Source organism: Corynebacterium ulcerans (assembly GCF_900187135.1).
Classification (GTDB): domain Bacteria; phylum Actinomycetota; class Actinomycetes; order Mycobacteriales; family Mycobacteriaceae; genus Corynebacterium; species Corynebacterium ulcerans.
This window is the reverse complement of sequence record NZ_LT906443.1, coordinates 692,056-749,726: the sequence shown is the minus strand read 5'-3', so window position 1 is coordinate 749,726 and position 57,671 is coordinate 692,056. Positions and strand designations below refer to the sequence as shown.

Below are 57,671 nucleotides of genomic sequence, written 5' to 3'. Positions count from 1 at the left end.
AACGTTAGAAATAATGACCTGAGGTTTGCCAGGGATGTTGCTCCTAGCGTTCTCAAAAACGACAATAAGGTGAAGTTGGCGGCCTTGAAATATGACAAAAGGCCGGATGATGTAGCTTCTTAGCTACATCATCCGGCTTATCTTGCTCCTCCAACTGGACTCGAACCAGTAACCCTTCGATTAACAGTCGAATGCTCTGCCAATTGAGCTATGGAGGATTATCTGTTCTCAAGGTCTCCCTTGCGACATGAAAAGACTATATAGGGGTTTGTAGATTGGTACAAATCGCCAGGTAGATACCAGTTTGAGAGTGCTGTGGAAGTTCTAATAAGTAGCCGGGATGATGTCGGAGATTGATGGGAGTTGATTGGGGTAATGCTCGATTCGACTTTTCTATACTTCATCCGCTTATAATGGTCGCGACCAAAAGCTAGTAGGTCGGTTGGGGCTATAGCTCAGTCGGTTAGAGCTACGGACTCATAATCCGTTGGTCCGGGGTTCGAGCCCCCGTGGCCCCACAAAGCGGCAGGTCAGGTGCAATTTATTTAGCTCCTGACCTGCTTTTGTTCTATCTATGTCGAATATGAAGTCGCATGTGAGTAGGGCACTTCATTGTCATTTCCCAGGCGCCTCGTTTTTCCCTGCGGATGCCTACGCTCGTTATGATGTCTAAGTGAATACGGTTGACCCCCACATCTTGACGATGTACGCCACGTTTGACCTGATCGGTGTCGTGCTCAACGGGATTATTGGCGGCACGATTGCTCGTCAACGTGACTATGATGCTGTTGGCTTTGTCTTTCTAGCGTTATTTTCTGCCCTTGGTGGCGGTATGCTTCGCGACGTCCTCATGCAGCGAGGAACAGCCGCGGCCATCGCGGACTCTCGTTATCTCTTGTTGGCTATCGCGGGTGCGCTGCTGGCCTTGGTTATTAATTTCAAGGGACGGGCTTGGGAAATTTTCAAGGTCAACGGCGATGCAATTGTTCTGGGGGTATGGTCGGTTACTGGCGCGGTCAAGGCTCTTAATTTTGATATGCCGCTTACCAGTGCGGTTTTTATGGGAGTCTTGACGGCCGTGGGTGGCGGAATGATCAGGGATATTTGTACGGGGCAGGTGCCGGGTATTTTCGGAGGTGGGCCGCTGTATGCAGTGCCGGCTTTGGTGGCGTCGATAAGCATGGTGACCTTTAGTAACTTTGGTTTTTATGCATTGGGGATGGTGGTTTCTCCGATCTTGGGCGCTGGTCTGGCAATCGTGGCGTATTGGCGCGGATGGGTTTTGTTCCGAAATTCTGAGTGGGCACCGGTTAATATGACTGCTGCCCAGGTGGCTGCGCTGGTGCGGCGCAGTGAGCGTCGTGGGTTTATTCGCGGCCGGCGCTCAAAGCGAAAAATCGGGGGCGACTTCGACTTAGGATAGGACGTATGGAACTAGAGCAGCTGGTGGCCACGTGGCCGGTGGATAACGTTGCGAGTGCAGTGATTTCGGGGAGCCACCTGGTTACGGCAGGTGACTGTGATCGCGTGTTTGAACTGGCGAGTGTGACAAAACTGCTGTCTGCCTATGGTTTCCTTATCGCCGTGGAAGAAGGGGTCTTTGGGCTGGATCAAGAGCTGGGGCCCGAGGGGGCGACGGTACGCCATATGCTGGCGCATGCGTCTGGCGTTGGTTTTAAGTCCAGTGATCCGGTAAGGCCGGTGGGAATCCGCCGTATCTATTCGTCTTATGGATTTGAGCTCTTGGCTCAGGCTGTGGAAGAGGAGTCCGGGATGTCGTTCGCGGATTACCTCGACGAAGCCGTTTTTCAGCCCCTAGGGATGCGCTCAACACAGCTGTGGGGATCTGCCGGACACGGGGGGAGGTCGTCGGTATCCGACCTCGTCTCTTTTGCTCGCGAGCTTCTTAACCCCCGATTGCTGGCCCCTGAGACCCTTTCCGAGGCCTTTAGTGTTCAATTCCCGGACCTTAACGGCGTTGTTCCAGGATATGGAATGTACAAACCATGTCCGTGGGGGCTGGGGTTTGAGATTAAGGGCAAGAAAGATCCGCATTGGACGGGAGCTCAAATGCCGGCGAATACGGTAGGGCACTTTGGTCAGTCGGGGACATACCTGTGGCTGGTCCCCGGATCTGGTGTGGCGATGATCGCATTAACGGATCGTCCCTTTGGTCCGTGGGCTAAAGAGCCCTGGGCACAGGCTAACGATGCGGTGTGGCGCATGGTTCAACCTTAACTTTATGTTGAATAAATGGGGCTGTGTGTCGGGGGATAAACCAGTTATTGAGAGTTGAGCATGGGGCGTGTGATGCGTGAAAATCGCCGTATTGAGCAGCATCACGCGGGGTCGTTGGGGAAGACGAAACCCGTCTTACGTTGATACGTATCGACGTTGAGTTGTGAAACGGTGCTCATGCAAGAACAGGTTTTTGCGGTTCTCCGCGTGGAAGGAATGCCAAAAAAATGGCGGCTGACCGTGGAATCTGCGATGGTAGAAAATATTGCGACGGAACCGATTGATGCGTTACCCGGCGTGGACGAGCTCAACGCAGCTTGGTGCACGACCTGGCGGCGCAATGCGTTGTATCCGCGTGCAGTCGACTGCAGGGAGGTGCTCAACGGCACGGCTGAAGAATTTGAGAAACTTCGGGATGCCCTTGTGCAGCTATCCACAGACGAGGGCTTCTATGCCGATGTCGAGATTTTTTACACCAACGGGGCAAAAAGCTTTGCGACGCACCCCCGAACGTCCGTGCGCGCCGGGGAATACGTCTAAATCAGTCCTCTGCGCTAGAGACGTAATATCCGTCGCCGAAGGGGTCAAGGAACGACTCGGTTAGGTCTGCAATCGAGTCTATGACCTTAGTGGGGCGGAACGGATACTTAGAGATCTCTGCATCGTCAGAGATACCTGTGCGGACGAGGACTGTGCGCATGCCCGCCTCAAGTCCACAGCGCACGTCTGTGTCCATCCTGTCGCCGATCATCACTGTGTTCTCGGAATGAGCACCGATGTTATTCAACGCAGAACGCATCATGACGGGATTCGGTTTCCCCACGAAGTAAGGCTCCTTGCCTGTCGCAGCTGTGATCAGCTGCGCTACCGCTCCGGTAGCTGGCAAAATTCCTTGAGGTGCGGGGCCTGTGACATCTGGATTAGTGCAGATAAACCGTGCACCCTCCAAAATCAGATTGATTGCGGTGGTAATAGCCTCAAAGGAATAGGTTCGGGTTTCTCCCAAAACAACAAAATCTGGATGCGAAGTGGTAAGTATCCAGCCATTATCGTGCAACTCAGTAGTTAAACCAGATTCGCCCACAACATAGGCAGTTCTTTCCTTGTCGTGCCCGCCAGCCTGGCTGCTCAGGAACGTGGCAGTTGCCTTAGCAGAAGTCCAGATGCGCTCGGGCGGGATGCTCAGACCAATGTGACGCAGCCGTGCGGAAAGATCACGGGGCGTGTGTATCGAGTTATTGGTGAGGACCATGAAGTTAATATCATTGTCCATGAGGTTGTTGAGGAAACGATCTGCCCCAGGGATGATCTCACCTTCCCTGATAAGGACTCCGTCCATGTCTGTGAGATAGGAAATGGTCATTTCTGTTGCTCTCCTTTGCGTTCCGCATAATCGATGAGATCCTGTACCGTTTCAAGCGCAAAAATCGCAGTATCCGTCGTGCGGAACCCACAGTGTTCCTCTACCCGAATAGTAAGTTCGATGCGGTCGAGAGAGGTTATTCCGAGGGAATCGAGGCGAGAAGACGGATCTGCCTTTTCTTTTTCTACCCCTAAAAGTGCGAGTACTGCGATGACTTTTTCCCTGGTCGAAGCATCTACACCTGGTTGAGAAGAATCGGAAGTGCTGTCTTGCAGCTTGAGAAGCTGGTCTTGAAGCGAGGACACAGGTAGAGCTCCTTGAGATGAGGGAGGGGCTAAGAACAATTCCGACTTTACGCAGGCGTAGGCTCAAACGCATGCGACTGCCTCGATTGACGCGCAAGGGCCGGCGTCGACAAGCTCTTGCCCACGCAAAGAAACACAACACAGTACATGAAAGGTTTTATAGCGAGTCCCGCACAACCGGCAGAATCCGTTATTACCTAGACGGGCCTGAAGATGCTGACGTTACCGTCGTCTTTATCCATGGCTTTACATTGGCGGCCTCAGCGTGGCATCTACAGGTAGCTCACGTTGCGCATGAAGCCCGCTGCGTTCTCATGGACTTACGTGGACACGGGAGCACGGGGGAATACTCCGTAGAAGATTGCACTCTCGACGGCGCTGCTGATGATGTAGCGCGGGTTTTAGAAGCGGTGAAGCCCAATGGTCCCCTTGTTATAGTGGGGCACTCACTCGGTGGAATGGTGGCGATTAATTTCTTGCGTCGCTATCCCGAATTTCGGACGCATACTGCAGGGTTAGTTTTGGTAGCCACAGCCGTAGACTCCTTTGCCAGCCAAGGAGTGCCTCAGGTCTTAGCCCTACCTGTGGCAGAGAAAATCCGTAATGCAGTGGAAGCGTCTCCGGCAGAGACCGCCACGCTCAGAGAATCTATAGCCGCTTTGGTGGCTCCCACGCTGGCAGTAACGGTATTCCAGACTCCTATGCCTCCTAGCGTCATCGATTTTCATGCTCAGCTGATTAACGAGACCCCTCTTTCCACATTCGTGGGGTTCCTCGATGATTTGCAAGAGCATGAAGAAGTGGAAGGGGCGAGACTCCTTAGCGGGATAGAAGGCGTAGTTATCGTAGGAGAAAAAGATTCGGTCACCCCGCTCAGCCAGGCGCAAAGGATTGTCAGTCTGTGGCCAGATGCTGGCCTGCAAGTCGCGCCTGATACCGGGCACATGATCATTTTGGAGCAGCCTGCGATAGTGAATAAGGCGATTGATCAGATGATCGAGCACGCTCACTCCGTGGGGAAACTGCCCACAGCTTGACCCCAACGCTTTTAGTCTTAGAAAACACCGAAGGCCGGTGCCATGCACATACTGTGCGGGCACCGGCCTAACGCGATAAGGACGTGTGATTATGCCTTAGTCGGGTCAGTGAGATGGAAGCGCTGCGCAGCCTCGGCTGCAACAGAACGATCAATCTTGCCCTCATGTGCAAGTGCGTTGAGGGTAGCCACAACAACAGACTCTGCGTCGATGTTGAAGAAACGACGGGCAGCCGGACGGGTATCAGAGAAGCCGAAACCGTCTGCACCCAACGTGGTGTAGTGGCCTGGGACAAAGCGGCGGATTTGCTCCTGGAGATCCGTAGCAAAGTCGGAGACTGCTATGTAAGGGCCGTTGCCCTTCTTTAGCTGGGTTGTAGCGAAGGCCTCGCCTGGATCAGTTTCCGGGTGGCGCAGCGCTTGACGGTTCTTTTCCTGGCCTTCTCGTGCCAGCTCAACCCAGGAAGTGACGGAGAAGATATTCGCACCGATGTTGAACTCATCGCGCAGAATATCCCGAGCACGGAGCGCCTGCTGCATTCCGATACCGGAAGCGAGCAAGGAAACCTCATGCTCGCCACCCTGAGCCTTCTCATATAGGTAAATACCCTTGTGGAGGCCCTCTACATCGAGATCCTCAGGCTCTGCAGGCTGAGAGATAGGCTCGTTGTAGATGGTCAGGTAGTACATGACGTTTTCGCCACGGCCTGGGCCGTACATGCGGTCGATGCCCTCACGCAGCAGGTGCGCGATCTCATAGGAGAATGCGGGGTCATAGGAGACCACGCTGGGGTTGGTCGACGCGATGATCTGGGAATGTCCATCCATGTGCTGGAGACCTTCACCGGTGAGTGTGGTGCGGCCAGCAGTAGCACCGAGGATAAATCCACGGGCCATCTGGTCGCCTGCAGCCCAGAAGGAGTCGCCAGTGCGCTGGAAGCCGAACATCGAGTAGAAGATGTACAGCGGGATCATGACCTGGCCATGGGTGGCGTAAGAAGTCGCCGTTGCGATAAACGCTGCGGTGGAACCGGCCTCGTTGATGCCCTCGTGCAGGATCTGTCCGTCTGCTGCCTCGCGGTAGGAGAGCATCAGATCGTGGTCAACCGGCACGTAGTTCTGACCGTGAGGGTTGTAGATCTTCATGGTGGGGAACCAGGAGTCCATACCAAAGGTGCGGGCCTCATCAGGGATGATCGGGACGATGCGCTTTCCTAGCTCAGGATCACGCATGAGCTCCTTGAACGCACGAACAACAGCCATGGTGGTGGCCACCTGCTGTTTACCGGAGCCCTTACGCAGGCTGCGAAGCTTGTCTAGCGGTGGGACCTCCACCGGGGTGTAGGACTCACGACGCTCAGGGACAAAGCCTCCAAGCCGCTTACGCTGCTCAAGCATGTACTTGATCTCCGGAGCATCCTCACCTGGGTGGTAGTACGGCGGGAGGTATGGATCCTTTTCCAGCTGCTCGTCGGTGATCGGAACGCCCTGCTTATCGCGGAACTTCTTCAGATCGTCGAGGGTGAGCTTCTTCATCTGGTGGGTCGCGTTGCGCCCCTCGAAGTTGTGCCCAAGACCGTAGCCCTTAATCGTGTGGGCCAGAATGACCGTTGGGCGGTCCTTGGTCTCCAACGCACGCTTATAAGCAGCGTAAATCTTGCGGTAATCGTGGCCGCCGCGGCGGAGGTTCCAGATTTCCTCGTCTGTCCAGTCTTCGACGAGCTTGGCTGTGCGAGGATCGCGGTTGAAGAAGTGCTCGCGGACGTATGCGCCGTCGTTAGCCTTGAAGGTCTGGAAATCGCCGTCAGAGGTGGTGTTCATCAGATCAACGAGAGCACCCTCTTTGTCTGCCTCGAAGAGCTGATCCCACTCGCGGCCCCACACAACCTTGATCACTGACCAACCAGCGCCGCGGAAGAAGGACTCGAGCTCCTGGATGATCTTGGTGTTGCCGCGGACGGGACCGTCGAGACGCTGCAGGTTGCAGTTGATAACAAACGTGAGGTTATCCAGGTTGTTCAGCGCAGCCATTTGGATGAGGCCACGAGACTCTGGCTCGTCCATCTCGCCGTCGCCGAGGAAGGCCCAGACGTGTTGCTCAGACGTGTCTTTGATGCCGCGGTTATGCAAGTAGCGGTTGAAGCGCGCTTGGTAAATAGCATCCATGGGGCCGAGGCCCATCGACACGGTGGGGAACTCCCAGAAATCTTCCATCCCGTGTGGGTGGGGGTAGGAAGGTAGTCCCCCCTGTGGGCGGGAAACTTCCTGACGGAAGCCATCAAGGTCGTCTTCGGTGAGGCGACCTTCCATGAATGCGCGGGCGTAGACGCCCGGTGAAGCATGTCCCTGGAAGAAGATGTGGTCGCCTCCGCCGGGGTGATCTTTACCACGGAAGAAGTGGTTCATACCCACTTCGTAGAGTGGTGCAGCGCCAGCGTAGGTGGAGATATGTCCGCCTACTCCGATCCCTGGGCGCTGTGCGCGGTGCACCATGATCGCAGCGTTCCATCGAATCCAACGACGATAGCGCTTCTCGATTTCCTCATCACCCGGGAACTCTGGCTCCATAGTGGTAGGAATCGTGTTGACGTAATCTGTCGAGGTCATTGGGGGTAACGGCACGCGACGAGCAGATGCTCGCTCAAGTAAACGGAGCATCAGGAAGCGGGCTCGCTCGAGACTGGATCCTTCCAGCATCCCGTCGAGGGATTCGAGCCACTCGCGGGTTTCCTCGGGATCCGAGTCGTTCAGATAAGAAGCCACACCATCGCGAATCAACGCGAAGTTAGTGTCCTCAGGACGCTTCCCAATGGTTGGGTCAGGCATTCGCCACCTCCAAGTAGAGAGAAATCCGCCGATGCGCGGGTCATGCATCGACACACGGTTTGATCTACAGGATACGTGTTAGGGGGGAATTACTCCTTACCGATCAGGTTTTTCCTGAAAAACCAGCATGAAAAGAAGAGAAAACGAGCATATGGTTGTAGAGTTTATTGTCGATGAACGCTCAAGATTTCAAGGAGAAGAATTCTGAGGCCGTAGGCGTAAACCACGCTCTCCGCCTTGGTGTCACCGCCGACATGACAGTGCAAGAAGTCGGCTGGGACGAAGATTGCGATAGCTCCATAAGTGAAGCACTAGAAGACATTATCGGCGAGGAGCTTCTCGACGAAGACACGGACGAAGCATGCGACGTTGTCTTGTTGTGGTGGCGCGAAGACGACGGAGACTTGGTCGATGGACTAGTCGACGCTGTTCGACCCCTTGCTGAAAACGGCCGTATTTGGTTGCTCAGTCCGGGGGCCGGTAAATCCGGTGCACTCGATCCGGGTGAGATTTCCGAGTCTGCTCAACTCGCAGGGCTCGTACAAACAAAAGCCGAAAGACTTGGCTCCTGGCAAGGTTCTTGCTTGGTGCAAAGGGGCAATAAGCAGTGACTTTGCATTACTAGTACCACTTCGTGTTAGTATTCTTTCCGATGCCTCAGCAGGTCTGATGTATCGGAAGTATGCGCCTTTAGCTCAGCTGGAAGAGCAGCTGGTTTACACCCAGCAGGTCGGCGGTTCGATCCCGTCAGGGCGCACAAATGCAAGCGGTGGCTCCTTAGAACAAGGAGTCGCCGCTTTGCGTTTCATGACCATCGTTGGGGAGCCACTTGGTAGCTCCACCCCTTTTCGTTTTTAAAAGGGAGAGTGCAATAACGTGCCCGAGCTAGTCCCACAGTCCACGCCGTATCCCAAGAAATCATTGGCACTGGGAGTAATCGCCGGAGTAGCCCTCGACAGGATGCTGGGAGACCCCGGTGGTCGGTGGCATCCCGTGGCGATTTTTGGTCGGTATGCGCAGTATATGGAAAAACGGGTGTATCGCCCTAGTAAGAAAGCCGGTGCTGTTTTTGTCGCTGCCACTGTCTTACCTCCGGTTGTCCTTAGCGCTGTGGCGGCGCGACGCATGCCTAGATTTATGCTTGCTGCTTCTCTTTTTGGCGCGTTGGGTGGAACCACCTTGGAGAAAACCGGAACGCGGATGGTCCGTGCATTAGCCCACGGCGATATAGCCACGGCGCGTGCTCTCGTACCGTGGCTGTGCTCCCGGGACCCCAACAAACTCGATGAACAGGGGATTGCGCGCGCGACAGTGGAATCGCTAGCGGAAAATACATCGGATGCCACCATCGCGCCCTTGGTCTGGTCTGTTTTTGGTGCCCCGGCAGTAGTGGGGCATCGGTGTGTGAACACATTGGATGCGATGGTGGGCTATAAAAACGAGCGCTATAGCGAGTTCGGGTGGGCTGCAGCAAAGCTTGACGACGTCCTCGCGTACGTGCCCGCGCGCGTCACCGCTGTCGTCCATGTGGGTGCCGCAGCAGTCATGGGACGCGGACGCAGCGCCGTGCGTGCTTGGCGTGAAGACGCTCCCCAGCACCCCAGCCCGAACGCTGGGCCGGTAGAAGCCACAGCGGCGGCCGCTATGGGTGTGCAACTCGGAGGGGCTACACAGTACCCTCATGGCGTAGAAATGCGGCCGATGTTGGGGCGTGGTCCGGCCCCTACAACAGAGACGATCACAACTGCCGTCTCGCTGTCTCGGTGGACTCAGACGTTGGTGGCCTTGACTGTGGTGGCTTTGCAGCAAATAGTGTCACGAGCACAGCGAGGCCGTAGCTGAAGAGCGGGTCTAGAAGTTGTCTCGACGGTGATCGCGCTTCCGTGGGGCAGTACTCCGGGTGCTGCCGTACCTACTGCGCATGGTGGCAGCAACGCGATCTGTTTTTGTTTCTGTCTCCTGACGAGAGGCAGTTGCGTTGACGTCTGTGTGTTTTTCGGCAGCAGTGTATTGGGCAGCCTCTTGCATTTGGGCTTCCTCTTCCTTAGCCCGCCGGCGTTCTTTGATCTCGGCCCAGACAAAATAGATCACTGCTAGCGGGGCCATGACACCGAACGCGATCCACTGGAATCCGTAGGAGAGGTGGTTGCCGCGATCGAGCTTAGGGATCGGCATGGCGTGGACTTCACCGGGTTGATCGCTTGCTAGTTGGAGATAGTCGATCCCCAGGGGGGCGTCGATAAGCGTGCTGATTTGTTCCGTGCTAATTCCGTTGACCTGCGTGTAGCCATCTGCGGTGAGCGGTGGTGTAGCGGGGATTCCCTCGTTATGGCGCGCATGCCCCACGATGGTCACTACACCTGAGGGGGCCTTATCTAAGCGAGGCGGTTTTCCGGCTTCGAGGGGAATAAAGCCTCTATTGACCAGGAGCGTTTGCCCGTTCTCGGATTGGAAGGGAACCAACGACTGATAAGCAGGCGAGCCGTCAACAGGACGCATCCGCAGCAAAACTTCTTTATCCGGGAGGTAGCGTCCCGTTAGCGTTGCTCGCATCCACTCGTTATCGCCTTTGATGTTGCCCGCGCTGTCAAAGAGATCAGTGATGGTGGAGGGGTCGGTATCAAAAGCCTGCTCGATATGAGTGTTGCGGGCAACGATGTCATGATCTTTGTTTAGCTGCCAAGGGGAGAGCACAGTGATGGCAAAGTAAGAAAACGCGATTGCTAAAACTGCGGTGATGACCCACCCCGGTTTGAGAAAAATCCGCCACACTGATGCTCGCCTTGTAGACCTAGACACGGTTGATCACCTTTTCTCCTGGAGCTCGTGTTTGATCCACTCTAAGAGTTGTGGCATCGCAGACTCAATCTGCACGCGGGCAATCTCAAAATCGTGAGCATCGCCGTAGTAGGGATCTTCGACGTCATAAGTGTGCGCAGCTGGATCGAAGGTGCGTAGCAACCGGACTTTATCGGGGGCGAAACCATAACGCAGCAGCGCATTGCGGTGGCTGCTGTCGAGTGCAATAAACAAGTCCGCATCCTCGTGTTTTTCGCCAAGTTGTGCCGCTCGGTGGCTGTCGCCATCGTATCCGGCACGACGGAGCTCAGCCAGCGCGCGTTTATCCGCCTTTTGTCCGATATGCCACCCGCCCGTGCCGCATGAGCTTACTGTGACGTATGGTTCTAGTCCTTCGTCTTCTATGACACTACGCAGAATCACATCTCCCATCGGTGAGCGGCAGATATTACCGGTGCAGACAAACACAATGTGGAGAGAAGTGCGGGGATTGTGTTCAGAAGTCGAAGAAGTCACGGACAATTCCTTTCAAATCCGCCATATCAGAAGCATAGAAGCGTGCGCTTTCCCACTCGCTGGGGCTGCCATGGCCCCAGCCGACGAGCGCTGTGGGGATCCCGTATTCTTGGGCCCCCTCAACGTCATGGAAACGATCTCCGATCATGAGGATATCTGAGTTCCCAGTCTCCACGTTCATGGACTGCAGCACATGAGCGATGACGTGTGATTTTGTTTTTCTTCCCTCTGTAGCATCAGCGCCGCCGATGAAATCAAAATGGTGAGCCACCCCCAGTTCCGTCAAGACCTCGCGGGCCAGACTCTCCGACTTACTTGTTGCCGTGCAGATACGAAGACCTTGTGCTTTCCATTCGGGTAGCGCCTCGGCCCAACCGGCAAAAAGTTCGCAATCGCGCCAGCCGCCGCCGTCGTAGTGGCGTCGGAAAGCAGCAAGAGCGGCAGACGTTGTGTCCGGATCCAGATTGAGGGAACGCATAGTCTCATCCATAGGAGGTCCCGGTATGCGATGGAGCCAATCTTCGTCGGGGACAGGATGCCCGATGTGATTCATTGCCTCGATAAAACTGGTTCGGATGCCTGGGTAGGACCGAACGATAGTGCCATCAACGTCAATCAGAAGAGTGCTCATACTTTGTAGTTTCCCACTAAACTCGGATCAGTGTTACACCGTTCTCCCCACGCCTTAGTTACGGCAGCCACCGACAAGGCACTAAGCGCTCCTATCGTCCCACCGTTGTCGCGACTTCACGGCGATATTGATGCTCGAGGAGCGCGATTGGATTTTGCGGTCAACGTTGCAGATCCGACGCCACCGGAGTGGCTTGTGGCAGATCTGGCTGCGGAGCTCTCCCATCTTGCCGAGTACCCTCACGATGAGCAGGATGAGTCTGCGCGACAGTTGATCGCTCAATACCACGGAATTTCACCTGATCACGTGCTTATCCTGTGCGGTGCTTCTGAGGGCTTTGCCATGCTTCCCCAGCTTAAACCCACTAAAGCAACGCTTATTCATCCGAGCTTCAGCGAACCAGACCTTGTGCTTTTCGACGCCGGCGTGGAACTCCAGCGCATCATCGTCCCCGAGCCTTTCACACTGGATGGCACCCTTTCTCTGGAATCCGTCGAGGACAGGGGACCAGACATGGTAGTCATCGGTAACCCCACCAACCCCACGGGAGTGCTCCACAGCGTTGATCAGCTCTGTGGGCTTCGCTCTCCTGGTCGTCACCTCGTTGTAGACGAAGCATTTATGGACATCGTGGGGGAAACTGAATCGATGATAGGGCCCGGCAAAGCTGGGGATCCGCACTCTCATTTTGACGACGTAATAGTTTTAAGAAGCCTTACCAAGACCTGGTCAATCGCAGGTTTGCGAGTGGGGTATCTGGTGGCGAGCCCCGAAGTGATTCACACGCTCACTCATGGAAGAGCTCACTGGCCGGTGGGAAGTCTGGCCTTTCGCGCTATTGAGTCCATCATGACGACGGGAGTCAGCCAGCTGGAGGCCTTGAGAAGCGCTGTAATCCAGCACAGGAAAGACATGGTGGAGCAACTGGAACAGGCTGGTTTTAGCCTAGTAGCCCCGTCAGTGGCCCCTTTTATCCTTGTCCAACCGCCAGCTGAGATGCGTGGGGATGCCGAGCACATGCGTAGGGAGCTATTAAGCCTGGGCATCGCTGTGAGGCGCTGTGACACTTTCCCTGGCCTAGACTCAACCTATTGGCGCTTAGCGGTTAGACCCCGTGAGTACGTTGGTGAGCTGATAGAAAAGCTACAGCAGATTGGAGTAGACCCGAAGTGACTCAGAATACCCAGCCCACAGTCGCAGATGTACGTTCCGTTATGGAGGAAGCTTATCCGCCGTACCTTGCAGAAAAATGGGATGCAGTGGGTCTCATCTGCGGTGATCCTCAGCAAGAGGTGCACAAAATCGTTGTAGCGCTTGATTGCACCCAAGAAGTTGCGGAAGCCGCGGTCAACGCAGAAGCCGACATGCTTATCGTGCATCACCCATTGTTGTTGCGTGGCGTGACCTCCGTGGCTGCGGATACTCCTAAGGGCAAAGTCATACATACCCTGATTCGTGGGGGAGTTGCGCTCTTTGCCGCCCATACCAACGCGGATTCCGCGCGCCCCGGGGTCAACGACAAGCTCGCTGAACTCGTTGGCATCGTGCCGGGCCGTCCCGTACAGCCCAAACCACAAGGAATAGACAAGTGGGGAGTGCAGGTACCCGTGGAGGCCGTGGAATCCGTCAAGCGCTCGCTTTTCGACGCCGGCGCGGGGCAGATCGGCAAATATTCGGAGTGCAGCTTTGACGTCACAGGCACAGGACAATTCCTGCCTGACAAAGACGCCACTCCCCACACAGGAGTTCCTGGGGATCTTCACTCAGGCCCCGAAATAAGAGTCGAATTCGTTGCGCCGCGCGCTGTACGCAACGCGATTATGACGGCGCTGCGCGCCACCCATCCCTATGAAGAACCAGCTTTTGACGTAGTGAGCATGGAAGACACACAGGATCTTTCCCAAGCTTATGGGCTCGGCCGGGTAGGAACGCTGCCAGAACCCATGCCTTTTGCCGATTTTGTCCAACAAGTAGCTAATGCGCTCCCCGAAACAAGCTGGGGCGTGCGTGCCGCAGGAGACCCCGAGGCACTAGTACAGACGATCGCAGTGTCATCTGGCTCAGGGGACTCCTTCCTGGATGCCGTAGCACGGCTAGGCGTTGACGTGTATGTGACGTCTGATCTGCGCCATCACCCAGCCGATGAGTCGCGCCGGGCGGACGGACCATTCCTGGTGGACACAGCGCATTGGGCTAGCGAATATCCATGGACGGAACAGGCCTCGGAGATTCTGGCACGTGCGTTGCCAGACGTAACGGTGGATATTGTGCCTATCAGAACTGATCCGTGGACGCTGTCGGCGCATCCGCAGTCGGTTGGGGAAAAGTCGTTATAAGGTGGGCGTCGAGAAGCTTAAAGCAATGGTCGCGGCCGTTTCTTCCTTTGACCTGAAAGGCTATGATTAAGGGCTTGCTTGCGCTCGTCGCCGACTGGAACGAGCCTGTGATAACTCGACAAAGACTACAGAAACCTGAAGGTAAGGACTCTCATGAAGCTTGATCGCACACTACAACCGCTGCTGCTGGAGTTGTCCACCATCACCCGCGCGGCATCCACGAGTGTGGCGCCAAAGGTCAGCGAGGAACAAGAAGAACTTGATCGGCTGATGAGTGAGCAGTCTCGTAATCGCGAGGCAGCCGCCGCCGCGCAGATGGCCGTCGATGATATGGAACTAGAGATTCGCCGTATCCAGGAAGACGAGCGCAAACTGCGTCGCCGTGAACAAGACGGTAAACGTCAGCTCACCGCAGAGACCGATATTGAGCGGCGGCGTGATATTAAGCACGACATATATTCCGCCAAGTCCCGCATCGCAGATCTTATGAGTGAGCTGCAAGAAGCTCATAATGAGATCCACGCCTTGCGCAATAACCTTGAGGTTAACCAAGCGCGAGTCGTGGACACAGACACCAAAATCGAGGCAGCCCGCAGAGCCCTGGAAGCCCTTCCCGTAGACACCACCGCAGCAACCCAAGAGGAAAGAATCACCCAATTGCGGGATTTGTTGCCAGAGGACATCATCGTGGAGTTTGATTCGCAGCGCGACATCAACGACGTAGGCGTGGCTGCGTTTAACGGACGTAGTTGCGGCGGTTGCTTTATTATCCTTCCGCCAGCGGATGTTTCTATGATTCGCAATACCCCCATGAATATTCTTCCCCAGTGCCCTGACTGCGGCAGCTATCTTGTGAGGCAGGCAAGCTGATGAAGGTCATTATCGAAGCAGACGGAGGTTCTCGCGGAAATCCAGGCGTTGCCGGATCCGGGACCGTGCTTTTCGACGCCACCCACACCACCATTCTGCGTCGCCTGGCCTACATCGTGGGCACTGCGACAAATAATGTTGCGGAATACCACGCGCTCCTGAACGGGTTGACTGCCGCTCGGGAGCTGGGAGCAACAGAAGTGGATGTCCTGATGGACTCCAAACTTGTGGTGGAACAGATGTCGGGACGTTGGAAAATCAAACACCCTGACATGAAAGAGCTTGCCCTCACCTGTAGGGATATCGCCTCGGGGTTTGCTTCGATCACGTACACATGGATTCCGCGTAAGCAGAATGCGCGAGCAGATGAGTTGGCCAATAAAGCCATGGACGCCTTGGCACAAGGAGCACAGCCTGGATTCCTGGATCTAGGCGGCGATTCCCACCCCGAGCCGGCAACGAAGAAAGACGATTGCGCTGGAGACCAACACGCTACTGCGCCAAAAACATGGAACGGTGCGACCACAGATGCCACCCGATTCCTTCTGTTGCGCCACGGGCAAACACCGATGTCTGCGGCACGGCAATACAGCGGGCTTAGTGACCCGAGTCTGTCCGAGCTAGGGCGCTATCAAGCAGAGCGCGCCGCGCAATACCTCACCTCCCGTGGGGGAATTGACGTGATTGTGTCATCCCCGCTCAAACGCTGCCAAGAAACGGCGTCGGCAGCTGCACAAGCCCTCGGGATGAGCGATATCCGGACTCTGGATGATCTGAGAGAAATGGACTTTGGGCAATGGGACGGCCTGACCTTCAGCCAAGCCCATGAATCAGACCCAGAGCTACATCAGCAATGGCTTGCAGACCCCAAGGTTGCTCCCCCTGGAGGAGAATCACTTGTGCAGGCTCATCGGCGGATAAAACGAGTGAGGGAAGAACTGCAGCGTGAGTACGGGGAGGCCACCATCCTCGTGGTGAGCCATGTGACTCCCATCAAATCCATCCTGCGTCAGGCGCTTGATGCCTCCGCCGGAATGTTCCATCGGATGCACCTTGACTTAGCGTCTTTATCCATTGCGGAGTTTTACTCGGATGGTCCCACGTGCGTTCGACTGGTCAATGACACGTCGTATCTGCGCTAGGCCTCGTGAGAACCGCGCGCTCTATTCCTGCAGAATTAGCAGCTTGTGGCACATAGTAGTAGAGTCACAACAGCGAATGAGCCGACTGGGCGATCGCGACTACAGGTACCGCCGTTTTCACAGCGTGCGGCCTGTGGTCGAGGAAAGTCCGGACTCCACAGAGCACGGTGATTGTTAACAACAACCCAGGGTGACCTGCGGGCAAGTGCAACAGAAAGTAGACCGCCCAGATTCTTCTGGGTAAGGGTGAAACGGTGCGGTAAGAGCGCACCAGCAGGCTAGGTGACTAGTCTGGCTGGGTAAACCCCACTGGGAGCAAGGCATTAGGGCGTACCTTCGGGTATGTCTGCACGGATGTTTGAGGGCTGCTCGCCTGAGTCCGTGGGTAGCTGCTTGAGGCGGCCAGCGATGGTACGTCCAGATGGATGATCGCCGCCCCTTTGCTTGAAAAGGGGTACAGAATCCGGCTTATAGGTTGGCTCATTCGCCTTATTCTTTTTGCGCACAAAAGTCTGTTGAAGAATTCGACAGGCGGAGTTGCCCAGAATATGCCATGATCGGAAAGCATGAAGCTCTATGCCGCCTTCCTTGATTTTGGTGCGATCGCAGATGAATACGGTGTGACCACGCGATTTCCTCAAGATGTAGAAAACCAGGCGCGCCAGCTTGTCGACGCCCTCCCGGACCGCCGAATAGATCGGCGCGATATTGAGCTAGTAACGATCGACCCAGCTGGCTCACAAGACCTCGATCAAGCGGTATGCATTGAGAAAACGCCTGAGGGGTTTCGTATCTTTTATGCAATCGCCGATGTTGCCGCTTTCTTGAACTATGGCGGGGGCGACCTGGTGGCGCAGGAGTCTTTACGTAGAGGACAAACAATCTATCTCCCGGACGAGCCAGCACGGCTGCACCCGGCCGCGCTTTCTGAGGGCGCAGCGAGCCTCTTACCGACCGTGGATCGACCGGCCGTGTTGTGGACCATTGATATTGATCCCGCAGGGGAAGTGATCGATTTTAGGCTTGATAGGGCATTAGTGCGTAGCCGTGCTCGGTTTGATTATGAGCGTGTCCAACAGGATCACACAGATGGCTCGCTGCATCCCTCACTTCTTTACTTATTTGAAGTCGGGCGTGTACGTCGGCACAGCAAGCTGCGGTCAACTGCAGTAAATCTGCGTATGCCCAGCCAAAGCGTAGAAAAAGAACCGGACGGAGAGATCCACCTGGTGATCGAACCTCGTTATGAATCTATGGATGCCAACTCTGAGATTTCCCTGCTTGCCGGAATGTGTGCCGGAAACCTGATGGCTAAGCACGGAGTGGGCGTTCTGCGTACCCTTGCCCCCGCTAGCAAAAGCGCGTTGGAAGCCTTCGCCCAAGAAGCCATAGCGTTGGGCTTTCCAGCAGACGTAGATCTTGACAGCATTTCTTTGGAAGAACCACGGTCGATGGTGTTGATGCGAGCAGCGCAGAAGCTACTGAGGGGCGCCGAGTACCGAGTCTTAGGAGAAGAAACAGCAGAAGTCCATGCAGGGGTGGGAGGCTATTATGCGCATGTCACCGCACCATTGCGGCGCCTCATAGACCGTTACGCCACAGAAATATGTCTGTCTTTGTTTCACCAGCAGCCGATTCCCTCGTGGGTGAGCGACACTCTTTCCGAGGCCGTAGCTGCGATGAAACACAGTAGTACAACAGCGAGCGCAGTGGATAAGGCGTGCCTTGACCTCACAGAAGCCACAGTGCTCGCCCCGTGGGTCGGACACAATTTCACAGCTGTGGTCCTGAGTAATAATGCGGCCAACACGAGTTCTAGGATCTTTGTAGAAGATCCGCCCGTTATCGCGGAGTGCTTGGGGCTACCGGCCGTCGGAGAACAAACTATTGTGACATTGGTCAGCACAGATGTGGAGAAACGTGAGATACGCTTCGCCTGGCCTGCGGATTAAGAAGTGCTAAGAGCTGGGGCGGCCACGTGGCCGTCGAGAAGCTCTACAACGGTAAGCCCGTCTGCCGAGGCATCAGCAGCAAAGTTTTCTACGCGAGAACGCTCCACCAGCACAACAACTGCGTCTGATAAACCGGCTGCGGCACTGCGGGCGCTGAGCGCACCTCGGACCAGACATAGTTGAGCTAGCGCAGAGTCTGCACCCGTGACGCCATAGAGTTTTTCTGTATTCGCTTGTGAATTACACAGCAGGGGAAACATGTCGGCATGCCTGCGTGAACGAACGGCCTGCGTTAGTTCTAAAGCTGCCGAGGTTTCTGTGGTCAAAAAATCTAGCCACTGGGTTGCTTCCTCGATAGGAGGGATATCGTCCGGTCCTTTGATCTCATGCACAGCGCGCAACCAATCGATGACCCTGCTTTCCGCATCTGGGAGCATTCTCAAGCTTTCCGCAGCAAAGGCTTTAGTGGCCTCCGCGATAAACTTTTCTCGGCGCAACACTTCCTGTGCCCGATCTGAATGCGTGGGAGGAGCAACAACCAATGCAACAGTGCGGGTGGGGTCGCCGATCGGATGCGCAGCCTGAGTGATCGAACCATCGGCATAGTCGATAATGTTGAGTTGGCCAGTGGCTCCTCGCAAAGCAGTAGTGAAACGTGCACGTAACACCGGACGGTCACCCATAGCTATAGCCGCTTGGAAACAAACCTCGGCAAACTTTGCCCGCACAGGGGCAGAGTCAATCTCCTCATAATCGCCAGCTAAAGACAACGCGGTAGCGACCAGCATTGCCTCGTTTTCGCCTAAACCGGCATGTGGTGGAATCTGATTGATAACCGTGATGTCGAATCCGCGCGAATCTCGGCTAAGCATTTGGCGATGAACCATGGTGTAGATCAAAACAGCGAGCCGTGAGGCCTCTGTGTTCTCCGGTGCGCTCGGGACAGCTTGCGCAGATCCGTCTGAGGAAGTAAGAGAAGACTGCCAGAGTGTGACATCTTCAAGCGAGGCTGTGGTTGGGGGCAGTTCTGATAACTCTCCGGTCTGCGTGAACTGGTAAAAGTTCACGCTTACCCGATCATCCCCCCGTGGGGAAATAGCAACGGCAGTGCGCAGATCCGACAAACTTGTTAAAACCACGCCGCCTGCATGATCAGTGTGGTCTCCTATCAGCGACCACGTTGCCGGTGCTGACGCGGCAGAAATGAGATCAGATTCGCATCCGATACGACGAGAATGCAGTTGTAGTGCATGATCGACAACGTTGACCTCGGGGTGGGGCCACACTGGCATACGGAGCTCCTCTACATAAAAACGATCGACGGCGCGGTGATTCTCGGCGCTTCATTCACTTTAGTGGTTTTGCAAAGACTAGGAGGCTACTCCTGTGGCATCCCGCAAGAACATGACAAATTGTGCATCATAGACATCGCCACCGAGATAGTGGCATCCTTGGAATGTGAGCTTTGCTCTAGGAAGTGTGGTTCACAAGCCTGATACAAGGAGTTTTAGCATGCACCATGAAGATGAAAAGTGGTTCTACAACCAAGCCACTGGAAAAGTGGAACAAGGGAAAACCTCAAGTTTTGAGCACCGGATGGGGCCTTATGATACGAGGGAAGAAGCAGAACACGCCCTTGACAAAGTAAAAGAGCGCAATGAGGCAGCGGACGCTGCTGATGAGGAGTGGGAAGACTAATCCTTATGTGCTTAGCGGCAAAGAGGCGGTCTATATAGGCCGCCTCTTTGCCGCTATAGAGATCAACGATTAATCACGTTTTCGTGACTTCTTCGCTGCCTTCTTCTGGAACTTTTCTACGCTTTTAGAGAACTTTCGGTATGCCTTAGTCACCTTGGAGAAAGCCTTGGGATAGTTGCCGAGAGCACTCATACTGTTCTGATGCTCTTGTTGGTACAAGACTCCGTACCCAAAAGTAGAGAGCCCCTTACGTTCTGCGCGGAGTGCCTTTTCATATAAACGATCGCGCGAAGTGACGGCATCTTGGAAATCGCCCAGTACTGTCTGGAGATGCTTACACGCGGCATACAATTTATCGGTGTTTAAAGACGTGGAATCGCCGATAGCTTCAGCTGAGTAACGGAGCTTCTTTGCCGCTTTGCGGGCATCGTGAAAATGTGCTTCTCGACGTTCCAGTGGGATCGTTACATCCTGATGCTCTCGGCGTGCTTTCTGGTCTTGCTCGTGTAAGCGCTGCATAGTTTTTTCTAGATGATGGAAGAGCACGGCCTCAGAATGCGTCTCGTGCGGTACCCCGTGATCAGGCCCCTTAGCTCCGCTCTTAGTTCCGCTGAGAATCGGGGGTTCGGCTAAGAGCACATCGAGTGAGTCTAAAAGAGCAAGATAACGTTGGCTGTTTAGCGTAGACACAACTCTGCGGTGTGCCAGGGAATAATCGCGTTGGATATCTTTAAGCAAGAACTCCGATGTTGCAGGGTCCAAGATGCCGTCACTGTTGTGGTTGAGAAGGTTCTCAAACCTAGCTGCTATCACCTCTGCATCCCTGGCTGTGCCAAGGATGCGTGCAAAGAGCTTGAGGTCTTTTTCAATCTGTTTATAGCGTTCTCCACCAAGAAGTCCATCAAATGTCTGCATATGGCTGCGTAGCTCACGAGTGGCTACACGCATTTGATGAATCGAATCGGATGCGTCTTGCCTGACTAACGGGTCCAGAGCTACAAGTTTGTCGCGATTGCGTTTTAACGCAGCTATTAGTGCGTATTCAGGAGACTGCGGATCGAGCTGTGCTACCTGTGGGGGCAGTGGAACGTTATTGACAGAGTTCCCCAAGGCCTGCGCAATCTTGGAAGAAGACTGCGCCGTGTGAGCTCCTTGTTTAATCAACACTGCTTCGGCAGACTCGATAATCTCTGTCCCGAGACCTTGATCTTGGCTATAAGCGGTTATTTCTATTTCCCATTCTCTCCACTGGGACTCGGTCCCACCAGGTAGGTATGACCAGGCGCGGACATGATCATCGCAAAATTCTGCGAGGCATTCTCCCTCGTCGTTTACTAGCAGGGATTCGTGACGGTCATTATCAACTCTGGCGATGGGGGATAGAGGCTGGTTACGAATAATTGAACGGACAAAAGAGAGTAGCTCTTCAGGTACCTTCGGAGCTTCCACGGAGTCGTCTCCGAGCGGCGCATGAGTTTCTATGCGTCCCTCGGGGGTGGAGATTTTGAGATGCCACCCAGAGTCTTTGCCGCCTGTTCTGCGTCTTAAGGCTATTTTTGCGCGAGACAGTCTGAGGTCTGGAGTATCAAAATACAACGCAGACAACGAGTGAACTGTTGATTCAGCAACCTTAGACACACGAGCGATCTCTAAGAGATGCGGGGCGGGTTGGTCATCTGCGACTGAAAATTTTCTTTCTACCTCAAGCTGTTGCGTTATTCCCATGCTTTGAGTTCTACCAGTTCTTGTACGAGAGCGTCAGTATATTTTTGAGGCAAAGTGCATCAGGATGTGGCCTAGCGTGAAGAGATCACATGTCCTGCAAACCAGTTGTACATGTGAGGCAGTCGCACCACATGAGTGCGTCGGCAAGACACACAATCTTTGCTGCCGAATTTCCGTCTGTGGTGCCGATCGAATCGCGCGCGATGGGCTTATACGGATGAGCTAACGAGTAAAAGTCTTCTAAGGCTTTAAGACAAGCCGGGTTATGGCTAAGCCAATTCCATATGGATAGCCGACACCGTAATTGGTCAAAGGCTAAGGGGAGAGAAATTCTCTGATGGATTCCTAGAGCAAAGGCAGTATGAAAGCTTCTTGCGTAGGTCTGACTGGTGGTTGGAGACTCAAAACGGCTTAACAACTGGCGGCTTTTATCGCAGAGCGTAGTGAATGCGTGCATCGTGCGAAAAATATTAGAGGCTGTTCCGAAGACGGACACTATTCCTTGCGGGTGTATCAGAGTGCAGCAGCAGCCATAGCTGAGCGTAAGTACTTGCAATAACGTAAAACTGTTGGACATCTGCGGGCGAGAAAGCTGAATTCGATGTATCGCAGGTACTTCTTCTTGGTTGGGTTGTTGGTGTGAGTTAGATGTGTGGAGGAACAAGATGGGTATGGGCCCTTCTTTGCTTGGACATTCGTAGAGTTGGTTACTGGCACAATGAAGTAGAGATAAATCTGCTGTACAGGGAAGAGCTGCCAAAGTATTACGGATGTTGTGCAGTATTTGCGGAATATTTTCAGCCGGTGCGAGGTCAGTTGGCGGGCTATACCTTAGCCACATCTTGTAGATTACGGATGGCGCGGACACAGCAATGTTGCGTAATCCGGTTCGGCATTGAGGGATATAAGGAAGTAGTTTCTTGAAACTTGGACAGATGAGTTCTAGGTCTTTTGGGGTATAGCCTTTTACAGCTGCGTCTGTCATTAGTGTGGCGACGTCTTGGGCTACAACAAAATTTTCCTGTGACATGCTAAACCCCATTTCCGTATCGAACGTATTGGCGATTTATATTGGAGCATGAGGCTGTGACACTCTTACCCCTGTTGCCTACCCCAAGGTATTAATGCTGGCGTGGCTCAAACGTGTGGGGGAGAACGTTCCCCCGATGTTGAAGGTAGAAAGTATCGTGAGAGCTATGAACTCACAGCAGGAATTTGTACTCCGCACAATTGAAGAAAGAGATATTAAATTTGTGCGCCTTTGGTTTACGGATATCTTGGGGTACCTGAAATCAGTCGCCGTGGCACCTGCAGAACTCGAAGGTGCTTTTGAAGAAGGCATTGGTTTTGATGGTTCTGCCATCGAAGGATTTTCTCGAGTGTCGGAAGCAGACACAATTGCTATGCCAGATCCTTCTACCTTTCAGCTATTACCTTTTGACGGCAACGACACTGACTCGTGTACGGCCCGGATGTTCTGCGATATTTTAAATCCGGATGGAAAACCTTCTTATTCGGATCCTCGGCAGGTGTTAAGAAAGCAGCTTCAGCGCGCATCTGATGAAGGTTTCACTTGTATGGTGTCACCTGAAATTGAGTTTTATCTGGTTCAAAGTCTTCGGACGGACGGACTTCCGCCTATTCCCACAGACAACGGCAGTTATTTTGATCAAGCTAGCCAAAATGACGCACCATTATTTAGGCGTCAGGCCATGCTGGCTTTGGAATCTATGGGGATACCCGTGGAATTTTCACACCATGAGACTGGACCGGGACAGCAAGAAATAGACCTACGCCATGCTGACGCCTTAACTATGGCAGATTCCATTATGACCTTCAGGTACGTGATGAAGCGGGTTGCGATACAAAACAACATCGGTGCAACCTTTATGCCTAAGCCTTTTAGAGATCATGCGGGATCAGCAATGCATACTCATATGTCGCTTTTTGAAGGCGATATCAATGCTTTCCATGATCCAGATGATGAATATGGCTTATCTCGTACCGCTAAGCAATTTATTGCGGGTATCTTGCGCCACGCTAATGAGATTTCTGCCATTACAAATCAATGGACTAACTCCTATAAGCGAATCCTCTTTGGTAATGAGGCGCCTACTGCAGCAACGTGGGGGGCTTCTAACCGGTCGGCACTGGTAAGGGTTCCTACGTATCGCTTGGCCAAAGCGGATTCGCGCAGGGTAGAAGTGCGTTCCCCGGACTCCGCATGCAACCCATATTTAGCATTGGCAGTCTTGATTGGGGCAGGGCTGAAGGGCATCACAGAAGGTTACGAGATACCCGACGCAGCGGAAGAAGATATTGCACGTTTGACGCGTCGGGAGCGGTTAGCCATGGGGTATGCGGACCTGCCAACAAGCCTGGATCAAGCTTTGAGGGAGATGGAGCATTCAGAACTGGTGGCGGATGTATTGGGTGAACATGTTTTTGAGTATTTCTTGCGTAATAAGTGGCGCGAATGGCACGACTACCAGCAACAGATTACGGCATGGGAACTTCGGACCAATCTAGAAAACTAATCACCGGTGGGGTTTCTCCGTGTCTTTTAAGACATAGCTACGAAAAAGCGATTGGGATGTACACCAAGGAAGAAGAATTAAGGTAATGACTACTCCTGCTGCGCGGAATGTGGTGCCGTCGCTTAGCTCTTTGGGACTTAATGGTAGAAATGCCAAAGCTGATCTTGAATCCTTAGGCTGGTTGCAGCCCGATTCTGTGGATTTGTTGTGGTCATTGGCCGGTTCGGCAGACCCCGACTTAGCTCTCAATACATTAATGCGTATAGCAGATTCGATGGAAGAGTCTGCACGAGCCGATTTTCTGCTTGAGCTGCGTCAGAATTTGGTTTTTAGAGTTCGGCTTTTTTCCTTACTCGGAGCGTCTTCGACTCTTGGTGATCATCTTGCGGCATGTGAAGATCAATGGCGTGCATTGCAGTGGGGTTTTCCCACGCGTCAAGAGATGATGCATGGGATGTTGTCTGCTGTTGCTGCACAGCCAGCGGTATTCAGTCCGGAATCAAAAGAATCTAGGAGCGCCAGTGAGAATCCTGATCGTGAGTTTTCCTTTGACATAGATCTTTCAGAACCTGATCCTGCGGAAGAATCGCTGGAAACGCCCGGTACCTACGTTGCAGGATTCGCCGGGGCAGAAGCAGAGAAAGTACTGAAAAAGACCTACCGAACTTACCTCCTTAGAATCGCTGCGAGCGATCTAGCGGGGAGCTACCCCAAAGATTCTCGACGCCTAGGTCAACCTGAAGTACCGTTTACTGTTGTCACACAGGCGCTGGCGGACTTAGCGGATGCTGGACTTACCGCAGCCCTTGCAGTGGCAGCCCGCAACGTCTATGGAGAACAACCGCTAGATACTCGTCTTGCCGTGGTAGCGATGGGAAAGTGTGGTGCTCAAGAACTTAATTACATCTCGGATGTTGATGTTATCTTTACTGCGGAACCGGTAACACCGCGTGCGCAACGGCTAGCAGGAGAATTTATTCGGATTGGGTGTTCTGCCTTTTTTGAAGTAGATGCTGCGCTGCGACCTGAAGGAAAACACGGGGCACTGGTCCGAACCCTTGATTCGCACGTTGCGTATTACAAGCGTTGGGCGCATACATGGGAGTTCCAAGCACTCCTCAAACATCGCCCGATGACTGGTTATCTTCCTTTGGCTACTCGCTATAGCCGTATGTTGTCTCCGATGGTGTGGGCTGCTAGCCAACGGGAATCTTTTGTTACTGACGTACAAAGTATGCGTCGACGGGTGCTAGAGAATGTTCCAGAAAAGCTCAAAAATCGGGAGCTAAAGCTCGGGCCAGGTGGCCTGAGAGACGTGGAATTCGCAGTCCAATTACTGCAACTTGTGCATGGCAGATCAGACGAGTCTCTGCGGGTTTTATCTACCATTCAAGCTTTAGAAGCCCTCATTGAAGGCGGATATGTTGGGCGCGATGATGGTGCGGAACTCATTGAGTCGTATGAATTTTTGCGGTTGTTGGAACACCGATTGCAGTTGCAAAAACTCAAAAGAACGCACACTATGCCAGACCCTAATAAAGAGAAGGTTTTGCGCTGGCTAGCGCGTTCCTCAGGGTTTAGAAGTACGCATGATGCGGGCGAGACTCAGCTTATGATGCAGCAGTTAAAGAGAGTTCGTCTGCAAATTTCTAGCTTGCATCGGAAATTATTTTATCGTCCTCTTCTTAACTCTGTGGTCAACATTTCCGTTGGCGCGCTTAAGCTAACGCCGCAGGCCGCGAAGCTGCAGCTGGCGGCTTTAGGGTACAAGTTCCCGGATAGAGCATTTGACCATTTGCATGCCCTTGCTGCGAAAGCGGGAAGAAAAGCAAAGATTCAAGCGATGCTGCTACCTACGCATATGGAATGGTTGGCACAGACTGCCGATCCTGATGCCGGACTTCTGAATTATCGGAAGCTCTCGGACGCTGCTAATGACCGCTCCTGGTTTTTGCGAATGCTGCGTGACGAGGGAATCGTGGGACAGCGATTGATGAAGATTCTCGGTAACTCTCCGTATACGGCTGATCTCATCATTTCTGCTCCGGACTTGGTCAAACAGTTAGCCGATGGGGCAAGTGGGCCAAAATTATTGGATACAACCGCCGAACGATTAGCGCGATCTTTGGTGGCAGCATCAGTACGACAGGAAAGCCCGGAGAAGGCAATCGCAGTGGCTCGTTCACTCCGGCGCGCAGAGCTTGCACGAATTGCTAGCGCTGATCTGCTCGGAATGATGGAGGTAAAAGAAGTCTGTCACAGCTTATCGTCAGTATGGGACGCTGTTTTAGAAGCTGCGTTGCGTGCTGAGATAGCAGCCAGTATGGCTGAGTCGGAGAGCGCGATACCGCCGGCCAAGATTGCCGTTATCGGTATGGGGCGTCTTGGAGGGGCAGAACTGGGGTATGGCTCAGATGCCGATGTGTTGTTTGTTTGCGACCCAGTCGACGGTCAGGACGAAAATGAAGCCGTGCGATGGGCGATTACGATATGTGATCGGATGCGTGCAAGGCTGGCTAAACCCAGTGGGGATCCACCACTGGAAGTAGACCTAGGGTTGCGTCCTGAGGGGCGTTCCGGGGCTGTTGTTCGCACTTTAGATTCTTATGCTCGGTACTACGAGCAGTGGGGGGAGGTCTGGGAGATACAGGCTTTATTGCGTGCCGAGTGGGTTGCAGGCGATGAAGAGCTTGGAAAGCGATTCCTCCATATGATCGAGAGTATTCGGTATCCACAGGTAGGGGCCTCCGACAAGGTGATAAGAGAGGTCCGTCGGATGAAAGCGCGGGTGGATGAAGAGCGCCTGCCTCGGGGGGCGGACCGAAACACACACACCAAATTGGGTCGTGGTGCGCTCACGGATATCGAATGGACAGTCCAGTTGTTGACGCTTATGCATGCGCATCAACACGACGATCTTCACACTCCTTCAACGTTGCGTGCTTTAGATGCGCTGGAGAGGCATGCGATTATCTCGCCTCAGAAGGTAGAGATATTGCGTGCTGCGTGGTTAGCAGCAACACGGGCGCGGAATGCGATTGTGCTTGTGCGCGGTAAGCGCGTTGATCAATTGCCTCAGCCTGGTCCACAATTGGCGGCAATCGCGGGCGCTGCGGGATGGGATCCTAGCGATAACCAGGAGTTTCTTGATCACTACCTCAAGGTAACTCGTCGAGCTCGAGCTGTAGTTGACGAGGTTTTTTGGGGAGAAATAAGCCCGGGTTATAGCTAGCGTGTCGGCTCACGCGTGCTTATGGGGCAGAGTGGTTGGCTACGAGGGGGAGTGGAGAATCAACCAGACGGTTGATGTAAGGCGACCCTTTCCTAAATAGTCTGGTTTTTCTAGTTATCAAAAAGACTATTAGGGAAAGGCTACTTATAATGACAACCGCAACTAAAGGACTGGCTGCCGAGCTCAAGGAGTCAACCGCTAAGGCACACGCTGATGCAGAGCATTCCTCTTTTATGAGTGACTTAATTGAGGGACGCTTGGATGCTGAGGCGTTCATTCGACTGCAAGAACAGGCATGGCTTTTTTACACAGCGTTGGAAGAAGCAGCTGATGTAGTACGTGCGGAGGGATTTGCCACCGATCTACTGGACCCGAAACTTAACCGCGCAGATATTTTGGCCAAAGATATTGATAATTTCCATGGCAACGATCAATGGCGAGATGACCTTATTGCGCTACCTGCTGTCCGTGACTATGTCGCGCGGCTCAATCACATCCGTGATGAAGCTAACGGGCCTGCCCTTGTTGCCCATCACTATGTCCGTTACCTGGGAGACCTCTCTGGCGGACAGGTCATCGCGCGGATGATGAGCCGGCATTACGGGGTGGATGAGAAATCGCTCAAGTTCTATTCCTTTGAAGGCATCGACAAACTCAAGGTCTACAAAGACAAGTATCGTCAAAACCTTGATGAACTACTGTTGTCTGCTGATGAAGTCGACCAGATGCTTGAAGAGGCCAGCGCTGCTTTTACCTATAATCAGCGAGTTTTTGCAGAGCTTACCTAAAAAATGGGGGATTTCCCCGATACATGGGACCGTAGCGGCTCGATATGGTGGAGACGTAAAGAGAAATAGGGATTAATCTAAGGAGCTCTGCCATGTCTATTGTTGTGAGCCTTGATCTTGACGGTGCCACGGTTGGTGATCTGCAGACTTTTGTCCGAGCAATTGAATCGACCGGGGCAAAAAGTCGCACAGCTATCACCGTTGAAGGCACCGTCCTTAAAGTGAATGCAGACACCCAGTCAGAGCCTCCTCGTATTACACGAGAAGCTCCATACTCAGACGCGAAGCAATTTGGGGATCAAGCGTTGAACTCGCTTATCGACGCCCTCATCTCTCGTCGAGGTAGCCACTAAGAATGTTCCGTAAGCACATCCCGCCTACGCTGGTTTTATCTGCGTGTGCGGGATTGAAGCATACAGAGCATCACCATGCCAAAAGCCCATGTGCCCAGCACCGCTAGCCAAGCGAAACGGAAATCGCTCCAGGTGTAGGTGCCTACGCTGTGGACGTCGAGAAGCAGCCCTAAGAGCTGGGCAGAGATCATCGTGGCAGTAAAACCACCCATGTTTGCCAGACCAGTTGCAGTGCTGACCACAGCGAGGGGAACTGTTTCCCGGACCGTATCAAAACCATAATTCGCGGCCGGCATAATGAAGACCACGGCTAATACTAAGAATGCGATGGCTCGGAACCCACGTGGTTCGGAGCCAGAGAAGAACCATATGTGGATTACCGCGATGATGAGCGCGGCGCCAAGAGCTGCGGCGTCGCGACGCCTACCTAAAACCGCAGAGATCACTCCATGTAAGGGGCCTGCGCTGATAGAACCCACAGTGGCGATCGTAAGGACAATCGCCACGTGCGAGCTGTCAAGCCCCATGCCTAACGTCATGAGCGGAACGCCCCAAAGCAAAAGAAAAACATTCAGGGGCGCCATGTTAACCCAATGGATAAAAACCGCCTGCCATGCGATGGGGTCTTTGACCACGGTAGAAAGCAAAAACGGAGCACTGGGACGTGGACCATACTGAAGTGGACGGCGATGCTTCTTCGTGGGGGAATAGCCGACTTGGTGCGGGTTGTCGGCTATCACTAGCGACGCTGCGAACGCGATGATGATGCCGACCGCTCCAAGACTCACAAAGGCTATTTCCCAGCCGTGGGCATTGAGCAGCGCTAGGAAAGGGACTGCTGAGACAAACTGTCCGACTTGTCCAAGTGCCCCGCTCAACTGCGCAAATAAAGGAGCTCGGCGCAGCGGGAACCATGCCGGTATAAGCCGCATGACGGAAAGGAAACCGGTGGCGTCGCCAGCACCGATAAGAACACGTGCACCGACAGCGAGGGGGAGTGTGGTGCTTAGCGCCAAAACTACTTGGCCAGTTGCCATCAGTAACGCGCCGGCGAGCAGTGCTTTTCTGGGGCCGTAACGGTCTATGAGTAGGCCCATGGGAATCTGCGCCAGGGCATAAGTTCCCACCTGCACGGAGGTGAATAGCGCCAATTGACTGGCGTCGATGTGGAACCTATCGATCGCCGCGACACCGGCCACACCGAAAGAGGTCCGGCCAGTAATCGCGACGATATAAACCAAGCACGCACATGACCAGACGAGAACTGCACGGCGGAAGCCAGGCGGCTCGGCGTTAACAGGACGAGAGTTCGAAGATAGGCTCACGGAAAATCATCAGGCAAGGTGCCCAGTTGCAATTACGTTGTAGTTGAGATCCACGGCGCCGTCTACAGAGCAGGCGATGAGGACGATACGGCCGGGAATAGAGGTGTCGACAAGCTCGGAGTCATCGATGGCATCGTATTTATCCACGAGATAAGCATTATCAATTACCCACCGGCGAGAATGCCCCTCTGCATCGGTCATCGTGACGACGTCGCCGTTGAGCACGTCTGTTTGATAACGCGTGATCATATCGCCGGATTCACCGCGAACAGGAGTAGGGCGGTTGAAGTCCACGTGCTGTGTAACTATCTCGGAGATGGGATTAAACACGAGCCGCTGCTGGCCCCACGCATGGCCTAAGACGTAGGTGGTGCCGTGTTCTGCGGTGGCAGGAGATTGGCCCCAGCCATCGACCCAGCGCACCATCGTTGCTTGAGGACCAGCAGGATTGAGTGGCAGCTCATAGGGCATCGAATCATAGGTGGCCCCGGTGATGCTGGCTGTGCCGGTCATGGTGAAAGAACCAATGCGTGTGGGAGGAGGGCCAGCGTTAACGTTTGCCTCGGGTTCTGGTGAGTCTGATGCGGAACTCTCAGACGACTCCGGATCTTCTGCGGACTCCGATTGGCTCGTCGCCGACTCAGAACTGAGTGCATTATGCGCGGAATCGGAGTCGCGGAGGCTCGTCGCTATCTTCCACGCCGCCAGCATTGCCACTAGTGCCACTGCCAAGCACAGAGAGAAGACAATGAGGAAGCGTTTTTTCAAGTCTTTGGGTTCCACGGAATTCCTATCGGGTGGGTCTGCGTGCAGTAGTAAATTCTATTATCTACCACTATTTGCGGAATCGATGTGTATGGGAAGTACCGAGCCGGCAAGAACAAAATGAGAACACATGCCTGGTTCAGTCGCGAGCTCATACGATATAAAAATCGATGCAATTGGTGGGGGTAGCGATAAGAAATGTCCATCCGTTTTCTTCAGCGCTAGAGCCGTCGACGCTAGTGTAGTAGCCGTGCACTACATTTCGACAAGAGACACTTCCCAGACCCCCGTAGCGTTTACTGACATACTTTTGGGTGGTCTTGCCCCAGACGGCGGTTTGTACCTTCCTGAGTATTATCCGCGTCTCGACGCTGCCACGTTAGATACCTGGCGCGGTATTCTCGCCCAGCAAGGTTACGCAGCACTAGCCGCAGAAGTGCTTAAGCTCTTTGTCGACGACATCCCGGCAGCGGATCTAGAAGCCATTACTGCGCGCGCTTACACGACGCCCAAGTTTGCCGACGAAGAAATCGTCCCGGTGACCAAGCTCGAGGACGGCATTTATATAGGCCACCTATCTGAGGGACCGACCGCTGCATTCAAAGACATGGCCATGCAGCTTCTTGGCGAGCTCTTTGAATATGAGCTACGCCGGAGGAAAGAGACCTTAAACATTCTGGGTGCCACCTCTGGCGACACAGGATCCTCTGCTGAATACGCGATGCGTGGGCGTGCAGGAATCCGTGTGTTCATGCTCACCCCTAAAGACCGCATGACGCCATTCCAGCAGGCCCAGATGTTTGGTCTGGATGACCCAAATATCTTTAATATCGCGCTAGATGGCGTTTTTGATGATTGTCAAGACGTGGTTAAAGCTGTGTCGTCCGACGCGGATTTTAAAGCGAACAACCACATTGGTGCAGTGAACTCAATTAACTGGGCCCGTTTGATGGCGCAAGTGGTCTACTACATTTCTTCGTGGCTCAAAGTAACGGAGAACAACGATCAAAAAGTTAGTTTCTGCGTTCCCACCGGAAACTTTGGCGATATCTGTGCCGGACACATTGCTAAGCAAATGGGGCTGCCGATCGACAGACTCATCGTTGCCACCAATGAAAACGATGTTCTTGATGAGTTCTTTAAAACCGGTGAGTACCGTGTGCGCTCTGCAGCTGAGACTCATGAGACATCCTCGCCCTCGATGGATATTTCTAGAGCGTCCAACTTTGAGCGGTTTATTTTTGACCTGTTAGGAAGAGATGCCGAGCGCTGCTCAGAACTCTTTGGGGAACAAGTAAAAGCTGGCGGTTTTTCTCTTGCCGATGACGAATCATTTGAGCACGCTGCCACGCATTATGGTTTTGCGTCGGGTAGTTCCACCCACGCAGACCGTATAGCCACCATCGCCGATTGCTATACGCGCCGGGGCCTGATGTTGGATCCGCATACCGCTGATGGGGTGAAAGTCGCGCGCGAGTGGGCTAGCCAGATTGAAAGCCCCATCGTGTGTTTGGAGACCGCTCTACCCGTGAAATTCACGGATACCATTGTAGAAGCAGTAGGACGCGGTCCTGAGATTCCAGAGCGCTTTACTGGAATCTTGGATGCACCACGCCATGTCACAGATCTACCTAATGATGTGGCTGCAGTGAAGGACTTCATTCTAGAGAGTATTGCTCGAGATACTGCGGGTGCTTAAGTAGTCCTGCGGAAAACCACCGGTCGTGTACCTAAAGCGTGTACAGAAGCCGGTGGTTTTCGTTGTGGACACGTTGTGGGCCAAGAAGTGGGTTCCTTGTAACCAGCTTGTTAATCAGCTCGGCAACAAGGACCGCTGGGTTGCGCCGAAAAACGTGTCGGACACTAGACTTTTATTAAAAGATTGCTACGCATCCTGAATAGAGAGAACACTATGGCACAAGAACAATTTGCAGGTCCAGAGTATTTTACCGAGTTTGATCCCAAGGCTTTTGCCGAGAAACTTAAAAAAGAAGCCGCTGAGAAAGCTGCCCGTGAAGCAGCGCAAGGTGCAGAAGAATCCTCTGCGGATTAGTCCACAGAGGATATAATTGTCGCTTTAGATACTAAGGACTTTTAGCATGCCAACACCCAATTTTATCCTTAAGATCAGAGACAAGATCGGCCATGATCCATTGTTTTTACCTGGGGTGACGGCCATCGTGATTAAGGATGTCCCTGAAGGTGCGCCTATTACAGCAGTGCCAGAAGTGCTGCTGGTTAAAAGAAGTGATAACGGGGAATGGACACCTGTAACAGGTATCGTGGATCCTGGTGAACAGCCGCATGCAGCAGCTGTGCGGGAGGTGAAGGAAGAAACGTGCGTTGACGTAACCGTAGATGCTCTGCTTGGAGTGGGGGCTGTGGGGCCTGTGGAACACGCAAACGGCGATATTAGCTACTACATGGATACCGCCATGCGCTGTAGCGTCGTGGGGGATTGCACTCCGCGTGTTGGAGATGATGAGAGCACAGAGGTGCGATGGTTCTCTGTGATGCAGATGCCACCGATGAAGCCACGTTTCCGCTTGCTGGTTGGTGATGCAGTCGCACAGCTTAAGCATCCGGCCGGATTCCGCCCTCGGATGGGTTATGAAAAACGCGATCGCACGAGATAATTGTGTAGTTTTCTGCGGTCTTTTGCTAAGGAACACTCATGCACGACCACATAAACTGTGAATATCGTGTGTAAATGAGAAGGGGAGCTTATGGCTCCTCTTTTTTGGGGCAAGGTGCCCAAGGCTTGTTGCGTGTGGACACGGCGTGGGGACTTTTCCCATGTGGGAAAGAAATAAAAGGCGGACAAGAGGATCGCAGCACAAAATCGAGAGCTTATAGAACAGGGTATAGGTTATGGGGTTACTGTGGATGGAGCTTCAAACGGGGGCATTATAAGGTTTCTGGAATAGCTCATTATTACTAATAATTTGAACCCTGGCGTAATTTATTCCACATGAATGCTGTCTTGATCGCTGTCATTGTGATGCTTGCGTTAGCCGTCGCGCGGGTCCATGTCGTTTTAGCGCTTTTTATCGGTGCTTTAGTGGGGGGACTCGTGAGCGGCATCGGGCTTGATTCCACAATGGTGGCGTTTCAAGAAGGTCTTGCAGGTGGCGCAAAAATCGCGCTGAGTTACGCGATGCTGGGCGCTTTCGCCATGGCGGTGGCCAGCTCAGGACTTCCGAAGCTACTAGCAGATGCGATCATGAAGCGTATCGACGCCGGCTCTGAAGGCGCGGGGACCAAAGCCGTTGCTGTGACCAAATGGCTGATGTTGGCCGGTATCTTGGCTATGGCGATTATGAGTCAGAACCTCATACCTGTGCATATCGCGTTCATTCCGCTTATCGTTCCGCCGTTGCTCGGGGTGATGAATAAGTTGAACCTCGACCGCCGATTGGTGGCATGTGTGATTACTTTCGGCCTGGTGACCACGTATATGTGGATTCCTTTGGGTTTTGGTTCGATCTTCCTCAATGAGATTCTCTTGGGCAACATTGAAGCGGCAGGGATGAGTACATCGGGGATCAACATTATGAAGGTGATGGGGATTCCAGCGCTTGGAATGCTCGCAGGGTTACTTGTAGCTGTGTTTATTAGCTACCGACGTCCTCGTCGTTACGCATCTGTCGCTGTTGCGGAACAAACCGGAAGTGGTGAACCGCAGTCGGAACGCGGAGCAGTTTCCCGCTATAAGGTCGTGGTCTCCGTGGTGGCTATTGTGGTCACTTTTGTTGTTCAGATTGTCATGCAATCAGTGGCTACGGACGCAGATCCGCTTCTTATCGGCGCGTTGGCTGGATTGGCTATCTTCATGCTGACTGGAGCTGTGAATTGGCGTGAAGCTGATGACGTATTTAGCCAGGGAATGAAGATGATGGCCATGATCGGTTTCATCATGATCACGGCCCAAGGCTTTGCCTCGGTAATGAAGAAAACGGGGGAAGTGGAAGCTCTCGTTCACACTTCCGCTGAGTTGTTTGGGGACAACAAAGCAATGGGCGCGCTCGTGATGCTGCTTGTGGGGCTTGTGGTAACGATGGGGATCGGATCTTCTTTTTCTACGCTGCCCATCATCGCGACCATTTATGTTCCGCTATGCACTGCCATGGGATTTTCTCCTGCGGCCACCGTGGCGATTATCGGGGCGGCTGGTGCACTCGGGGACGCTGGCTCGCCAGCTTCGGATTCGACCCTTGGGCCAACCTCCGGTTTAAACGCGGATGGTCAGCACGATCACATTCGAGATTCGGTCATCCCGACGTTCCTTCACTATAACCTTCCGCTTATTGCTTCAGGCTGGATCGCTGCGATGGTTCTTTAGCTTAAAAGAGGCAGGCTGGTGATGGAGCTGGGAGCCTCTGTGCACTCTGTAAAAATCGTCTCATGCTTGCTACGAACTAGCGAGCAAGACGTGTTCGAAGAGACGGTTTATACCGTTTGGGGGTGTTATGCGGATTTATTTTTACTATTGGGAATGAAGGTTTTTCCATGAAATAGGCCTGCTTTAAAGCTTTAAAAAACGCGCATAAACCCTTGTTAGGGTCGCCTTTAGAGTGGTTTGCTTTCGTCTGATTTTGTTGCAAAAGGGTTACGGCCGGCACACGTAGGGATAACGATTTTCCTGAAAAGTACACAGGATCCTTCAACTGTGCCTACAGTGGGAGTCACACTGAAGTCAACGAGAAAGGTTGTATGGATGGGTGATGTAGAAAACAAATTGGATCAGCTTGGTGGCAAAGCCAAAGAAGCGTTTGGTGAGGCTACGGACAACGATAGCCTTGCGGACGAAGGCCGCGCAGATCAAACTAAAGCTGATGTCAAAGATGCAGTTTCCAATGCTGGTGAGAAGGTAAAGGATGCTGCAAATAAAGTCTTGGGTTCTTTCCAAAAGGAAGAAGACAAGTAGTTATTTAGCATAAGCTAAATACAATGTCAGAGTAGCATGGGATGCGATCTATGTAACATTTACTCTCTTTTTGAGGGTAAAACCCACAGGCCTTGAGGGGTTTAGGCCTGTGGGATCACTACTGTGTCGGTGGATGTGGGGCTAGGGGATGGCTAAATCAACCAGTGTATGCAGGGTGATAACAGTTTTATCTGTGGTAATTCTTTGCACTGCAAAAAAAACAGGGGGTAAGGACTATCTTCATATAGAACAAGAAAACATGTATGGTGGGTGTACGTGCGATTTCTTAATGATCAAATTCCGCCGTACGAGCTAACGTATCACGACGTTTTTATGGTCCCTTCGGTGTCTTCCGTAGGGTCACGGATGTCTGTGGACCTTGCTACGAGCGATGAAACAGGAACCACTATTCCGCTTGTCATTGCAAACATGACCGCTGTTGCTGGTCGCCGCATGGCAGAAACCGTTGCGCGACGTGGTGGCGTTGTGATTTTGCCTCAGGATGTTCCCGCAGAGATTGCTGCAGAAACTATCGCTCGGGTGAAAAACGCGCATCCAGTGTTCGAGTCTCCCATCACGGTGAAGCCTCACCATACCGTTGGGTACACGCGTAATTTGCTGCATAAACGTGCGCACGGTGCGGCTATCGTGGTTGAAGGCAACCATCCCGTAGGTGTGGTCACCGAAAAAGACATTGCAAAGGTAGATAACTTTGCTCAGGTTGGCACGCTCATGTCGACCAATTTGATGACCCTCCCGGACACCATTACTCCGCAGGAGTCTTTCCGCATGCTCAATGAGCATGGGCGTAGGTTGGCACCTGTCGTTGCGAGCGATGGAACGCTCGTGGGCATTGTGACCAAGCAGTCCGCTTTGCGCGCTACGTTGTACAAACCGGCCCTCGACGCCAATGGAAAACTCCGCGTGGGTGCTGCAATCGGAATCAACGGCGATGTTGCAGGACGCGCACAAAAGCTTATCGACGCAGGCGCGGACGTCCTGGTCGTCGATACTGCACATGGACATCAGACCCACACCATGGAAGCCCTGAAGAAAGTTCGCGCACTCAACCCGCCAGTGCCGGTTGCCGCAGGCAACGTGGTGACTGCTGATGGCGTTCGTGATCTGGTGGCAGCTGGCGCGAACATCATCAAGGTAGGCGTTGGCCCTGGCGCTATGTGCACGACGCGTATGCAGACTGGCGTGGGTCGACCACAGTTCAGCGCTGTTTTGGAATGTGCTGCAGAGGCTAAGAAACTCGGCGCACACGTGTGGGCCGACGGCGGCGTTCGCGATCCTCGCGACGTTGCGTTGGCACTTGCCGCTGGCGCGTCGAACGTGATGATTGGTTCATGGTTCGCCGGTACCTTCGAGTCTCCCGGCGACCTTCACTATGACGTCGATGGCCGTATGTACAAGGAATCCTTTGGCATGGCCTCACGTCGTGCCGTAGTAAACCGTAACTCGGATACTGAGGCGTTTGAAAAAGCTCGCCGCGAGATGTTCGAAGAGGGAATTTCCTCCGCAAAGATTTACCTTGAAGAGGGTAAAGGCGGGGTGGAAGATCTTATCGACCACATCATTTCCGGCGTTCGTTCCTCCTTCACCTACGCGGGTTCGGACAGCATAGCGACCTTCCAGGACCAGGCCGTGGTCGGAGTTCAATCGGCTGCTGGCTTTGCTGAGGGCATGGCGCGACCGACTCGTTAAAGACACACAAAGTTCAATCCCCGTGGGGAGACGCGGTAAGCGTCTCCCCACGGGGATTTTATGCATAAGAGCAATTACTCAAAGTTCAACTTGTAATTCTCGGACGCAACCAATCCGGCTTTCTCGCACACCCAAAACGAGGCGAATGCCAGAATGATAGGTGCAACAACAAAGATCGCAAAGATGATGAGGATGTTGGCCGCCGACCAACCCCATCCCTCGGCATTGAGTGCAGCCAAAGGACCTACCAGGCCGGAGATGCCAAAGCCTGCGGAGATCGGGGTGCCGGAGATTCCCAGGGCTCCTCCGGCCGCTCCCAGGACAGCAGCGCTGAGTGCCAGCGGCAAAAAGTTGAGGGGGCGACCCCAGATATTTGCCATGTGGACTTTTGGTGAACCCAGAATCGGCAGGAGAGAAGTGGCCAGACCGTTGGCTTTCCAGCCGGCGATCGCCAGTCCGAAACCGGCGGCCACCACGCCTAAGTTGGCAGTTCCTGAAGCGACCCCAGACATATAGATTGCCGTAGCAATGCCAACCGTGGAGATGGGGGAGACAATTCCGAGTGCAAAGGCAACGGCCAAGATCGCTCCCATAACAATCGGTTGAAGGCCCGTGGCCCCATTGATTACGTCGCCAAGCCACACACTAAAGGCGTTCACCGCGGGGTAAGTGATCACCCAGCCGATGCCACCTGCGATGACGATCACGATTGTAGAGAGCAAGAGGATTGTGTAATTCCCCAGCTTAGGGCCGATGAGTAGGACTACCCCCACCGCAAAGGCCGCGGTGAGGCCAGTGTTAATGACAAGTCCCGTGCCCTGGAGGTGGAAACCGCCATTGGGGTCCACCGTGGCAACGCCGGATCCCAGCACCGCTGCAATTCCTACGCTCGCCGTCTGGATTGGAGTCAGCTTGAACTGCATGGCTACCAAAACGCCAATGAGGATGGGGAGCATAGAGGAAGACAGCGCCACGAGCGTGAGCAGTGTTTTAAGTGCGGGCCAGTGGGGGACGAGCGCTTTGAGTAACTCGCCAAGGAGTGCTTGTGGGACCAGCGCCACCACAACGGCGATAGAGATTCCGTTGAGCACCTTCATGGTGAAAGAGCCGAGCGAATTCCACGTAGGCCTGGGGCTCGCTGCGGTTTCCGGATGCTCAATAGACGTACTGATGGCTTCAGGGGTTTCCGAGAGGGAATCCCGGGTTACTTCTGTGTTTTTAGACATAGGGGGCCTTCGCGATATCTGATAAATAAAAAGTTCGCGTGCCCACTCAGGCTCGCTTACGACGTTCACAGCCGCCACACCGCTCAACGCAGCATGTTGGGCAATGATATCCACAAAACCAGCAAAGTTAATAATATTCGGCCCAGAAGGGTGAATATTCTGCATAGTATTTGGTGTTAGGTTGCGGCTGTGGTGGAAGGGTCGGTGCATAAGTGAATGAACCCCCTTTTTGCCAGACTCGAAGAGCCTAGTATTCCCAGTCCTTCAGCACTTCTTCGACTCGATTCTTCCGCCTCTTTTCCAGTGCGCGATCCTCGACAACCGCGGAGAAGAATAAGATGATGCTATTGATGGCAATTGTTACGAGGACAACTTCAGGGTATTGAGTTGTTGCGAATTTCATTGCAAAGTCCCACAATCGCTCACCTATAGCGCCCAAGGTGAGGATGATTTCGGTTGTAGTCATTTGCTTAATCGCAGGCCCCACGAAAATTTCCGCTGCTTGTCTGCGGATCTCCTTGTCGGAGACCAGACGTTCGGTGACCTGCTCTACGATATCTTCATTGTCCTCAATGAAGTCCTCGAGGTCCTCGCTCGTTTTGATGCCATCAAGGTCAATTCCTAGTGACTTAAAATTCCAGTCAATTTCCTTGAACAGACCGAGCTTTGACAGCGCTTCTTCCTCGCTCAGCAGCTTTGGAAACAGAGTATCCATGTGTCCCACGGCTTGACACATGGACTCCGACCACAGGTGGGTGTTCGTGCGCCCAAGGATGTCCTGAGCTGTGATTTGGGGCTTAAGAAATGACGCCACATTCAGAGCTCCCAGACCGAGCTTTTCCATGTCGATCGCAGGCTTCGCGTACGAGTTCCATACCTTCTCGACTTCGGAGATGAATTCAGGCGATGCGACAAAGCGGGTACTCAGCCCCTTATAACTTGTGGCAGCAACAATCCCAGCCAAGCCCGCGGATAGGGGAGCGCCGATTTTTGCGGTGTCGAGACCTGCCAATCCTGCACTTACATGCGCACCAATTCCTACAGTTCCCAGACCTGCAAGTCCAGGGTTCATCTGTGCAGCGATTTTAGCCATCCCAGACGTGTAAGGTGGATTGAGAAACTGTGCTGCTACGGATTCAGCCTGCTCGTTCATCCTCTGAACAATCCCAACAGCTGGGGAGTTGAATAGTTCTTGGAGCATGGTGGCGACATTCGAAGTGCCGAGAACGGTATCAAGAGCTGACTTATGTGCAGCTGCCATAGTGTCAAGTGGTCCAAGTGCCTGACCCTTGCGGACTTCTTCGGTCAGCACGGCCCAAGGAGAGTGCTTCATATAGTCATAGTGAAGTTGTCCTTTGGCGGCTTCTACTGCGCCCAAGAGGCCTGGGTTCTTAGCGAAGCTAGCGCCCATGTTTTTCGAGAGCTCGTCAAAAGCTGCGGTGCGAATTGGTTCGGATGGGTTTTGGTTCAATGATTCTCCTATGAGTTGAAGTTTCAAGGACGAGGCTGTGAGGGGTGCGATCCGTACCAATTTTGGTACGGATCGCAACATTGAAATGACGATATCTTTCGGTAGGGACACTTCATGTTGGCAGCTAGTATAGATCTTCACCGCGACACCCAGCTAGGGCAAATAAGAACGTCTATTCGAGGGATATTTCCGGCTACACTGTGGTCTAATGATCTCTCGCCCGATCAACAAGCCCAAAGCCATTTCTGAGTCTGACTGGCAAAGGGTAGGGCACTATGTCCTGTCAACTCTTCAACCCATGCCAGACTTGCCAGGCTCGACGCAGCATGCCTCCGCTGTCTTGGCATTTTTGTGGGTTAGTGAGCAGGGCTACGACGTGATAGACGAGTATGTTTATGACTCTGAGATAGTCGATGACCACCTTCGCTCTTTCACATTCCCAGCTTGTCGAGGACGGCGCTTCAGCAACACAGGAATTGGCTACGTAAGGTTTTTCGTTTGCTTGGGTCCGAGTCTGGACAAGTCAAGCGGCTATCAGAGCGATACACCGTAGAACAAACAGCTGTCCCAGACGTGGATGTTGATGAGGTGCTAGTTCGGGTTCGCGGAGACAAGGATAAAGAACTCATTGTCACCTTGTCGCTTGGAGCTGGGCTACTCAACGCTGAGATACTCGCCCTGACATGGGAAGACGTAGCAATCGATGAGGTAGGGGCGGTCATTCGCGCAGGCGACCCAGCTAGATCTATTCCTGTACGAGCTGAACATGATGCAGCTTTGCGCACGGGTGGAACGGGGTTAGTTGGGGCTTCCCAACGAGTCTGCCCGCTTTCGAAAATTCACGTTGCGTGAAATGACACAGAACTTGACCGATATCCCTGGGACACACGTATTCCGCACCTTCAAGTGTGAGTGGATCAAAGCCCTTTTTCGTTCTGGTGTTCCCGAGGCTGTGATTTGTCAGGTTGCAGGTATTTCTTCATTACACGCTTACCGCGACATCCAAGCCCCGCGCATGTCGATTATGTCCTTCGCCCCGCAGGTTTACGCAGCTCATCCGTCATGGTCTCAAGGAGATCGAGCATGGTGAAAAGAAAAGAACAGATAGACCAGCTTGTCGAACGATTCCTTGGAACACAGGCTTTATCGACTAGGGCAGTTGAAGTTGCCTATTGCAGAAATGCAACAGAGTTTCTTACGTGGGCAGGGCGCAAGGACAGGCCAGAGGTTCTCGCTGAGGTAGTCACAGAGAGCAACATCGGGACCTTCATGAAGAACAAGCGCGGACATGAAGCACCCCGAACAGTACGCGCTACTCGAGGCCTTTTGCGCAGGCTCGGTGTGTTTGTGGGGACGCTGCAGGATGAAACAGGGGTGGTAGGTAAGCGCATGTCCGTGGAGCCGTACACGAGACGTGAACTGGAACTCATGGCAGGGTGGGCTATCTCTGGAAGCTGTCTCTGGCGATTGGCTTGTCCGCAGGCTTGCGTACGTCGGAAATGGATATTCTGCGGTGGCCTCAGATAGTAGGTGAGAAAGCTTCAGGCTTGTGATCGAAAACGTCGTAGGCCGAGATATCCCTGTCATTGATTACTTTGCAGATGATCTTCATGAGCTTCGACAGTTTTCGGATGATTACGTGTTCTCACCTCACAAGACTGACGAGCGAGCAGCAGTGGCGCTGGATTCTGTTGTTCCGCTTACCTGCGATGAGGGGAAAACCTCCACAACGAGGATGCGGGACACGTGGGCAACGGTGCTCCTGGATGCAGGCGTGCCAGCCGAAGTTGTTCGGTCAGGACTCGGAGCCAGCGACTCGGCTGGTAATCGGTATGCGTCACTGGCTTCGAATGGGCCGTGGGAAGCGTTTCGGTTTCAGTTGCATGGTCGAACCGAGCTTGAGAAAACGACTTTGCGGTCAGTATAGAAGTGCAGGTGGGCGCTGCATTTTCAATAGTAGAAGGAAAATGGGAGAAATCTTAAGGAAAACCCCCTTCACCGTTCGCGAGGTTCGCGGTGGTGAAGGGGTTTCGTGGATGTTCCTGACCCCTAGCAGTCGAAGTACATCTCAAACTCCTGCGGCGTCGGGCGCAGGCGGGTAGGAGTGATCTCTTCGTCGTACTTGAGCTTGATGTAGGTGTCGATGAGGTCTTCGGTGAACACATCGCAGTCGGTCAGGAACTCGTTGTCCTCTTCAAGGGCCTTGAGTGATTCCACCAGTGAGGTGGGGGCCTGCGGGATGCTTGTGGCCTCCTCTGGTGGCAGCTCGTAGAGGTCCTTGTCCACTGGTGCATGCGGCTCGATGCGGTTCTTGATGCCATCAAGGCCGGCGAGCATCATGGCTGCAAATCCAAAGTAGGGGTTGCCTGAAGGGTCCGGTGCGCGGAACTCAATGCGCTTAGCCTTGGGGTTGGAGCCTGTAATAGGAATACGGATTGCCGCAGAGCGGTTGCGCTGTGAGTACACCAGGTTGATGGGGGCCTCGAAGCCGGGGACCAGGCGGTGGTAGGAGTTCAGCGTGGGGTTGGTAAACGCCAAGACCGCGCCTGCGTGGTGCAGGATGCCGCCGATGTAGTAGCGGGCCATGTCGGAAAGCCCGGCGTAGCCGGATTCGTCGTGGAAGAGGGGCTTGCCGTCTTTCCAAAGAGACTGGTGCGCGTGCATTCCCGAGCCGTTGTCGCCTGCGATGGGCTTGGGCATGAAGGTGGCGGCACGGCCGTTTTGAGCTGCGGTGTTCTTGATGATGTATTTGAAGGTCTGCAGGTCGTCGGCAGCGTGTAGCAGGGTGTTGAACCGGTAGTTGATTTCTTGCTGGCCGCCGGTGCCTACCTCGTGGTGGAAACGCTCAATATGGAAGCCGGCGTTGATAAGGTTGCGCGTCATCTCGTCGCGAATGTCTACGGTCTGATCGTGGGGCGCGACGGGGAAGTAGCCGCCTTTGACGCGGTTCTTGCCACCAAGGTTGCGGGTGCCGTCGAGGTTGTATTCTTTGCCTCGGTTCCACCAGCCCTCGTCGGAGTCGACTTCATAGAAACCAGCGTTGATGTCTGTGGAGTAGCGGACGGAATCGAAGAGGTAGAACTCGGCTTCGGCGCCGAAATTACAGGTGTCGGCGATGCCGGTGGAGGTCAGATACTCTTCTGCTTTGCGGGCAACGTTGCGCGGATCGCGGGAGAATGCCTCGCGGGTAAAAGGATCGTGGACAAAGAACTTAATGTTCAAGGTCTTTGCTTTGCGGAACGGGTCCAAGGTCGCGGTTGCGAGGTCCGGAAGAAGGTTCATGTCGGACTCGTCGATGGTGGTAAAACCACGGATGGAAGAGCCATCGAAAGCCAGGCCCTCTTCGATAGCGTCTTCATCCAACATTCCCGCAGGAATGGAGAAGTGCTGTTCGATGCCCGGGACGTCGGTAAAGCGAACATCGACGAATTCAACATTTTCGTCTTTGATGAACTTGATAACGTCTTCGGATGTACTGAAGGCCACGTTGACTCCTTGGGGGAACGTTGTTGTGTTTCCTTGTACGATTAGCCTTAATGGCGGGCTAATCAAAACAAGTTGTGGGGTATGGCACCATAAAAGTCGGTTCCTCTAGGATAGCAGTAGAGAAGCTAATTACCTATCGACCGACCGATACCTGTTGTCCGTGGGTTTCCCACTCCGGCTGTTCAAGAACTACAGTAGTCCACATGGCAAAACCGAAGCGTAGTTGGCTCGACGGGCCGGAGATTCCCTCGCAAATCGACGGCGACACCCCCGCCCGCTGGCCGGGTGAACACCTTGGACTTCCACAAAAAGGCCCGGGAGCTTTAGGTAGTGTCCTGCGACGTTCCTGCGGAGTCCTTATCGACTGGGGCATCTGCTTGATCAGTGCAACGGTGATTCACATGTTTACCCCTGCGCTCGGCGGTGTGTCCACCGCGACCCTCATCCTCTTTTTCATCCTCGGTGTAATAAGCGTCTGGCTTTTCGCCCGCACTCCTGGACAGGCAATCCTAGGCATGGGGGTAGCCCGCATTGACGTGCGAACTGAAAAAGTGGGTTTTGTGCGCGCCCTCGTACGCACAGCGCTCACGTGCTTTATCTTCCCCGCAGTGCTTGTCGACGCCGACGGCCGCGGTATGCACGATCGCGCCACGGGAACCGCAGTAGTTTTTGGGTAAATAAAAACTACTAAGCAAAGAAAAGGCTTGGACACTAAAAAAACAGTGTCCAAGCCTTATTGCGTAAAAAGATCGTCTTATTTGTTGCGATCTGCAGAACGACGAGCGCGACGGTTCATTCCCGAGATCTTGCCGCCCTTAGGGATCGGGCCTTTGGGAAGTCCTACGTTTGTCTGGACGTTATCCATGGACTCGATGCGGCTAGCGATTTCATACACATCGTTCTTCTTGTACTGGCGATCAAGCTTGAGCAAACTGGACTGCAGTTTTTTCAGCGGCACCTCGCCCTCGCCACTGCCCACAAACATCTCATGAATCGGTACACCAGGTGCTAGACGTGACAGTCGCTGACGCTGCTGATTGATCAGCGGACGCAGATGGTTCTTATTGCCCTCACCTACGAGCACAATGCCGCAGACGCCGATAACGCGGTGGAGCACATCCATTTGCTTGGTCACGGCAATGCCGGTCTTGGTTCGCCATACAATGCCCACGCCTGAACGTAGGTTCTCTAGCGCCCAACCTGCGGCGCCGGCTTGGCCCTCAGCCTTTTCGTAGACGCTATTTTGGAGCCTACGGGTGAAAATAAACATAGCAAGGAGCACGCCCAGCAAAAGACCAGTGGGAAGCGTAAACCACTGACCGTTCCACAACATTCCGATGAGGAAGAAAAGCAGGCCGAGGCCAAGGATCGATCCCACCATGATCGGCACCAGGGCTTTGTCCTGCTTGCGCTGGATGTTGAACGCCTGCCAGAGCTGAGACCAGTTCCGGCGGCGCTGGGCGCGCTTCGCCGCGCGCTGCTCCTTCTTCGCGGCCTTGTCGGCCTGCTTCTTCGCGTCTGCCATGCGTACCAGCTTAGCGGGCAGCCCTGCACTATCTGCAATCAGACTCCAAGGCTTCCTCTATTACAGAAATATCTTCGGGAGGAATCTGCCGCGGCAGGCAAAGATGTCACGGCGTGGGCGTGTCTGCTTTAAGTGAATACGGAGAAAATATGTGGGCGCTGAAATGGGAGTTTAGGGGCGGGGTCGTCCGATGTACCAGTAAGGGCACCAGAAAATAGCGTCTGTTTCCAGTCTCCACTCTTTGATCGCTAATCGCCGGATGTCTTTGCACAGATTTCCTTCGCCGGAAACCCACACGTAGTCCGGCTTAACGTGTGATTCCGACTGGAGATACGTCAAAGTGGCATCTGCTTGTTTCGCGATGGGCCGGTAGAGAATCTCTACATGTTCAGCATGTGTGCGCAGCCATTCCACCGAGGAAGCCTCTATGTCGGCTTCGCTTTCCACAGTGATAACAAAACGTATGGACTGTAGTTGGCCAGGGTGCAGATCTGACATGAACTCAGCAATGGCGAGCGCGGACGGAACAGACGAGGCATCCGCCACCACCAGTTGCCGGTCCCATCGTCGGTCCCATAACCCCCGGGCGCTGAATATTCCCACGGGATCTCCAGGCTGGGCGCACAACGCCCAGCGCAGACCCGGCCCAATGTCGGCGTGAGCATCGGCGCTGTTAACCATGGACTCATGGGTGACTCCATGCGTGGCTATGTCGAATGCCATAACGCCTCGCTGTGTATCAAGATGGCGCACGGTGTACCAGCGCAGTGCGGGACGTTCGTCTTCGGCGATGGCATTGAGGGTTGAGCGCAGGTTTGCGCGTTCCTGACGTGGGAGATTTTCCAGCATGGGGAAGAAAGCGGACGTGGTGTTGAGATGCTCCGGCGGCATGACAAGTCCAAAGAACTCATCGGGTCCGGTCATTGTCCAATCGTGAAAATCGGGGGAGGTGAGTTCAATGCGGCGCAGATGCGGGGCAATCTCCGCTACGCCTAACACGTGCGCTTGGACCAAGTGATGGTGGGGTTCAGCTGGGGAGTTCCTGAGCTCGTGATCGGCGAAGGCGGTGATTGGTCTGGTCGTCATTAACACTCCTCAGTGTGTGGGGCCGGTGTTACTTGGCGTCTGGGATTTTGTCGGAGAGCACGAGTAGCCGATGAGGCGCGAAGCTTTGTAAAGCTTACCTAAAATGTTGTAGGTTTGGCTTGCCTGAAAGGTTCATTGTAAATGGACCGTTTGAATCGACTTAAAGGTGCCCCATGACAACTGCACATCCCACACCACTCACATCGCAGCACTCGCGCAACTATCGCGCTGTTGCGGTGACCACTGCAATCGTCGTTACGCTTGCCCTCCTACTTACCGCGTGTTCCCGCAGCGAAGAAGCCGCAAAGCCTGCCGCTGGTGGAGACACTAAAAACACACGTGTTGCCGCTTTGGGACTAGGCGACGCAGACACACTCCTTTCCTTAGGCATCGCTCCTGTTGCTGTCGCCCCGTGGGGAGCCCAGGGCGATGTGGACAAGAGCGGTGTGGGGCCATGGTCCAAGGAACTCCTGGGAGATGCCACCCCGGAGCCCATTTACAACACGGCTCAGGGATTCACCTCTCAGATCTTGGAAAAAGTCACGGCTACCAACCCCGAGCAGATCATCGCTGTGAATCAGGCTGTGGACGCCCAAGCAAAGAAAGCGCTGGCTGCCATCGCGCCCACCACGACCCACTCAGAGCAGTTCGCTGACTGGCAGGTGCCGTGGGAGGATCAGGTAACCACGATCGCACATGCCGTAGGAAAAGAATCTGAGGGTCAAGAGCAGATCAAGAAGACCAAGAAAGCTTTTGAGGATTTCCAGGCGCAGCATCCGGAACTCAAAGGCAAGCGTGCTGCTGTGGTTATGCCTTATCAGGGCAAGATCGGCATCTACACCTCTGGCGATGGCCGTGGCCAGTTCTTAAAGAGCCTGGGCTTCCACATTCCCGCTGAGATTGAGGGCGACGGCAAGCAGTTCTACCGGGACCTCGCCCCAGAAAATTACTCCGAGCTCAACAATGTCGATTACCTCTTTGTTCTGGACTACAAGGGCGCAGTGGATGCTCTGAAAAAGGACACCACGTTTAACAACCTGGACGTGGTCAAGAGCGGCCGTGCGCACTTCCTCCATGAAAATGTGGGCAACGCGATGAGCATGCCAAATCCGGTAACCATTCCGTGGGCGATTCAGAAGTTCGCCGAATCGCTCTAATGCGCATGTCAATGCGCACGTCGCATAGAGCTTTGACAGTAGGAACGTTTGCGCTCGTGATAGGCGCGGCGTTCCTCTCTGTCGTTGTCGGGGCCCGTTCCGTGCCCGTGGGGGACATCCTTGCGGTGTTGAGTCAGGGGCCAGGAAGACTCTCGGATGCCTCTGCGCCCCCGCTGTCTGCCCACCTCACCGAGGTGTATGACGTGGTATGGAATTTGCGCATACCTCGCACGTTGTTGGCGCTGATCGTCGGGGCATCGCTGGCTATGGCTGGTGCCATCGCCCAGTCATGGACGGGCAACCCGTTGGCGGATCCGGGGATTATCGGAATCAACGCCGGAGCCGGCAGCGCCATTGCCATCGGATTGACGTTGGGGGTGGGCACGACCCTGACAGAACGCGGACTCTTAGGCCTCGTGGGTGCTGTGCTCACAGCCAGTGTGGTCATCCTGCTGTCTCGGCAGTCGCGCGACCCGCTCACCCTGGTTCTCGTCGGGATAGGCGTCATGCTGGCGCTGCAGGCCTTGACTAATCTCTTGTCCCTGTATTCTTCGCGCACTTTAGACGGCGCCAGGAGCTGGGCGGTGGGATCTACCGCGGGACGCGACATGGGCGACGTTGCGCTAGCCGGGGTAGGGCTTCTCGTTGGCGCAGCGTGTGCCGCGTGGATCGCCCGGCCTTTGGACTTGCTCTCCATGGGAGAGGAAAGTGCGGTGAGCTTGGGCCTATCCGTGAGATTCATCCGAGTGATCGCCGCTGCTTCAATCGTGGTTCTTGCGGGGACGGCCACTGCTGCAGTGGGCATGGTGGTATTTGTGGGATTCGCGGCACCGCACATTGTCCGCCGTTTTACTGGCCCCTCGCTGACCCGGATGCTTGTGCCCTCCGCACTGATTGGTGCTCTGGGCGTATTAAGCGCTGATATTCTAGGGCGCTTCCTGCTACAACCCGGAGAACTAGAGATGGCGATTGTCATTGCCGTGGTGGGAGCGCCTTTGATGGTGTGGTCGGTGAACACAACGAGGAGATCGGCAACGTCATGAGTCGTACCGCTGAACACCCTGCTTCCGTCGATCCCATGGCAGCAGCCGATCGCGCAGCTGCCTCTGCTTATCGACGCACCCGTCGCGCGGTGCTGGTTACGGTTATCTTGTCCGTCCTTGCAGCAACGGCGTACTTCCTCCTACTGGGCTATGGCCCCGTTCCGCTCTCCCCGCTGGAGGTGTTCGACGTCCTCACCGGCGGAGGCGATCAACGTGCCGTTGCAGTGGTATGGGACCTGCGCTTGCCGGAGGCTGTTGCCAGCGTGATCATCGGCGCTGTTCTGGGAATGGCCGGGGCGTGGACGCAAACCATGGCTCGCAATCCACTGGCCTCTCCTGACATCCTGGGGGTGTCGGGAGGAGCAGCGGTGTGCGTGGTAGCGGGAACAGTCCTAACCCAGCCTGCTTTTGCAGCCTATATCCCAGGTTTCTGGTGGCGCGCACTGCTGGCTCTCGTGGGGGCTGTGATCGTGGTTGTGCTCCTCTTCCTCCTAGGCGGGGTAGGCACCGGAAACCGCGTGGTCCTTGTTGGTTTGGCGCTGTCTCTACTATCCCAGTCCTTGGTGCACTACCTGGTGGTCAAGGCCGACTTAACCCGGGCTGCCGAAGCCCAGATGTGGCTTGCAGGCTCCACAGGTTTTATCAGATCTGAAGCTCTCCCGCCTTTGCTGCTGGCCTTGCTTCCTTTTGTCGCGTTGGGACTGTGGTGCCAGCGCGATCTGCGCCTCCTTGCCCACGACGACGCGACGTCGCTAAGCCTCGGCGTCCACGTCACTCGAATCCGCATGCTGTTACTGATCGCGGCTACTGGCGTGGTGGCCGTTGTTGTCTCCGTGGCTGGTCCCATCGGGTTTATTGCGCTTGTAGCCCCACAAATCGCTCGACTAGCTGCTCGGGCACCGACCCCGCAAGCCATTCCTTCTGCGGCCGCTGGCGCGGCCATGCTGACACTGTGCAATGTCTTAGCTGGGCTTCTTCCGTTTACCGCCCCCGTTGGTCTCGTCGCAGCGATACTCGGCGGACCGATTTTGGTGTGGTTGGTGTGGAAAGAATCCCAAAAATTTCGTCGAGATCGACCGAGAAAGTGATCGCTGATATGTCCGCAACCCCTCCTAGCCGCAAACACTGGGACACCTCGACCTCCGACACCGTTGCAACCGAACTGGGCGAGCGAGGACAGACAGACGGACTGCGCGTGGAGGCCCGAGGCTTGCAGATCGGGTACGCGCCCGGTGAATTTGTGGTCGACGGGCTAGACCTCACCGCAGAGCCGGGCACAGTAACAACCCTGCTGGGGCCGAATGGCTGCGGTAAATCTACCGTGCTGAAGTCGCTGAGCCGCGTGCTCACCCCACAGGGCGGAACCGTGACAGTTGGCGGACACAATGTGCATCGCCTGCCCCCACGCGAGGTTGCGCGGATGATCGGGATGCTGCCGCAATCGCCGCTGTGTCCCCAAGGGCTCACCGTCGGTGAACTCGTGGCGCGCGGCCGGCATCCGCACCAACGTCGCTGGATGCGACAATCGGAGAAGGATCGTCAGGCCATTGGCCAGGCTTTAGAGCACACCAACACCGCCGCTTTGGTGGATTGCGACGTTTCCGAGCTCTCAGGTGGCCAGCGCCAGCGGGTGTGGATGGCCATGGTTGTGGCACAGGAAACTCCGGTGGTGCTCCTGGACGAGCCCACCACGTACTTAGACCCAGCTCACGCCATCGACATACTGAAGCTGGCCAAAGACTTGGCCTCTCAAGGCAAAACGGTCATCATGGTGTTGCATGACCTCATGCTGGCCGGAACGTATAGCGACCGGCTGGTGCTGCTCAAGGCGGGTGAGATCGTGGGCCAGGGTAGTGCCACAGAAGTGCTTACCCAGGAAAAACTTGCTCAATGCTACGGCCTGCGCGCCGAAGTATGGGAAGACCCACGGGGGCAAGCGCCCGTTATCGTGCCACGCGGAACGATACACCTGAACGAATAGCGCACTAGCTTATCGACGCCACAGGCTTGCCGACGCCACAGGCCGCGCAGATAGACCGCTTCGTGGTGACGTCCGCGCACGGTGCCTCATGACGCAGAAAAAGAACTGCTCCCCACTATCGGACTGAAAAATCAGATTCCAGATAGTGGGGAGCAATTCAATTTCCGTTACCGGGAAGAAACGACCGGTGTCTCCTGCGAGGGGCCGTATTTGTCTAGAAGCGTGGAAGCCTCTTGAGCCGTGGTTCCCGCAGACGTCTGCGCCAGGTGTGCAAGGTTTTCTGGGAGTGTTTCCCCACGGGCGGCAAGAGCTTCGGAATAGAGCTTGCCTGCTCGGTAGGAGGAGCGAACGAGTGGCCCGGACATGACTGCCCCGAACCCTAGCTCGCGCGCAAAATCAGCGTGCTCGATGAATTCCTCTGGCTTTACCCAGCGCTCGATGGGATGGTACATCGGGCCAGGGCGCAGGTATTGGGTGATGGTGATGATGTCACAGCCGGCAGAATGTAGGTCTGTGAGGGCCTCCCGAATCTCTTCGACCGTTTCGCCCATGCCAAGAATCAGGTTGGATTTGGTCACCAGACCAAAGTCGCGCGCTTGACGGATGACGTCCAGGGAACGCTCATACCGGAACGCGGGGCGGATACGCTTGAAGATGCGAGGGACAGTCTCCAAGTTATGCGCAAACACTTCGGGGCGAGCCTCAAAGACTTCTTGCAAAAGATCAGGTTTGCCCGAGAAATCTGGGGTGAGATTCTCCACGCCTGTGTGCGGGTTGAGCTCGTGGATCTTGCGGACCACCTCGGCGTAGAGCCAAGCGCCCTCATCCTCTAGGTCATCGCGGGTCACTCCCGTGATGGTGGAGTAGTTCAGATTCATTTCACGCACAGATTCAGCAACTCGACGCGGCTCATCGCGGTCGAGGGGCTCCGGCTTTGCGGAGTTAATCTGGCAGAAATCACAGCGGCGCGAGCAATTGGCGCCACCGATCAGGAAGGTTGCCTCACGAGACTCCCAACACTCATGGATGTTGGGACAACCGGCCTCCTGACACACGGTATGCAGGCTGGCCCCGGACACTTTTTTCTTCATGTCCTGGTACTCGGGGCCAGTTTTTACCGCAGTGCGGATCCAGCGTGGTTTGCTCTCGATGGGGGTCTGCGAGTTGCGGGCCTCAACTCGGAGCATTCTGCGTCCTTCGGGTGCTGTAGTCACCCTATGCACACTACTCGTGCTACAGGTGCACGTCGAAAAGCACTCGCGCAATGGGGGTTAAACAGGGAAAATGGCGCGGGGGTGAGGCGATACATTTTTAATGTGTGTCGTTGTGCACAGTCCTGGGAAGTCCCTTGGTGGGATCTGGCGCAGAAGCAAACGTGTGGTCTGCGACGATCAGCTTGCCAGAGAATGCGTCCAGCAGCGCCTGGATAAGCGGTTGCGTTATGGAATCGACCGTGACGTCTTCCCCCAGCTCCTGGGAAAGGGTGGTCACTCCCGCATCGGAGATTCCACAAGGGATGATGTGCTGGTAGTACTCAAGGGTGTTAGAGCAATTCAGTGCTAAACCATGCATCGTCACGCCACGGGTGATCCGGATGCCCAAAGCGGCTATCTTACGGTGATCGGCATCGCACGCGCCGGGAACCCACACTCCGGAGCGTCCGTCGATACGCCCGGCCTGGCTAATGCCGCGTTGGCGCACAACCTGGATGAGAGCTTCCTCGACGCGACGCACATAATCGACGACGTCGATGGGGTCTGCGAGTTTCATAATCGGGTATATCACCAGCTGGCCCGGGCCATGCCAGGTAATACGACCGCCTCGATCGACATCAATAACAGGCAGCCCGTTGGTGGGGCGATCCTCCGGCTGAGTCCGCTTTCCTGCGGTATAAACGCTGGGATGCTCCAGGACTAAAAGTATGTCGCCAACCTCATCGGCTGCGCGTTGCTTGGCCAGAGCAGCCTGGTAGTCCCATGCTTCTTGATAATCCATCACGCCAAGGTGACGGATCTCTACGGGCTGGGTAGAGGCACGGATGGATTGGTCGGCGGGGAAGAAGGGATCACGAGGCGCAGTCATGGCACTGAGGATACGCCTGAGGCGCTGTCGCTAGAAAACGCGTGAACTCTTGGCGTATTTGCATTGACGCTAGGGCAATCGTTCAGAGTAAAAGCCATGAGTATTACACCAGATCGGGATATCTATCCCATGCCAATGTTTGTCACCCTTGCCGTTCAAGATTTTCAACGGAGTGAAGCCTTTTTCCACGCTGCCGGTTTTATTACTCTGGCCACCGTCCCAGACCCGCAGGGCAACCCGATGGTGGTTCATTTGCGCAGGCTAAGAAACCAGGATTTGCTGCTGGTCTTGCAAGAAAACACGGAACCTAAGGCACACAGCGCAATACCTGCAACCGTTCAGGTTACTTTTTCTGCTCATGGAGAAGACCTAGATGAGCTGGCCTTGTGCTTAGAAGCTGCTGTGAGCGGGTGTGCTGAAGTGGAAAAGCCCCACGATACCCAGTGGTTTAGCAGGGATCTTGCCGTTACAGATCCAGACGGCCACCGGATTATTTTTACCCAACAAAGAGAAGAAGACGCAGCAGAGGCTGCACGCTGGTCAGAAACTTTCTCCTAGAACTGGGACAAAACACAGCAGTGCCACCATGGCGTAGCGCAATCCATGGTGGCACTGCTGTGAGCGTGGAGCTTACAAGGAGGTAGTTAAACCCCGTTGGCTTCCGCGTATTCGGCGGCGGTGAGGAGCTTTCCGACGGACTCAACTTCTACCTCAAAGAGCCAGCCGTCGCCGAAAGGATCGTTATTAATAATGGAGTAATCGTCGTGGACTGCGTCGTTGACGGCGGTTACTGTCCCTGTGACAGGGGAGTACAGGTCGGAGACACTCTTGGTGGACTCGACCTCGCCACATGTTTCACCGGCCTCTACGGAGTCGCCAATCTGGGGCAGCTCGGCAAAGACGACTTCGCCCAAGCGGTCAGCTGCCACCGAGGTGATGCCCACTTTGACAGTCGTCCCGGCAGCGGAATCAGCAGCTGCATCGATCCATTCGTGGTCTTCGGAATAGGAGAAGTTCTCAGGAAGAGACATAGGTTTGGTTCTACCTTTCTAGAATACGAAACGACTCGTGTAGATCATTGTGGAGTCTATCGGTTTAGTCTTTCTGGCGGGAGTAAAACGGCAAAGAAACTACCGTGAAGGGATATTTTTTCCCTCTGATATCTGCGGTGAGTTCTGTGCCAACCTCACTGAGGTCTTTTTCCACATACGCCAGCGCGATGGGATGCCCCAGCGTTGGCGAGGGCTGCCCGGAGGTCACGGTTCCTACGACATTTCCGTCGGCGTCGAGAATATCTGCGCCGTGCCGTGCAGCACGACGTTCCGCGGAGGCCAGTCCAACGAGCACTTTTGTATGGGTGCTAGGAGCGCTTAGGGCCTCTTTGCCCACAAAATCGCCTTCTTTTTTCTTACTCACAAGCATGCCCAGCCCCGCATCCATGGGGGTCAGCTCCCGGGAAAGCTCGTTGCCATAGAGCGGCATTCCGGCCTCAAGGCGCAGTGAGTCTCTAGAGGCAAGCCCGCATGGGACAAGCGCGTAGCGTTCATCCTGGCCAGCCTGATACATCGCATCCCACAACGCAGGAGCCTGATCGTTGGAGATATAGAGTTCGAATCCGTCTTCACCGGTGTATCCGGTCCGGGCCAGGAGCACAGGGAATCCAGCTATAACAGCGTTGCCGCATGCGTAGTAGCGCATGGTGGATATCAGGCGTGCGGTATCTGCATCCGCGTTTGCGTCGACAAGCGAAAGCAGCAGCGCCTGAGCGTTGGGGCCCTGAACTGCGATGAGAGCTGTGTCTGCTGACTCATCCGTGACGGTGACCTGGAATCCCTCGGCCCGTGCGTGGAGTTCTTTAGCCACGACAGCTGCATTTCCGGCATTGGGAACAACCAAAAATTCATCGTCAGCCAAGCGATACGTAATGAGGTCATCAATAATGCCACCATCCTCGGAGACAATCATTGAGTATTTCGCTTTAGTAACGGCGATGGCAGAAAGCTGGGAGATCAGTGCGTAATCAAGGAAATCACCAGCTTGCGGGCCGCTCACCCGAATCTCCCCCATGTGGGACAGATCAAAGAGCCCGCATGCTTTACGCACTGCGTGGTGTTCTTCAAGTTCAGAACCATACTTCAGCGGCATATTCCAATCGCCAAAGGGCGTAAAAGCAGCCCCTAAATCCTGGTGACGGCTATGCAGGGGTGACGTACGGAGTTCGGAAGCCATATGCGTTAGGTCCTTTCATCGAAAAATATGTGAGCAAGCTACTCGTTTGCGTGGCGTGCCCCCGAAGGCATCACGCCACGCAAACGTGAACCGAGGCTAATCCTCGAAATTAAAAGCCTCAGGTGGCGGGCAGGAGCACGCGAAGTTCCTATCGCCATAAGCCTCATCGAGACGACGAACGGATGGGAAATACTTGCTGGCTCGCAGCGAGGCCACCGGATAGGCAGCCTGGGTACGGCTAAACAAGTAATCCCAGTTATCTCTAGCGATGGAGTAAGAAGTAAACGGAGCATGATGCAGCACGGATTCTTCATACTCGATAGCGCCGTCAGCAATCTGCTGAATCTCTGCGCGAATAGCAAGTAACGCCTCAATGAAGCGGTCGAGCTCGCCCTTATCTTCAGACTCAGTGGGCTCCACCATCAACGTTCCCGCGACGGGGAAAGACAAGGTGGGCGCGTGGAAGCCATAATCCATCAAACGCTTAGCCACGTCTGCAGCCGTGACCCCGGTCTGATCAGTAATGGGACGCAGATCAAGAATGCACTCATGAGCTACCAAGTCATTGTCACCGGTGTAAAGGACAGGGAACGCATCCTTGAGTGACCGTGCTAGGTAGTTCGCCCCAAGAATCGCCGAGGCAGTGGCCTCACGCAACCCTGCGCCGCCCATCATCGCGATGTAAGACCACGAAATCGGGAGGACACCGGCCGAGCCATACTGCGCGGAAACCATGGGAACCCCTGTGCCGGTAGGGCACGGAATTGCGGCGTCTGACGCCAGCGGATCTGTGGGCAAGAAAGGCACGAGGTGCTCTGCTACGGCAACGGGTCCGACACCCGGGCCGCCGCCCCCGTGGGGAATGGTGAAGGTTTTGTGCAAGTTGAGGTGGCTAACGTCGCCACCGAACTTTCCGGGCTGAGCTACACCTGCTAGCGCATTGAGATTTGCTCCATCGATGTAGACCTGTCCACCTGCTGCGTGAACCTTCTCGCACACGGCAGTCACGGTGTCTTCAAAAACACCATGCGTGGACGGGTAGGTGATCATGATGCCGGCCACGTGCCCCTCATGCTTGGCGAGCTTTGCATCAAGGTCATCAACATCAATGGAACCATCCGTGGCCGTAGCAACAACAGCCACCCGAAGATTAGCCAGAGTCGCCGACGCCGCGTTTGTCCCATGAGCCGACTGCGGAATCAGAATGATATCGCGTTGATTATCGCCACGAGATTGGTGGTAGCGACGAATTGCCAACAAACCAGCCAGCTCCCCCTGGGATCCGGCATTGGGCTGAACCGACACACGGGCGTAGCCGGTGATATCTGCAAGCCATCCCTCAAGCTCATCAATCAAGGCTCGCCAGCCTCGGGTCTGAGACTCTGGGGCAAAGGGATGAATGTTTGCAAACTCCGGCCACGTGATGGGCTCCATGCCCGTGGTCGGGTTGAGCTTCATCGTGCAGGAGCCCAGCGGAATCATCGAACGATCGAGGGCAAGATCCTTGTCCGACAAAGCGCGAAGATAACGCAGCATCTGCGTCTCCGAATGCACAGAACTAAAGATCGGGTGAGTAATAGGCTCGTCGCTGCGTACTGCCCATTCTGGGAAGTCGCTATAGGCCTCCTCCGCTGCGCTCGCACCAAAAGCAGCGGCGAGCTTCTCGACGTCCTCCGCCGTCGCCGACTCACCAAAAGCAACGCTCACCAGATCGGTTCCGATAGGACGCACCAAGTAGCCAGATTCCGCCAGCGCATCGGTGATCTCTTGAGCCCGCCCCGGAACACGAACGGTGACAGTATCAAAGAAGTCTTTATGCACGACCTCCAATGCAGACTCGTTGTCTAACGCCGCAGCAAATGTGGAGGCATGTCCATGGACGCGGCGAGCGATGGCCTTGAGCCCCTCAGGGCCGTGCCAGACTGCGTACATTGAGGCACACACTGCTAGCAGAGCCTGAGCAGTACAAATGTTACTGGTGGCGCGCTCCCGACGGATATGCTGCTCCCTGGTCTGCAAGGCCAACCTATAAGCCGGATGCCCCTCAGCGTCTACAGAGACACCGACAATTCGGCCCGGCAGCTGCCGCTTGAACTTGTCAGATACTGCCATAAAAGCGGCATGAGGGCCACCAAAGAACAACGGAACACCAAAGCGCTGGGAAGACCCCACAGCGATATCTGCATCCATCGCGCCGGGGGACTCCAGGAGAGTGAGCGCGAGGAGATCTGTGGACACAGCGGCAAGTCCACCACGTGCATGAATATCAGCGATGATAGGGCGAATATCGGCGATATCGCCTTCCGTACCCGGGTATGCGATGACTACGCCCACCAAGCTGTCTCCGACGAGCCCCGATGTGACATCGGCGATTTCAACCTCCACGTCGATGGCACGTGCGCGCTCGGCTGCAACAGAGAGGACCTGGGGATGCAGGCGGGCGTCGAGAAGCACTCGGTGCCCCTTCTTATTGGTGCGCGCCATTAATCCGACGGCCTCAGCCACTGCCGTGGCCTCATCGAGCAGCGAGGCGTTGGCCACTGGGAGTCCTGTGAGCTCGCTGACCAAAGTCTGGAAGTTAAGCAGCGCCTCTAGACGTCCCTGTGAAATCTCGGGCTGATAAGGGGTATACGCGGTATACCAGGCGGGGTTTTCTACAACATTTCGCCGAATCACTGAGGGCGTGAGAGTGTCATAAAAACCCTGGCCGAAGAATGATTTGAGAACCACATTCTGATCTGCGTACTTGCGCAGCTTGACCAGGGCTTCTTCCTCCGACAGCGGGTGCGTGGGTTCAGGAAGATCGTGGGACCTAATCCCGGAGGGAACTGCCGCGTCTAACAGCTCCTCGAGGGAGGCGTATCCGACGCGTTTGAGCATCGCCGCCCTCTCAGTTTCGTTGGGGCCGATGTGTCGGCTCACGTAGCTTGCAGAGGGCGAGGATATCGTCATAGTCTTCAACTTCTCCTTGGGTGAAGGATGGCTAGTGATGTTCGCCATTATATGGATGAAATAGTGGCTTTGGATACGCATTGAGAAAGAGAATGCATAAAATTTCTGTGAAATTAATCGAGGATAGCCGTGAGGTGGGGGCGCAGCCGAAGGCATTAACCAGGGATCTCGCTACTAGTTCGCTCTGGATGTCGTTTTTGAGAACGCTAGGCCTTAGATGTCCAGAAAAACTGCAGGTTGCCATTTCTAGCGTTCTCAAAAACGACATTTTGTTCGCAGGAGATTGAGAAAAGGCTGCAGCCCGACTCCTTAGAAGAAGAGAGTCGGGCTGCAGCCTGAATACCAGCAGAACAGCTGGT

Annotated in this window: 53 protein-coding genes, 3 tRNA genes and 1 other RNA gene; 35 read left to right on the top strand and 22 right to left on the bottom strand. The window is 54.5% G+C overall.

All coding sequences use genetic code 11. The features are described from left to right. Positions 1-145: 145 nt before the first annotated feature. A tRNA-Asn gene (locus CKV68_RS03350) sits at positions 146-218 on the bottom strand. 226 nt (positions 219-444) lie between these two features. Here CKV68_RS03350 and CKV68_RS03345 point away from each other — a divergent pair. The 4 genes from CKV68_RS03345 to CKV68_RS03330 all read left to right on the top strand — a co-directional run bounded on the left by CKV68_RS03345 (position 445) and on the right by CKV68_RS03330 (position 2,778). After that, positions 445-518 (top strand) — tRNA-Ile (locus tag CKV68_RS03345). 185 nt (positions 519-703) lie between these two features. Continuing rightward, positions 704-1,423 carry a trimeric intracellular cation channel family protein gene (locus tag CKV68_RS03340; RefSeq protein WP_095075594.1) on the top strand — a complete coding sequence of 240 codons (720 nt, stop codon included), beginning with the start codon at positions 704-706 and terminating at the stop codon, positions 1,421-1,423. Positions 1,424-1,428: 5 nt separating this feature from the next. Further along, complete coding sequence (locus CKV68_RS03335) at positions 1,429-2,238, top strand: serine hydrolase domain-containing protein (protein WP_095075593.1); 810 nt, start codon at positions 1,429-1,431, stop codon at positions 2,236-2,238. 177 nt (positions 2,239-2,415) lie between these two features. After that, entirely contained in the window at positions 2,416-2,778 is a 363-nt protein-coding gene (locus CKV68_RS03330; protein WP_095075592.1) for a hypothetical protein, read from the top strand. Position 2,779: 1 nt separating this feature from the next. Here CKV68_RS03330 and CKV68_RS03325 read toward each other — a convergent pair whose 3' ends face one another. Then, positions 2,780-3,601, bottom strand: a complete 822-nt coding sequence (locus CKV68_RS03325; protein WP_095075591.1) for an HAD-IIA family hydrolase — start codon at positions 3,599-3,601, stop codon at positions 2,780-2,782. Next, positions 3,598-3,906: an acyl carrier protein gene (locus CKV68_RS03320; RefSeq protein ID WP_014526064.1), complete on the bottom strand. Its 309-nt coding sequence runs from the start codon at positions 3,904-3,906 to the stop codon at positions 3,598-3,600. The genes CKV68_RS03325 and CKV68_RS03320 overlap by 4 nt, the downstream gene beginning before the upstream one ends. A gap of 71 nt (positions 3,907-3,977) precedes the next feature. Here CKV68_RS03320 and CKV68_RS03315 point away from each other — a divergent pair, with 71 nt between their 5' ends. Beyond that, positions 3,978-4,943: an alpha/beta fold hydrolase gene (locus tag CKV68_RS03315; protein ID WP_014836646.1), complete on the top strand. Its 966-nt coding sequence runs from the start codon at positions 3,978-3,980 to the stop codon at positions 4,941-4,943. Positions 4,944-5,032: 89 nt separating this feature from the next. Here the strand turns inward: CKV68_RS03315 and aceE are convergent, their stop codons facing one another. Continuing rightward, positions 5,033-7,768, bottom strand: coding sequence for a pyruvate dehydrogenase (acetyl-transferring), homodimeric type (gene aceE / locus CKV68_RS03310; RefSeq protein ID WP_013911953.1), 2,736 nt, complete (start codon positions 7,766-7,768; stop codon positions 5,033-5,035). Between the two features lie 173 nt (positions 7,769-7,941). Here aceE and CKV68_RS03305 point away from each other — a divergent pair, with 173 nt between their 5' ends. The 3 genes from CKV68_RS03305 to cbiB all read left to right on the top strand — a co-directional run bounded on the left by CKV68_RS03305 (position 7,942) and on the right by cbiB (position 9,610). Further along, entirely contained in the window at positions 7,942-8,379 is a 438-nt protein-coding gene (locus tag CKV68_RS03305; protein ID WP_014836645.1) for a DUF3052 domain-containing protein, read from the top strand. Positions 8,380-8,452: 73 nt separating this feature from the next. Then, positions 8,453-8,525, top strand: a tRNA-Val gene (locus CKV68_RS03300). A gap of 119 nt (positions 8,526-8,644) precedes the next feature. Further along, a complete protein-coding gene (cbiB, locus tag CKV68_RS03295; RefSeq protein ID WP_095075590.1) occupies positions 8,645-9,610 on the top strand; it encodes an adenosylcobinamide-phosphate synthase CbiB in 966 nt (321 codons plus the stop codon). Positions 9,611-9,619: 9 nt separating this feature from the next. Here cbiB and CKV68_RS03290 read toward each other — a convergent pair whose 3' ends face one another. From CKV68_RS03290 to CKV68_RS03280, 3 genes are read right to left on the bottom strand one after another with little or no spacing between them, the layout of a single operon-like run. Further along, a complete protein-coding gene (locus CKV68_RS03290) occupies positions 9,620-10,567 on the bottom strand; it encodes an SURF1 family cytochrome oxidase biogenesis protein (protein WP_095075589.1) in 948 nt (315 codons plus the stop codon). 6 nt (positions 10,568-10,573) lie between these two features. Next, positions 10,574-11,083, bottom strand: a complete 510-nt coding sequence (locus CKV68_RS03285; RefSeq protein ID WP_171483462.1) for a low molecular weight protein-tyrosine-phosphatase — start codon at positions 11,081-11,083, stop codon at positions 10,574-10,576. Then, positions 11,064-11,714 carry an HAD-IA family hydrolase gene (locus tag CKV68_RS03280; protein ID WP_029975647.1) on the bottom strand — a complete coding sequence of 217 codons (651 nt, stop codon included), beginning with the start codon at positions 11,712-11,714 and terminating at the stop codon, positions 11,064-11,066. Before CKV68_RS03280 ends, CKV68_RS03285 begins: the two co-directional genes overlap by 20 nt. A 30-nt stretch (positions 11,715-11,744) precedes the next feature. Here CKV68_RS03280 and cobC point away from each other — a divergent pair, with 30 nt between their 5' ends. From cobC to CKV68_RS03250, 6 genes are all read left to right on the top strand, one after another. After that, positions 11,745-12,887 carry an Rv2231c family pyridoxal phosphate-dependent protein CobC gene (gene cobC, locus CKV68_RS03275; RefSeq protein ID WP_029975646.1) on the top strand — a complete coding sequence of 381 codons (1,143 nt, stop codon included), beginning with the start codon at positions 11,745-11,747 and terminating at the stop codon, positions 12,885-12,887. After that, on the top strand, positions 12,884-14,050 hold the full coding sequence (locus CKV68_RS03270; protein WP_095075588.1) for a Nif3-like dinuclear metal center hexameric protein: 1,167 nt from the start codon (positions 12,884-12,886) through the stop codon (positions 14,048-14,050). The genes cobC and CKV68_RS03270 overlap by 4 nt, the downstream gene beginning before the upstream one ends. A 153-nt stretch (positions 14,051-14,203) precedes the next feature. Then, positions 14,204-14,920, top strand: a complete 717-nt coding sequence (locus tag CKV68_RS03265; protein ID WP_013911945.1) for a zinc ribbon domain-containing protein — start codon at positions 14,204-14,206, stop codon at positions 14,918-14,920. Next, complete coding sequence (locus CKV68_RS03260; RefSeq protein ID WP_095075587.1) at positions 14,920-16,062, top strand: bifunctional RNase H/acid phosphatase; 1,143 nt, start codon at positions 14,920-14,922, stop codon at positions 16,060-16,062. The genes CKV68_RS03265 and CKV68_RS03260 overlap by 1 nt, the downstream gene beginning before the upstream one ends. Positions 16,063-16,139: 77 nt before the next feature. Further along, positions 16,140-16,549, top strand: an RNA gene (gene rnpB, locus CKV68_RS03255) — RNase P RNA component class A. Positions 16,550-16,628: 79 nt separating this feature from the next. Next, complete coding sequence (locus CKV68_RS03250) at positions 16,629-18,014, top strand: RNB domain-containing ribonuclease (protein WP_013911942.1); 1,386 nt, start codon at positions 16,629-16,631, stop codon at positions 18,012-18,014. Here the strand turns inward: CKV68_RS03250 and CKV68_RS03245 are convergent. Next, positions 18,011-19,306 carry a galactokinase family protein gene (locus CKV68_RS03245; protein ID WP_014526054.1) on the bottom strand — a complete coding sequence of 432 codons (1,296 nt, stop codon included), beginning with the start codon at positions 19,304-19,306 and terminating at the stop codon, positions 18,011-18,013. The genes CKV68_RS03250 and CKV68_RS03245 overlap by 4 nt on opposite strands. Positions 19,307-19,526: 220 nt before the next feature. Here CKV68_RS03245 and CKV68_RS03240 point away from each other — a divergent pair, with 220 nt between their 5' ends. Continuing rightward, a complete protein-coding gene (locus tag CKV68_RS03240) occupies positions 19,527-19,712 on the top strand; it encodes an SPOR domain-containing protein (protein WP_013911940.1) in 186 nt (61 codons plus the stop codon). A gap of 69 nt (positions 19,713-19,781) precedes the next feature. Here CKV68_RS03240 and CKV68_RS03235 read toward each other — a convergent pair whose 3' ends face one another. Both CKV68_RS03235 and CKV68_RS11330 read right to left on the bottom strand, forming a co-directional pair. Next, entirely contained in the window at positions 19,782-21,437 is a 1,656-nt protein-coding gene (locus tag CKV68_RS03235) for a CYTH and CHAD domain-containing protein (RefSeq protein WP_095075586.1), read from the bottom strand. Positions 21,438-21,522: 85 nt separating this feature from the next. Then, positions 21,523-21,894, bottom strand: coding sequence for a hypothetical protein (locus CKV68_RS11330; protein ID WP_230847246.1), 372 nt, complete (start codon positions 21,892-21,894; stop codon positions 21,523-21,525). A gap of 739 nt (positions 21,895-22,633) precedes the next feature. Here CKV68_RS11330 and CKV68_RS03225 point away from each other — a divergent pair. The 4 genes from CKV68_RS03225 to CKV68_RS03210 all read left to right on the top strand — a co-directional run bounded on the left by CKV68_RS03225 (position 22,634) and on the right by CKV68_RS03210 (position 28,347). Further along, positions 22,634-23,974 carry a glutamine synthetase family protein gene (locus tag CKV68_RS03225; RefSeq protein WP_013911937.1) on the top strand — a complete coding sequence of 447 codons (1,341 nt, stop codon included), beginning with the start codon at positions 22,634-22,636 and terminating at the stop codon, positions 23,972-23,974. 85 nt (positions 23,975-24,059) lie between these two features. Then, positions 24,060-27,206, top strand: coding sequence for a bifunctional [glutamine synthetase] adenylyltransferase/[glutamine synthetase]-adenylyl-L-tyrosine phosphorylase (locus tag CKV68_RS03220; RefSeq protein ID WP_095075584.1), 3,147 nt, complete (start codon positions 24,060-24,062; stop codon positions 27,204-27,206). Between the two features lie 149 nt (positions 27,207-27,355). Beyond that, positions 27,356-27,994, top strand: a complete 639-nt coding sequence (locus CKV68_RS03215; protein WP_095075583.1) for a biliverdin-producing heme oxygenase — start codon at positions 27,356-27,358, stop codon at positions 27,992-27,994. A gap of 92 nt (positions 27,995-28,086) precedes the next feature. Then, positions 28,087-28,347: a hypothetical protein gene (locus CKV68_RS03210; protein ID WP_014836637.1), complete on the top strand. Its 261-nt coding sequence runs from the start codon at positions 28,087-28,089 to the stop codon at positions 28,345-28,347. Positions 28,348-28,382: 35 nt separating this feature from the next. Here the strand turns inward: CKV68_RS03210 and CKV68_RS03205 are convergent, their stop codons facing one another. Together CKV68_RS03205 and CKV68_RS03200 are read right to left on the bottom strand one after the other, a co-directional pair. Next, positions 28,383-29,672: an MFS transporter gene (locus CKV68_RS03205; protein ID WP_038618974.1), complete on the bottom strand. Its 1,290-nt coding sequence runs from the start codon at positions 29,670-29,672 to the stop codon at positions 28,383-28,385. A 9-nt stretch (positions 29,673-29,681) separates the two neighbouring features. Further along, positions 29,682-30,455, bottom strand: coding sequence for a sortase family protein (locus tag CKV68_RS03200; protein ID WP_014836635.1), 774 nt, complete (start codon positions 30,453-30,455; stop codon positions 29,682-29,684). Positions 30,456-30,687: 232 nt separating this feature from the next. Between CKV68_RS03200 and thrC the strand changes: the two genes are divergently transcribed. From thrC to CKV68_RS03175, 6 genes are all read left to right on the top strand, one after another. Beyond that, positions 30,688-32,136: a threonine synthase gene (gene thrC, locus CKV68_RS03195; RefSeq protein ID WP_029974350.1), complete on the top strand. Its 1,449-nt coding sequence runs from the start codon at positions 30,688-30,690 to the stop codon at positions 32,134-32,136. A 213-nt stretch (positions 32,137-32,349) separates the two neighbouring features. Beyond that, on the top strand, positions 32,350-32,490 hold the full coding sequence (locus tag CKV68_RS11225) for a hypothetical protein (protein WP_013911930.1): 141 nt from the start codon (positions 32,350-32,352) through the stop codon (positions 32,488-32,490). A 46-nt stretch (positions 32,491-32,536) separates the two neighbouring features. After that, positions 32,537-33,073 carry an NUDIX hydrolase gene (locus tag CKV68_RS03190; RefSeq protein WP_013911929.1) on the top strand — a complete coding sequence of 179 codons (537 nt, stop codon included), beginning with the start codon at positions 32,537-32,539 and terminating at the stop codon, positions 33,071-33,073. Between the two features lie 335 nt (positions 33,074-33,408). Next, positions 33,409-34,779, top strand: coding sequence for a Na+/H+ antiporter family protein (locus CKV68_RS03185; RefSeq protein WP_014526046.1), 1,371 nt, complete (start codon positions 33,409-33,411; stop codon positions 34,777-34,779). Between the two features lie 375 nt (positions 34,780-35,154). Beyond that, positions 35,155-35,364, top strand: coding sequence for a CsbD family protein (locus CKV68_RS03180; protein ID WP_013911927.1), 210 nt, complete (start codon positions 35,155-35,157; stop codon positions 35,362-35,364). Between the two features lie 276 nt (positions 35,365-35,640). Beyond that, positions 35,641-37,074 carry a GuaB1 family IMP dehydrogenase-related protein gene (locus tag CKV68_RS03175; protein WP_013911926.1) on the top strand — a complete coding sequence of 478 codons (1,434 nt, stop codon included), beginning with the start codon at positions 35,641-35,643 and terminating at the stop codon, positions 37,072-37,074. Between the two features lie 74 nt (positions 37,075-37,148). Here CKV68_RS03175 and CKV68_RS03170 read toward each other — a convergent pair whose 3' ends face one another. Next, entirely contained in the window at positions 37,149-38,171 is a 1,023-nt protein-coding gene (locus CKV68_RS03170; RefSeq protein WP_095076220.1) for a PTS sugar transporter subunit IIC, read from the bottom strand. Between the two features lie 376 nt (positions 38,172-38,547). Then, complete coding sequence (locus tag CKV68_RS03165; RefSeq protein ID WP_145955120.1) at positions 38,548-39,771, bottom strand: hypothetical protein; 1,224 nt, start codon at positions 39,769-39,771, stop codon at positions 38,548-38,550. A gap of 498 nt (positions 39,772-40,269) precedes the next feature. Here CKV68_RS03165 and CKV68_RS03160 point away from each other — a divergent pair, with 498 nt between their 5' ends. The 4 genes from CKV68_RS03160 to CKV68_RS03145 are packed head-to-tail and all read left to right on the top strand — an operon-like array spanning position 40,270 to position 41,698. After that, positions 40,270-40,623 (top strand): hypothetical protein, encoded by a 354-nt coding sequence (locus CKV68_RS03160; RefSeq protein WP_063978671.1) that lies wholly within the window; start codon positions 40,270-40,272, stop codon positions 40,621-40,623. Position 40,624: 1 nt separating this feature from the next. Next, a complete protein-coding gene (locus tag CKV68_RS03155; RefSeq protein ID WP_095075581.1) occupies positions 40,625-40,861 on the top strand; it encodes a hypothetical protein in 237 nt (78 codons plus the stop codon). Further along, entirely contained in the window at positions 40,855-41,298 is a 444-nt protein-coding gene (locus CKV68_RS03150; RefSeq protein ID WP_095075580.1) for a hypothetical protein, read from the top strand. The genes CKV68_RS03155 and CKV68_RS03150 overlap by 7 nt, the downstream gene beginning before the upstream one ends. A gap of 22 nt (positions 41,299-41,320) precedes the next feature. Then, positions 41,321-41,698 (top strand): hypothetical protein, encoded by a 378-nt coding sequence (locus tag CKV68_RS03145; RefSeq protein WP_095075579.1) that lies wholly within the window; start codon positions 41,321-41,323, stop codon positions 41,696-41,698. 122 nt (positions 41,699-41,820) lie between these two features. Here the strand turns inward: CKV68_RS03145 and glnA are convergent, their stop codons facing one another. Further along, positions 41,821-43,257, bottom strand: a complete 1,437-nt coding sequence (glnA, locus tag CKV68_RS03140) for a type I glutamate--ammonia ligase (RefSeq protein WP_013242302.1) — start codon at positions 43,255-43,257, stop codon at positions 41,821-41,823. Positions 43,258-43,460: 203 nt separating this feature from the next. Between glnA and CKV68_RS03135 the strand changes: the two genes are divergently transcribed. Beyond that, positions 43,461-43,934, top strand: a complete 474-nt coding sequence (locus CKV68_RS03135) for an RDD family protein (RefSeq protein WP_013911921.1) — start codon at positions 43,461-43,463, stop codon at positions 43,932-43,934. A gap of 77 nt (positions 43,935-44,011) precedes the next feature. Here the strand turns inward: CKV68_RS03135 and CKV68_RS03130 are convergent, their stop codons facing one another. After that, positions 44,012-44,782, bottom strand: a complete 771-nt coding sequence (locus CKV68_RS03130; RefSeq protein ID WP_014526042.1) for a DUF4191 domain-containing protein — start codon at positions 44,780-44,782, stop codon at positions 44,012-44,014. 171 nt (positions 44,783-44,953) lie between these two features. After that, on the bottom strand, positions 44,954-45,868 hold the full coding sequence (locus CKV68_RS03125) for a siderophore-interacting protein (protein WP_095075578.1): 915 nt from the start codon (positions 45,866-45,868) through the stop codon (positions 44,954-44,956). Positions 45,869-46,041: 173 nt separating this feature from the next. Here CKV68_RS03125 and CKV68_RS03120 point away from each other — a divergent pair, with 173 nt between their 5' ends. Genes CKV68_RS03120 through CKV68_RS03105 form a run of 4 tightly spaced genes read left to right on the top strand, consistent with a single transcriptional unit; the run spans position 46,042 to position 50,049 of the window. After that, positions 46,042-47,025, top strand: coding sequence for an ABC transporter substrate-binding protein (locus CKV68_RS03120; RefSeq protein WP_095075577.1), 984 nt, complete (start codon positions 46,042-46,044; stop codon positions 47,023-47,025). 11 nt (positions 47,026-47,036) lie between these two features. Then, on the top strand, positions 47,037-48,068 hold the full coding sequence (locus tag CKV68_RS03115; RefSeq protein ID WP_095076219.1) for a FecCD family ABC transporter permease: 1,032 nt from the start codon (positions 47,037-47,039) through the stop codon (positions 48,066-48,068). After that, entirely contained in the window at positions 48,065-49,156 is a 1,092-nt protein-coding gene (locus CKV68_RS03110) for a FecCD family ABC transporter permease (RefSeq protein ID WP_231910452.1), read from the top strand. Before CKV68_RS03115 ends, CKV68_RS03110 begins: the two co-directional genes overlap by 4 nt. Continuing rightward, complete coding sequence (locus CKV68_RS03105; protein ID WP_080968112.1) at positions 49,102-50,049, top strand: ABC transporter ATP-binding protein; 948 nt, start codon at positions 49,102-49,104, stop codon at positions 50,047-50,049. Before CKV68_RS03110 ends, CKV68_RS03105 begins: the two co-directional genes overlap by 55 nt. 167 nt (positions 50,050-50,216) lie before the next feature. On the opposite strand, the gene lipA is transcribed toward CKV68_RS03105, so the two are convergent. Both lipA and lipB read right to left on the bottom strand, forming a co-directional pair. Then, positions 50,217-51,263 carry a lipoyl synthase gene (lipA, locus tag CKV68_RS03100; RefSeq protein WP_014836628.1) on the bottom strand — a complete coding sequence of 349 codons (1,047 nt, stop codon included), beginning with the start codon at positions 51,261-51,263 and terminating at the stop codon, positions 50,217-50,219. A 97-nt stretch (positions 51,264-51,360) separates the two neighbouring features. Beyond that, a complete protein-coding gene (gene lipB / locus CKV68_RS03095; RefSeq protein ID WP_095075575.1) occupies positions 51,361-52,131 on the bottom strand; it encodes a lipoyl(octanoyl) transferase LipB in 771 nt (256 codons plus the stop codon). Between the two features lie 96 nt (positions 52,132-52,227). On the opposite strand from lipB, the gene CKV68_RS03090 reads away from it, so the two are divergent. Further along, complete coding sequence (locus CKV68_RS03090) at positions 52,228-52,689, top strand: VOC family protein (RefSeq protein WP_095075574.1); 462 nt, start codon at positions 52,228-52,230, stop codon at positions 52,687-52,689. An 86-nt stretch (positions 52,690-52,775) separates the two neighbouring features. On the opposite strand, the gene gcvH is transcribed toward CKV68_RS03090, so the two are convergent. The 3 genes from gcvH to gcvP all read right to left on the bottom strand — a co-directional run bounded on the left by gcvH (position 52,776) and on the right by gcvP (position 57,312). Beyond that, positions 52,776-53,162, bottom strand: a complete 387-nt coding sequence (gene gcvH / locus CKV68_RS03085) for a glycine cleavage system protein GcvH (RefSeq protein WP_095075573.1) — start codon at positions 53,160-53,162, stop codon at positions 52,776-52,778. A 64-nt stretch (positions 53,163-53,226) separates the two neighbouring features. Then, a complete protein-coding gene (gene gcvT / locus CKV68_RS03080; RefSeq protein WP_014526034.1) occupies positions 53,227-54,360 on the bottom strand; it encodes a glycine cleavage system aminomethyltransferase GcvT in 1,134 nt (377 codons plus the stop codon). Positions 54,361-54,456: 96 nt separating this feature from the next. After that, a complete protein-coding gene (gene gcvP, locus CKV68_RS03075; protein ID WP_095075572.1) occupies positions 54,457-57,312 on the bottom strand; it encodes an aminomethyl-transferring glycine dehydrogenase in 2,856 nt (951 codons plus the stop codon). Positions 57,313-57,671: the final 359 nt, after the last annotated feature.

Coding starts and splice junctions, on each gene's coding strand:
- CKV68_RS03340 (WP_095075594.1), top strand. CDS start 704: ATGTACGCCACGTTTGACCTGATCGGTGTCGTGCTCAACGGGATTATT.
- CKV68_RS03335 (WP_095075593.1), top strand. CDS start 1,429: ATGGAACTAGAGCAGCTGGTGGCCACGTGGCCGGTGGATAACGTTGCG.
- CKV68_RS03330 (WP_095075592.1), top strand. CDS start 2,416: ATGCAAGAACAGGTTTTTGCGGTTCTCCGCGTGGAAGGAATGCCAAAA.
- CKV68_RS03325 (WP_095075591.1), bottom strand. CDS start 3,601: ATGACCATTTCCTATCTCACAGACATGGACGGAGTCCTTATCAGGGAA.
- CKV68_RS03315 (WP_014836646.1), top strand. CDS start 3,978: ATGCGACTGCCTCGATTGACGCGCAAGGGCCGGCGTCGACAAGCTCTT.
- aceE (WP_013911953.1), bottom strand. CDS start 7,768: ATGCCTGACCCAACCATTGGGAAGCGTCCTGAGGACACTAACTTCGCG.
- CKV68_RS03305 (WP_014836645.1), top strand. CDS start 7,942: ATGAACGCTCAAGATTTCAAGGAGAAGAATTCTGAGGCCGTAGGCGTA.
- CKV68_RS03280 (WP_029975647.1), bottom strand. CDS start 11,714: ATGAGCACTCTTCTGATTGACGTTGATGGCACTATCGTTCGGTCCTAC.
- CKV68_RS03265 (WP_013911945.1), top strand. CDS start 14,204: ATGAAGCTTGATCGCACACTACAACCGCTGCTGCTGGAGTTGTCCACC.
- CKV68_RS03260 (WP_095075587.1), top strand. CDS start 14,920: ATGAAGGTCATTATCGAAGCAGACGGAGGTTCTCGCGGAAATCCAGGC.
- CKV68_RS03250 (WP_013911942.1), top strand. CDS start 16,629: ATGAAGCTCTATGCCGCCTTCCTTGATTTTGGTGCGATCGCAGATGAA.
- CKV68_RS03245 (WP_014526054.1), bottom strand. CDS start 19,306: ATGCCAGTGTGGCCCCACCCCGAGGTCAACGTTGTCGATCATGCACTA.
- CKV68_RS03240 (WP_013911940.1), top strand. CDS start 19,527: ATGCACCATGAAGATGAAAAGTGGTTCTACAACCAAGCCACTGGAAAA.
- CKV68_RS03235 (WP_095075586.1), bottom strand. CDS start 21,437: ATGGGAATAACGCAACAGCTTGAGGTAGAAAGAAAATTTTCAGTCGCA.
- CKV68_RS11330 (WP_230847246.1), bottom strand. CDS start 21,894: ATGCACGCATTCACTACGCTCTGCGATAAAAGCCGCCAGTTGTTAAGC.
- CKV68_RS03225 (WP_013911937.1), top strand. CDS start 22,634: ATGAACTCACAGCAGGAATTTGTACTCCGCACAATTGAAGAAAGAGAT.
- CKV68_RS03220 (WP_095075584.1), top strand. CDS start 24,060: ATGACTACTCCTGCTGCGCGGAATGTGGTGCCGTCGCTTAGCTCTTTG.
- CKV68_RS03215 (WP_095075583.1), top strand. CDS start 27,356: ATGACAACCGCAACTAAAGGACTGGCTGCCGAGCTCAAGGAGTCAACC.
- CKV68_RS03210 (WP_014836637.1), top strand. CDS start 28,087: ATGTCTATTGTTGTGAGCCTTGATCTTGACGGTGCCACGGTTGGTGAT.
- CKV68_RS11225 (WP_013911930.1), top strand. CDS start 32,350: ATGGCACAAGAACAATTTGCAGGTCCAGAGTATTTTACCGAGTTTGAT.
- CKV68_RS03190 (WP_013911929.1), top strand. CDS start 32,537: ATGCCAACACCCAATTTTATCCTTAAGATCAGAGACAAGATCGGCCAT.
- CKV68_RS03185 (WP_014526046.1), top strand. CDS start 33,409: ATGAATGCTGTCTTGATCGCTGTCATTGTGATGCTTGCGTTAGCCGTC.
- CKV68_RS03180 (WP_013911927.1), top strand. CDS start 35,155: ATGGGTGATGTAGAAAACAAATTGGATCAGCTTGGTGGCAAAGCCAAA.
- CKV68_RS03170 (WP_095076220.1), bottom strand. CDS start 38,171: ATGAAGGTGCTCAACGGAATCTCTATCGCCGTTGTGGTGGCGCTGGTC.
- CKV68_RS03155 (WP_095075581.1), top strand. CDS start 40,625: ATGACACAGAACTTGACCGATATCCCTGGGACACACGTATTCCGCACC.
- CKV68_RS03150 (WP_095075580.1), top strand. CDS start 40,855: ATGGTGAAAAGAAAAGAACAGATAGACCAGCTTGTCGAACGATTCCTT.
- CKV68_RS03135 (WP_013911921.1), top strand. CDS start 43,461: ATGGCAAAACCGAAGCGTAGTTGGCTCGACGGGCCGGAGATTCCCTCG.
- CKV68_RS03130 (WP_014526042.1), bottom strand. CDS start 44,782: ATGGCAGACGCGAAGAAGCAGGCCGACAAGGCCGCGAAGAAGGAGCAG.
- CKV68_RS03125 (WP_095075578.1), bottom strand. CDS start 45,868: ATGACGACCAGACCAATCACCGCCTTCGCCGATCACGAGCTCAGGAAC.
- CKV68_RS03120 (WP_095075577.1), top strand. CDS start 46,042: ATGACAACTGCACATCCCACACCACTCACATCGCAGCACTCGCGCAAC.
- CKV68_RS03115 (WP_095076219.1), top strand. CDS start 47,037: ATGCGCACGTCGCATAGAGCTTTGACAGTAGGAACGTTTGCGCTCGTG.
- CKV68_RS03110 (WP_231910452.1), top strand. CDS start 48,065: ATGAGTCGTACCGCTGAACACCCTGCTTCCGTCGATCCCATGGCAGCA.
- lipB (WP_095075575.1), bottom strand. CDS start 52,131: ATGACTGCGCCTCGTGATCCCTTCTTCCCCGCCGACCAATCCATCCGT.
- CKV68_RS03090 (WP_095075574.1), top strand. CDS start 52,228: ATGAGTATTACACCAGATCGGGATATCTATCCCATGCCAATGTTTGTC.
- gcvH (WP_095075573.1), bottom strand. CDS start 53,162: ATGTCTCTTCCTGAGAACTTCTCCTATTCCGAAGACCACGAATGGATC.
- gcvT (WP_014526034.1), bottom strand. CDS start 54,360: ATGGCTTCCGAACTCCGTACGTCACCCCTGCATAGCCGTCACCAGGAT.
- gcvP (WP_095075572.1), bottom strand. CDS start 57,312: ATGACGATATCCTCGCCCTCTGCAAGCTACGTGAGCCGACACATCGGC.